This window comes from Leisingera sp. ANG-M7 (assembly GCF_000813965.1).
In the GTDB taxonomy this organism is placed as follows: Bacteria; Pseudomonadota; Alphaproteobacteria; order Rhodobacterales; family Rhodobacteraceae; genus Leisingera.
Genome location: NZ_JWLI01000001.1, coordinates 112,867 through 168,449, shown reverse-complemented (window position 1 = coordinate 168,449; position 55,583 = coordinate 112,867). Strand labels below are relative to the sequence as shown.

The window sequence follows — 55,583 nt, the reverse complement described above, 5'->3', positions numbered from 1 at the left end:
GTGCCCAGTGTGCCGCGGATGCGGTCTGTGGTCAGAGTGGTCGGCAGCCGCAGCTTTTCATGCCGGGCAGCACCGGTTTCAGGATTGATGCCGGCTGTCAGAGGCCAGGCCTTGGCGTTGGTCAGAATCCAATGATTGCCCTCCAGCCGCGCCGTTTCAGCGGCTATGCGGCGCACCGGGCCACCTTCATTTGTGTAGGCATGTATCGAAACGTCAATCAGGGTGATGTCAGCGGCATCGCCGCTGTACCCCTTGGCGTGAATAACCGACTGGCCGCGGGCGCCGCCCTGGCGCAGCCACAGGCCTTCACCGCTCAGCGACAAGGCCGAGGGGCCGCCGTTCTGATAGGTCTCCGCCAGATCCTGGTAGCGGTTGGCGGTGGCTGCGGCGATGGGATTGAGCATGGTGACGGCCAGACCGCCGATTGCCGCTGCCACCAGTACCGGGGCCGCCAGTGCCCTAATGCCCGACCGGCCGATGGCACGGGTGACCACCAGCTCGCTGCTGCGGGCAAGGCCAACAAACAGCACGATGGTAGACAGGATCATAATCAGCGGCAGGAATTCACTGAGTGCTGGCGGAATGTTCAGCAGGGTCAGGCCAATCAGTTGCGCCAGGCTCAGGTCAACAGATTCAAACCGGCGTATCTGCTCGTTCAGATCGATCAGAACCACCAATGTCATCAGCACTGCAACAATCACTAAAAACCATTGCGTGAAACGGCGCGCATAATAGAGGTCCAGTTTCATGCCGGGGTCTCCGCTGCCTTTGCCCGGATCCGCTTGGGGCGGGCGGACAGGATCAGAAATACCAGCGCCACCGCCAAGCCCAGCAGGGTGGGAAGGTAGATCAGCGGCCATAGATTGGGATTTTGAAGAACGGGTTCGGAAACCACGCCGCGCAGGCCTTCAACAAAGATAAGGATGACAAAGGCCAGCATTGCCTGACGCCAGACCCCAAAACGCGAGAATGTGCCCAGCATCAACGCGGAAAACCCAATCAGAGTTACCGCAATGCAGACCAATGCACGGGCAAAGCGAAGGTGCAGCTCTTCGGCCTGGGCACCAGCGGAGTAACCGTCGCTTCTGGTGACTGCTGCAGTGTTGTTCATCAGCTCCAGGCTGGGAATAGCGCGGATGTTGCGGGCCGGGTTCTCAGCCTGGCGGGCCAGGGAGCTGATATCATACGAGAAATCGGAAAAGAATGTGGTCGATAGACGTTGCGATTTGCTCTCGAGCCGCTGTGCCATGCCTTCCACCATGATCAGGTGCGCGCTTTCACCGTCACGTACGAGAAATGCGCGGTTTCCGGTGTAGGTGACAGTCACTTCCGGGTCCCGGCGGTCCGACAGGAACACGTCTTTGAGGGTCCCGTCCGGGTCAATCTGCCGGATATAAAAAGTGACACCTTCAGCGGGATGCAGGAAATCGCCTTCGCTGAGCAGCTTGGCAGTAATGTTGCGCGAGATTTCGCTTTCGCGCTGCTCCAGCTGGTTGATCGAGGCCGGCAGCAGATAGTGCGTCAGCGCCGACATCATCAGAGCGGTAATGATTCCAAAGGCCAGCGCAGGTCGGGCCATTTGCCAGGGGCTGGTGCCGGTGGCACGCAGCACAGTCAGCTCGCTTTCGCTGTTCAGCCGGTTGGTGACCCAAACCGCGGCGCCAAAGGCAGCGATCGGCAGCACCATTCGGATCAGGTTAGGCAGCGTGAGTGCAGTGAATTCCAGGAACACCAGCGCCGACTGTCCGTTGCCAATCAGCGTGTCGAACAGGACAACGGCCCGGTTGACCCAGAACACGGCCACCAGAATCAAGGCAAAGAAGCCGAAGAAGAGCAGATACTGTGACAGCACATATCTGTCGTAGCGTGACACCCGATCCCCCCAGATCTTGCCATTGTTATTTTTGCGGACCTTAGTGGATTTGATTGGCGGGGAAAACTGCATTCTCGTCCCGCCCGTCAATCGGCGGCTGACCGCAGGTGCCGACCTGCGCAGCCGGGTCTTTCCAACTGCCGCTCTGCAGGATACCTCTGGTGCCAAGAACCAAGAGATTTTCAGCAGGAGCGCGCAAGAATGAGCAGCCTTACCCCGATCCGTTTCGTCGACTACGACCCCAAGGCGATAGCAGAGATGACTGGCCGGGTAGCGGTCATGGTGAGGCCGGACGGCAGCATGGACCAGGCTGCGCGCAGCGCCAACCGGATGTCCAAGGGGGCAATTGCCCGGCTGATAGACTCGGAAGGGTTCAAAAAGGCGAAGGCAGGCGATGTGATTTCCCTGGGCTGGCCCGCAGGCATGCAGGTTGAGGCGCTGGATATTCTGGTGCTGCCGCGCAAGCTGACTCCTGTGGAGGCGCGGCAGGCAGGGGCTAAGCTGGTGAAGGGGGCTGCAGGTAAGCGGCTGACCATCATGGCCGGCAGCATGAACAAGGCTGCGGATCTGACTTTGGGTATGGCGCTTCGGGACTATGCTTTTGATAACCACAAGTCTCCCAAAGGCGACAAGCCGGAGGGAGAGGTTGTTGTGGCCTCCAAGTCTCCGGCAGAACTGGAGGCCGCCTGTGCGCCGCTGCTGGCGGTGGCCGAGGGCGTGCATATGACGCGTGATCTGGTCAATGAGCCTGCAAATGTCCTCACCACCACGGAATTCGCCCGCCGCATCGAAGAAATGAAGGGCATTGGCCTGGAGGTTGAGATCCTGGAAGAGGCTGACCTGGAGAAGCTTGGCATGCGCACGCTGCTGAGCGTCGGACAAGGCTCCGACAGCCCTTCCAAGGTGGCGGTGATGCAGTGGAAGGGCGGCGCCAAGGATGCCGCGCCACTGGCGCTGGTTGGCAAGGGCGTGGTGTTTGATACCGGTGGTATCTCCCTGAAGCCCGCGGCAGGCATGGAAGAGATGACCATGGACATGGGCGGCGCCGGTGTCGTGGCAGGCGCCATGCGCGCGCTGGCGCTGCGCAAGGCCAAGGCAAATGTGGTTGGCTTGGTTGGCTTGGTGGAGAACATGCCCTCTGGCAACGCCACCCGTCCTGGCGATGTGGTGAAGTCCATGAAGGGTGACACCGTCGAAATCATCAACACGGACGCCGAGGGGCGTTTGGTGCTGTGTGATGTCCTGTGGTACGCGCAGGAGCGGTTCAAGCCCGCAGGTGTAATCGATCTGGCAACCCTGACAGGCGCGATTATCATCGGGCTGGGGCATGAAAACGCCGGTGTCTTCTCCAATGATGATGACCTGTGCAATGCCTTCCTGAAGGCTGCCAAGTCTGAGGACGAGGGCGCTTGGCGGATGCCGCTGGGCAAGGCCTATGACGAGCAGCTTAAATCCCGCATTGCCGACATGAAGAACGTTGGCGGCCGCCCTGCGGGCTCCATTACTGCGGCGCAGTTCCTACAGCGGTTCATCAAAGACGATATGCCCTGGATCCATCTGGATATCGCCGGCGTGGCATCGGTCAGCAAGGACACGGACTATGCGCCCAAGGGTGCCACCGGCTGGGGGGTAATGGCGCTGAACCGGCTGGTCGCGGATAAGTTCGAGGCGGAATAAGCCGTTATGGGGGTCGCCTATTTCTATCATCTGACGCAAAGGCCGCTGGAGGAGACCCTTCCGGTCCTTCTGGACAAGGCGCGCGGGGCGGGCTGGCGCATTGCGGTGCGCGGGCGCGATCCGGAGCGTATGGTCTGGCTGGATGACCGCCTGTGGCAGGGGCCGGAAGAGAGTTTCCGGGCTCATGGCCTGGCGGGCGGCCCCCATGACGCGCTGCAGCCCATCCTGCTGACGGCGGGCCCTGAGGTGGCCAACAATCCGGAGTGCGTGATGGCGGTGGATGGCGCCGCGGTCAGTGCCGAAGAAGTGAAGGCGCTGAACCGGGTCTGTATCCTGTTTGACGGCACCGACCCCGAGGCCGTGCAGCATGCGCGCACCCAGTGGAAGACACTGACGGATGAGGGCTGTTCCGCCCAGTACTGGTCAGAGGAAAGCGGTCGCTGGGAAAAGAAGGCCGAAAAATAGGCGGATCTACGGTTGCGGCACCTGGTGTTGGCAATAATTTGCCGATGACCCATTAGATTTGTTTCACAAGGGCAACAATTACTCGATTTTTCGTCACTTGGCCTTTATCCCTTCCAGCACAAATCCCGGTCAACCGGGAAAACAACCAGGACACTGGGGGGACAGATGAATTTCGTACGTGCGGTCAAGCGGCTGCGGCTGCTTCCTATTGCCGGCGCCGGCCTGCTTTTCCTGGCCAATTGCGGTGATGTTCAGAACGGATCCGTCAGCCGGGCAGAGGCCGAGGCTGCGCGGCTGGAGTATGCCGTTCAGGAAGTTCAGTATTTGCAGTCCAAAGGCCGCCGTGTCTGGTGTGTGCCCTTTGCCCGCAACGCCAGCGGGATCGAAATTTTCGGAAATGCCAAGACCTGGTGGGCGCAGGCCACGGGGCAGTACAGCCGCAGCAATGAGCCGGAACTGGGTGCCGTGATGGCCTTCAGTGCCACCCGCTCCAACCCGCTGGGGCATGTTGCTGTGGTTTCAAAAGTCGAGGATGCGCGAAGGATCCGGGTCAACCACGCCAACTGGCACCGCAACAAGATCTCGCTCGGCATGGCGGTGATTGACGTGTCGGAAAAGAACGATTGGTCTGCGGTCCGGCTGGAAAGCTATCCGGGCGCGTTCGGCCGGGTTTATCCCGTCAAAGGATTCATTACGGCTGAACCCGGCAACAGCTGACGCTGCTGCCAAGAGACCGTTTCAGTGGCCTTGAATGCCGCCGCGTTCGATCATCTTGAGGGAAATCTCCTTGAAGGCCGTGCGCCACAGCGCCTCCAGCTCCAGGGTCATCTCCTTTCCGAGCGCGTGGCGCAGGGTGTCGATCAGGGCTTCTTCCATCGGGGCGAAGTGTTCCGTCCTGACGCCAAGAGACGCATGAGTCTTGCCGAGCTGCTGAAATTGCGGGGCAACGGCGCTTTCATCATTCAGTCTGGCAACAATCACGCCCAGTGTGGTCATGAACTTCATGCCCTGGCCTTCCAGATCCTCGCGGAACAGCTGGCGCAATTCAGGCGCATGACGGAACAGCGAGTCATAGAAATATGAGGGCGACTTGCCGGTTTCCTCTTTCAGCTTGCTGTAGCTTTGCTGCAATTGCTTCAGTTCGTCATCTGTCACGGCGGCTTGCTCCTCTATTTGATTGGTTGGCTCAGATCCAATCTAGGGGGCAAGCGGGAGCAGAACCTTGATCCGCCTCAATACATTGCAGGCCGGAGTTGCGCGGTTTGAGGCCGTCAGCGTGTCAGTACCAGCGCACCGTTTCGGATCTCGATGCTGGACCAGCGCTGCAGGTAACCCATGCCCAGCAGGGATTGTTCCAGCTCTCCCTGGTTGACCCAAACGCGCAGGTTCCTGTCGGTAATGCCGCCGAGCGAAATCTCATCCACCCAGACAGAGGCGGTGCGCACTTCACCGTTGGCGGTGCTGGCGCGGCCAAGATAGGCGAGATTGCCGGTGTCGATGCCCGCGCTTTGCGCGTCGCGTTCATTCAGCACCACCTGGCTGGCACCGGTGTCGACCAGAAATTCAACCGGGGTGCCGTTTACGTCCAAGGTTAGATAATAGTGGCCGTCGGGTGCGCGCGGCACCTCGACGCGGCCCGCGTCTATGGCGACACTTTGCTGCGGGCGAACAGTTTGGCGGATGTCTTCCCACAATCCGTATGAGGCAATGACGCCAAGAAAGATGAAGCCCCAGACGGCAAACATTTGCATCGTCTTGCCGAGGCTTTGCCGGTTTTGGACAAAGACCCAGGATCCGACTGCAACCAGCAGGATGATCAGATAGATAAACCGCCCGATTTCATATTCGCCCATGCGCTCACCTCCTGTTTATTATGTAGGCGGGCCGGGACGTTATACTAGCCTGCAAAACCGAAGTCGCGCAGGCCGTCCAGCACGAACTGCACCGACAGGGCTGCCAGCAGCATACCCAAAAGCCGGGTGACTACAGTGATGCCAGTCTTGCCCAGCATCCGTTCGAACAGGCCGGAAAACAGGCACATTACCAAGAGGATTGCCAGCACGGCAATCACCACGCCCATTACCATGGCAAAGCCTGCAAAGCCGGGCTGCTGGCCTGTCAGCAGGATCACCGTGGCGATGGAGCCGGGGCCAGCCATCAGCGGGATGGCTAGCGGAAAGACAGAGGGGTCGTCGAAATCGTCTTCCTCGCTGCGGTCCTCGCGCCGCTTGTTGCGGCGTTCGAACAGCATGTCGAGCGCGGTCAGGAACAGCAGCACGCCGCCAGCCACCCGGAAGGCGGGCATGGAGATGCCGATGAAGCCGAGCACTGCTTCGCCAAAACCTGCAAAAATCGCCAGCAGCACGGCCGCAGTGATGGTGGCCCGCAGCGCGATGGAACGGCGGCGGGATGAGGACATGCCCTGCGTCAGGGCGATGAAGACCGGCGTCAGGCCGATCGGGTCGACGATCACGAACAATGTCACGAAGGAAGTGATCAGGAATGCAGTGTCGATCATTGTGCTTCTGCCTGTTCCAGTTTTTCCAGCGCCTTCATCCAAAGATCCTCGGCACGGTCCTGCGCTTCCATCACTTCGGCATATTTGCGCTGCCAGACCACAGCCTCGTCCTTGCGGCCTTCCTCGTAGAGGGCAGGGTCGGCCAGCTTCTTGGCCAGCTTGTCGCGCATCTCACTTACTTTTTCGAGCCGGGCCTCGCCTTTGCGGACCTCTGCGCGCAGGGCCAGGATGGTGTCCCGGGAGGGGCGCTTGGGTTTTTCTGCCTTAGGCTTGCCCGCTGGTTTGTCGCGTGTCAGCAGCAAGTCGCGGTAGGCGGGCAGGTCGCCCTCAAAGGGCTTTACCGTGCCGCCGGACACCAGCCACAGGCGGTCCGCCACCAGGCTAAGGAGGTGCATGTCGTGGCTGACCAGAATGACCGCGCCGGAGTAAGCTGTCAGCGCCTCCACCAGCGCCTCGCGGCTTTCGATGTCCAGGTGGTTGGTCGGTTCGTCAAGGATCAGCAAATGCGGCGCAGGCAGGGTTGCCAGCAGCAGCGACAGGCGTGCTTTCTGTCCGCCGGAGAGACGGCCCACGGCTGTATCGGCCTGATCCGCACCCAGGCCGAAACCGGCGAGCCGTGCGCGCAGCCGGGCCTGGCCTTCGTCGGGGCGTTCGCGTTGCAGGTGCTGCAGCGGCGTTTCGTCGATGTGCAGCTCATCCACCTGATGCTGGGCAAAGAAGCCGATCCGCAGCTTGCTCGACTGGGTCATCCGGCCTGACATGACATCCAGGCGGCCTGACAGCATCTTGGACAAAGTGGATTTGCCCTCGCCGTTCTTACCCAGCAGCGCGATGCGGTCGTCCTGGTCGATGCGCAAGTCCAGCCGGCTGAGGATCGTGGTGCCGTCATAGCCCACCGACGCACCTTCGGTTGCGATGATCGGCGGCGAGAGCTCTTCGGGTTCGGGGAAGGTGAACACGGTGCGCGCGGCGTCTTCGGGCGCGCGGATGGTTTCCATCTTCTCCAGCATCTTCACCCGGCTTTGCGCCTGCTTTGCCTTGCTGGCCTTGGCCTTGAACCGGTCCACAAAGGCCTGCAGGTGGGCGCGGCGGGCGTCCTGTTTCTTGGCCAGGGCCGCCTGATTGGCGCGGTTGGCGGCGCGCTGGCGGGCAAATTGGTCATAGTTGCCGGAATAGAAGGTCAGGCCCAGGTCCTCGAGATGCAGAATGCCATTGACCGACCGGTTCAACAGTTCACGGTCGTGGCTGATGATGATCACCGTATGCGGGTATTTCACCAGATAGGCCTCAAGCCACAGCGCGCCTTCCAGGTCCAGATAGTTGGTCGGTTCGTCAAGCAGCAGCAGATCCGGCTGGGAAAACAGCACTGATGCCAATGCGACACGCATCCTCCAGCCGCCTGAGAAATCGGAGCAGGGGCGCTGCTGGGCGTCGTAGTCGAACCCCAGTCCTTTGAGGATAGAAGCGGCGCGGGCCTCGGCTGACCAGGCGTCAATGTCGGCCAGACGGGTTTGGATTTCCGCAATCCGGCCCGGATCCTGTGCGGTCTCCGCCTCTGCCATCAGTTCGGCGCGTTCGGTGTCCGCTGCCAGAACAGTATCGATCAGCGACACACCCGAGGCGGGCGCTTCCTGCGCCACACCGCCGATCCGTGCCCGGCTTGGCAGGGAAATGCTGCCGGATTCCAGCGACAGCTCATTGCGGATCAGCCGGAACAGCGTGGTTTTGCCGGTGCCATTGCGGCCGACCAGCCCGACTTTGTGCCCGGTGGGGATCGTGGCGCTGGCGCCATCGAACAGGAGGCGGCCTTCGACCGCATAGGAAATATCGCTGATACGTAACATGAACCGAGCACTGCGGCAGTGCTGCGGTGTTGTCAATGGGGGAGGGGAGCTGGCGGCGGCTGGCAGCCCCATCATGACCCATCATGAGCAGCTGCTAGTTCAGATGCTGTGCGAGATCATCGAAGGCATAGGAGGCAAAGCCGACCAGCGGGTTGCCGTCTTCACGGCTGAAGGCAAAGACGTGGATCTCGTCATGGCGCAGGGTTGCGCGGCAGAAGGTGTCCGGTTTGGCGAGCTGCGCCGGGCAGCTGTCCAGATCGGTATGGGCGATGGCCGTTTCGAACAGGCCGTAGGTCATTGGCATGGCAGTTTCAGCGGCAACCGCCGGGGCGGCTGCGAAGCAGGTGATCAGAGCAAATACAGGTTTCATCATCCAACCTTGTTTCAAGTTTCAACCCTGTTCGCACCGCAGTACCTGACAAAAAAAATCAGATAAGTGCAACCCCGAAACGGCAGCTGCGTCAAAGCTGCGCAATCCCCTCTTTATCCTGTCACAGAGCCATGCTATCGGGGCGGCAATTCGTAACAGGCCGGGCATGACGTCCGGCTTTTCAGCACAGGAGTCTGCCCCATGGCACTGGAACGCACTTTCTCGATCATTAAGCCCGATGCAACCCGCCGCAACCTGACCGGCGCAATCAACGCCAAGTTTGAAGAAGCTGGCCTGCGCATCGTGGCGCAGAAGCGCATCCACCTGACCAAGGCGCAAGCGGGCGAGTTCTACAAGGTGCACGCCGAGCGTCCGTTCTACGACGAGCTGTGCGAATTCATGGCTTCCGCGCCGATCGTTGCACAGGTTCTGGAAGGCGAAAACGCCATCGCGAAAAACCGCGAAGTCATGGGCGCCACCAACCCGGCAGACGCCGCGGCCGGCACCATCCGCGCCGAATTCGCTGAATCGGTAGGTGAAAACTCCGTTCACGGTTCCGACGCGCCGGAAACCGCAGCGGTTGAAATCGCCTACTTCTTCTCCGGCCTCGAGCTGGTCGGCTAAGCCAAACGCTTAACCGGTATTAAGGGCTGCAGCCTGAGGGCTGCAGCCCTTTTTTATTGCGGAAATGCCCGGCCCAGAGGGTGCTGGCGCAGCTGTGGCTGGTGCTGCCGTCGGTCCGGGGGGGCGGCAAACGCAGGGGAATACCGCAGTTCCCGCGGCGCGGTGAGGCTGGAGAATTTCCGCCGGCCAAGGCGTTTTGGCAGCGGCTCGCCCCTGTTTCCCTTCTCCTCCAAATGGCGGCGCAACAAGGCGGTGTTGCGGGTGTTGGATTTCCAGGCCGCATCAAACAGGTCGCCCAGGACCGGCACCGCACCGATTAGCGCGTCAATCCCGGAATTGGCCGCCATCCGGGCCAGCACCCGGGGGGAGGCGCCCAGGCGGTATCCCGAGTAGAGAATGTACCCTGCTGGCAGCAGGGCAAGAACATCCCCAATGCCAGGCACAAGACCGGCGATGCTGTCCCAGCCGACCCTTAGCCCGATCACCGGAATGCGGAAGGCGCGGTCCATGCGATGGGCAAGACGCTCCAGCGCTTTCAGCTGCTTGTGCTGATGTTCCGGCAGATCAGGCATGGCTGGGCGTCCGTGCGATAATCCACACCGCGTGCACGATGCCAGGAATGTAGCCAAGAAGCGTGAGCAGGATGTTCAGCCAGAAGTGCTTGCCCAGGCCCACCTGCAGGAACACGCCCAGCGGCGGCAAGATGACTGCGAAAATGATGCGGATCAGGTCCATGACGGATCTCCCTTCGTTGCGTCTGTTCTTGGAGACACAACGCCGCGGCACCGGAAAAGGTTGCAGATTTACCAGCCGGCCGGCTTTCTGCGGCCCCGCATTCACCTGTCCGAAGCCCTGTCGCGAAGTCAGAGCGTCTTCAGGTCCGCCGGGGTTGCGCGCACGCCGATGGCGTCCAGCTCTGCCAGCAGTTTGGAACTGTGCTGCGGGCGCACCTCAGCCTTGATTGCATCAAAGCGTTTGCGCAGTTCTTCCTTTTCCTTGCCCTTGCAGTCGTTCCACGGGCGTCCCTGAAGCGCCATCACCAGCACGTAGTAGCCGATAAAATGGGGGCGGGTGCCGGTTTGCAAAAGCCTGGCATAGGCCGCATCGGCGCCAAGCGTGCGCAGCTCCTCGGCGGAAGCAATGCCCGCCTGGCGGCAGGCTTCCTCATAGGCGGGGCCCAGATTGCGGATGGAGGAAATGGCTGTGTTCATGGTTTGTTTCTATCTGCGCCCTTCCTTCTTGTCACGTGGAAAACTGGCTTCACGAAAAATCACTCTGCAGTCTTTTGACGCTGGGTTCCGTGACGGACTGGGCGATTGACAGTCACATTTGCGGGGGAAACGCTGGCCGGGCAGCCAGCTGGAGGATAGCGGATGAGCAGTGGGGCGCGTGTACCTGCGAGTATAAAGGGATTTGATCTGGCAAATCCGCCGGTGGGTTTTGTTGAGGATCCTTTTCCTTACTATGATGCCTTGTTGCGCGAGGCCCCGGTGCTGCCGCAACCGGATGGATCCCTTTTGGTCTGCCGTCATGCGGATCTGGACCGGATTTACCGGGACACCACTTTGTTCTCCTCTGACAAGAAGCGTGTCTTTGGTCCGAAATACGGCGAGGGCTCGCCGCTGTTTGAGCATCACACGACATCGCTGGTATTCTCTGATCCGCCTCTGCACACGCGGGTGCGCAAGATCATGACGTCCGCCCTGACGCCGCGGGCCATTGCAAAGATGGAGCCGGGGCTGGTTGAGACTGTCGATCAACTGCTTGAGGAGATAGCAGGCCGGGATAAGGCGGATCTGATCGGCGATTTTGCTGCCTCCATCCCGATCCAGATTATTGGCAACCTGTTGGATGTGCCGATGGCGGAACGGGCGCCATTGCGGGATTGGTCACTGGCGATCCTCGGCGCACTGGAGCCTGCGCTGAGCGAGGCGCAACTGGCCGCAGGGCATCGCGCGGTGGAGGAGTTCAAGGACTACCTGCAAGACCTGATCGCCCGGCGGCGGGCCAAGCCGGGCGACAGTGAGACCGATGTTCTGACCCGGCTGATCCGGGGCGAGGGCGCTGATGGAACGCTCAGCGAGATCGAGCTGATCCAGAACTGCATCTTCATCCTGAATGCGGGTCACGAGACCACCACCAACCTGATCGGCAACGGGCTGGCGCTGCTGAACGACCATCCAGAGCAACGGCGGCGCTTGCTGGAAGAACCGGAGCTGATCAAGCCCGCGGTGGAGGAAATGCTGCGGTTCCGCTCTCCAAACCAGCTGGGCAACCGCGAAACCACCGCTGAGGCGGAGATTGGCGGCCTCCAGGTGCCTGCGGGAACCAACCTGCATCTGGTGATCGGGGCTGCGAACCGCGATCCGGAGGTGTTTGAGAACCCGGAAGAGTTTGACATCACCCGGACACCGAACCGGCACCTGGCCTTTGCCGGCGGGCCGCATGTCTGTGTCGGCCTGACGCTGGCGCGGCTGGAGGGAAAAATCGCCATCGAACGCCTGTTGCGCCGGTTTCCGGGCTACCGCCTGCTGCCGGGGCGGGTGCCCGGCGGGCGGATCAGGTTCCGCGGCTATGCAGCTTTGCCCGCGGTGCTCGGGTGACGGGGCGGCTGCCGTCATCCTGCCGCTGACCTGTAGGCGCTCGGCGGTGCGCCGGTCCAGCGGCGGAACGCCCGGTGAAAGTTGGCGGCAGAGGAAAATCCGGTGTCCTGCGAAATTTCCTCGATGCTTTTCAGGCCGGATTGCAGATCACGGATCGCCAGGTCGCGGCGCAGCCCGTCCTTGATGGCCTGAAAGGAGGTGTCCTCCGCATCCAGGCGCCGCATCAACGTTCGTGGTGTTACCTTCAGCGCTTGCGCCACGTCCGCAAGATGGCAGTTCTCCCAGCTGCTCCGGTAAAGGAATTCCCGAACTTTCAGCGATTGGGTGTGTTCACGGAACCCGGTGAAGATCCAATCACGGGGGGCGCGGTCCAGAAATGCGTTCAGCTCTGCGTTGCTGCGATGGCCTGGCAGGCCAAGCGTGCCGGTGTCAAAGACGATCGCGGACCACCGCGCACCAAAGCTGACAGGGGCAGGGAAGATGACCGCATAGTCCTGGGCAAACGCGGGGCGTTCAAAGGCGAACTGTACAGCCCGGACCGGCACTTCATATCCAGCAAGCCACGACAGCAGACCATGTGCCAATTTCAGGATCAGCATGTGCCCGAACCGCTGCACGGGATGCCCGCCCTGTGGCACCAGCTGCAAGCCGGTGCTGGCCGCATCCTCTGTCAGGTCAACCCGGTAGTCATCCAGCAGCAGGTTCCAGAATGTCGAAAACCGGTGCAGGGCAGCGGGCAGTGTGCTGGCCTCGCGCACGGTTGTCAGCAAGTGCTGCAAGGCCCTGGGCCGGACCGGGCGGCTCCAGAGGCCGGTCATCTCGTCCCCGGTTTCAACTGCGGCCATCTGATAAAGCCGCACGATCTGATCCAGTGTGACACGGTGTGTCAGCTGCCCCTCTGCCAGATGCAGCCCGGCCCGGTGCAGGAAGGAGGCCAGCTGGCTTTCCGTGCTGCACTGGCGCAACGCTTGCAGCCAGTCGCCGGCAAACTGCGGCGACACGGTTGCAAGGCTGGAGGAGTCTGGCGGCGGGATCTGCATTGTGTATGGGCGTGCTGTCACTTTTTGAAAGGATTATGTCTGTAATGAACGTGGAATAGCCGTCTTGCAACGCGTATCTGGCATTAGGGAACAATAGTCCGGAGCTGCGGAAATGACCTATCAGGCGCCCATTCGCGATATCATGTTCAATATTGAACACCTGCCGCCCACGCCGGAAGCAGGTGCTGCTGGCGGTGGGATCGAACTGGAAGATGTTGGCGCTGCGCTAGAGGCGCTGGGACGCTTCTGCTCTGACATCGTTGCGCCGTTGTCCCGCGTTGGGGATGAAGCCGGTGCGCGTCTGGACGGGACAGAAGCCGTTTTGCCTGAGGCCTATACGCAGGCCTATGCGCAATTCGCCGAAATGGGCTGGCAAAGCTTGCCGCACCCGGAGGAGTTCGGCGGCATGGGACTGCCGCGAGCAGCTGCGGCGGCTGCGACCGAGATTTTGAATGCGTCTGACCTGAGCTTTGGCCTGTGCCCGCTGCTGACCGATGGTGCGGTGGAGGCGCTGCTGCTGACCGGATCGGATGCGCAGAAGCAGAAGTACCTGGAGCGGATGATTTCCGGCCAGTGGTCCGGCACCATGAATTTGACAGAGCCGCAGGCAGGCAGCGACCTTGGGCGGGTGCGATGCAAGGCGGAACCAGCTGCAGATGGAACCTATGCGGTTTCCGGCACCAAGATATTCATCACCTATGGCGAGCATGGGCTGACAGAGAACATCATTCATCTGGTGCTGGCCCGCACCCCGAATGCTCCGGCAGGCCCCAAGGGGCTGAGCCTGTTTATTGTACCGAAGTTCCTGGTAGAGGAGGACGGCACGCTGGGCCGTCGCAACGCAGTCACCTGCGTTAGCCTGGAACACAAGCTGGGTGTCCGCGCGAGCCCGACTGCGGTGCTGGAATACGATGGTGCGACCGGTTTCCTGGTGGGAGAGGAGAACCGCGGGCTGGAGTACATGTTCGTGATGATGCGTGCCGCCCGCTTCGCCGTGGGTGTGCAGGGTGTCGCAGTGTCGGAACGCGCCTGTCAGCATGCGCTGCAATATGCACAGGAGCGCGTGCAAAGCCGCCCGGTGGACGGCAGTACCAAAGATGCGGCTCCGATCATCCGGCACCCGGACGTGCAGCGGATGCTGTTGCGGATGCGGGCGCTGACCGAAGGCGGCCGGGCGCTGGCGATTGCCACTGCGGGCTGGCTGGATCTGGCCAAGCAGGGCTACACTGACGCTGAGGATATGGCCGAATTCCTGGTGCCGCTTGTCAAGGCATTCTGCACCGAGCGGTCGCTGGAAGTTACCTCGCTGGGGGTGCAGGTGCATGGCGGCATGGGCTTCATTGAGGAGACGGGTGTTGCCCAGTTCTACCGTGATGCGCGGATCCTGCCGATCTATGAGGGCACAACTGCAATTCAGGCTAATGACCTGCTGGGCCGCAAGGTGCTGCGGGACGGCGGTGCAACTGCCCGCCGTTTTGCGGGGATGGTACAGGAGACCGAGCAGGCGTTGCAGGGGGGGCAATGCTCAGGCGCAGGCCGTGGCAAAGCGGCTGGGCGAGGCGTGCCAGATGTTTGAGGCCAGCCTGGAGTGGCTGCTGAACACCGCAGGCAAGGACCCGAATGCAGCTTTTGGCGGCAGTGTCCCGTTCCTGATGCTGACTGGCAATCTGGCCGCTGCCTGGCAGCTGGGCCGGTCCATTCTGGCGGCCAGCGCCAAGCTGGAGCAAGGCGAAGACACGGGCTTCATGACCCGGAAAATTGCAACCGCAGTTTTCTACGCCCAGCACATCCTGGTGGAGTGCGGAGCCGAAAACTTGCGCATCACCGAAGGCAGCGCCAGCCTGGGCGATGCCGCACTCAATCTCTGAACATCTAATCACAGCGGCACGGCTCGGTGCTGGAAAACAAAGAAAAGGCCGGACTCATGACCCAAGCGGCAAATGTGCAATCTTATGAAAACCTTGAAATTGAACAGAAGGACAATGGCGTCAGCATTGTCCGGCTGAACCGCCCGACCAAGCGCAACGCGCTGGATACCGCAACCATCGAGGAACTGGTCAGCTTCTTCAGCAACGCCCACCGCAATGGTGTCAAGGCAGTGGTGCTGGCCGGGAAGGGCGATCATTTCTGTGCGGGCCTTGACCTGGTTGAACATTGGAAAGCAGACCGCAGCCCCGACGATTTCATGCATGTGTGCCTGCGCTGGCATGAAGCCTTCAACAAGATGGAATACGGCGGCGTCCCGGTTATCGCCGCTCTGCAGGGCGCGGTTGTCGGCGGCGGGCTGGAACTCGCAAGCGCGGCGCATATCCGGGTGATCGATCAGAGCACCTATTTTGCGCTGCCCGAGGGCCAGCGCGGCATCTTCACCGGCGGCGGGGCCACCATCCGGGTCTCTGACATGATCGGCAAATACCGGATGATCGACATGATTCTGACCGGCCGCGTTTATCAGGGCCAGGAAGCGGTCGATCTGGGACTGGCGCAATACATCACCGAAGGCTCGAGCTTCGACAAGGCGCTGGAACTGGCGGACAAGATCGCTGAAAACCTGCCGCTGACCAACTATGCGATCTGTTCGGCAATCAGCCATCTGAACAACATGTCCGGCATGGATGCCGCCTATGCTGAGGCAGTGGTGGCAGGCGTAGTGAACACCCAGCCCGCTGCGCGCGAACGGCTGGAGGCCTTTGCCAACAAGACCGCAGCACGCGTGCGTCCCAACAGTTGACCATTGCACAGCGCGCCGCCGGGAACAGGGCTGTCTGGCGGTGCGTTTTCTTGCAGGTTTCCCGAACAGGACGGCTGTTCGTTCATGCGCTGCAAGGATCAATGCCGTAAAAGAAAAGGGCCTAGCGGTGAAGCGCTAAGCCCTTGAATTTTTTGGCTCCGGCGGTAGGGATCGAACCTACGACCAATTGATTAACAGTCAACTGCTCTACCGCTGAGCTACGCCGGAACATGTGGCGTCGTATAGGATTTCCCGATTGCTGCGTCCAGAGGAAATTCTCATGCGGACGTAATTTTTTTACCCACCGCCAGCGGATTTGGCGGCGGGCCGGAAGGGGTGCGTAAACTGGTTTTTGACCCCTTCTACAAGTTGGTCGTCATCCTGTAGCCCGGTGCAAAAAACAGTTTTGCCAGGGTAACGGGCTGACCGCGCAGCCAGGTGATGCGTTCTGCAGTAAAGATCGGATCACCCGCCTGCGCGTCCAGAAACTCGGCTACGGATTGGTCGGCCTTGGTCGCCAGAAAACTTAGCTCCAGATTGGTAAACGGCACCTTCTGCACCAGCCAGTCGTTGGGGCCGGAGCGGGAGAAGTCAGCCTCCAGAACATCAGGGATGCTGTCCGGAACGATCCAGCGCACCTCATACTGAAACGGTGCATTTCCGGCATAGTGCATGCATCTGAGGTGCAGCACGTCGCGGCCGTGCGGGATGTTCATTCTGGCCGACAGCCAGCCTGGTGCTGGCATGACAGCCCGCTGCACAAGCGCATAGCGGTATTCAGCGCCGGTTTCAGAGATTTCATCCCGGACCAGCGGTATGGCAAACTGCGCTTTCCTGACCGGCGCGTTCAGGACCCTTGTGCCGGCCTTGCGCTTGCGCTCCAGATAGCCTTCCTCAGCCAGTTCCCTCAGAGCACGGTTGACGGTGGTGCGGGTGCTAGAAAACTCCTCGGCGAGGTCGGTTTCGCTGGGCAGCAGGCTGTCCGGCGCCCAGATCTTGTTGTGGATGCGGTCCAGCACCACCTGCTTGATGTCGCGATAGCTCATGTTTGCCCGGGGTGCGGCCATGCTGCCTCCAAATAAAATTTGTTAATGCCAATATATATAGACATAACTTTGATTGGAAAGAGCGCTGTCACGGGACGCGCAGTGGCGTTGCGGGGCTCTTACGAAGATGGGGCAAGCTACATGCAAAAAAGCCCTCAAGCGGTTGAGGCTTGAGGGCTTATTATGGCTCCGGCGGTAGGGATCGAACCTACGACCAATTGATTAACAGTCAACTGCTCTACCGCTGAGCTACGCCGGAACGGTTCGTGCCGTATAGCGTTCCCGGAATGGGGCGTCCAGAGGGCGGCGGGCACTTTTTTGAAAAAAAAAGTCAGCCGTTGCTCAGCGCGAAGACCGACGATGCCGACAGGGTACCCTGCGGTGTCGTCAATCCGCGGCCTGTGAGGTCTACGAGATGCGCAAAAACATTTCGCTCAGCGGCCTTTAGGAGCGCAGGCGGGGTGTCGGTGTAGATCTGCTCTGCCAGGCTGCGGGCAGTGGCCGGGGCATGCGCCAAAGCCGCCAGAATCGCGGATTCACGCGATTCCCGGTGGGCAATCAGCCAGTCGAGCCGCCCGGCCGGGTCGGAAATGGGCGCGCCGTGGCCGGCGTGAAAAACCCGCCAGTTGCGCTGCCGCAAGCGGCGGCAAGAGGCCATGAAATCGGTCAGGTCGCCTTCGGGCGGCGACACCAGGGAGCTGGCCCAGCCCATGACGTGATCGGCGGTAAAGCAGGCATCTTTCCACGCCAGCGCGATGTGGTTGCCCAGGTGGCCGGGGGTGTGGATCACTTCCAGGTCCCAGCCGTCCCCGCGGATGACTTCACCGTCACCCACCGTGACATCGGGTGCGAATTCTCTGTCGATGCCTTCACCGCCGCCGGCCAGCCCGTCTGCTGCCAGGCGCGTCATGACATCGCTGCGCCCTGCCTGGGAGCCGCCAAAGGCATATACCGGCGCGCCGATGGCCTGGCTGAGACCGCGCGCCAGCGGAGAATGATCCAGGTGGCTGTGGGTGACGATAATATGGGTGATCTGCTGTCCGGGCTGCACCGCCGCAAGGATTGCAGCAAGATGCGCTTCCGAATCCGGCCCCGGATCGATCACCGCAAGCCCGCCGGTGCCCAGCAGATAAGTGTTGGTGCCGCGGTAGGTCATGGGGGAGGGGTTCGGCGCCAGAATGCGGCGCAGGCCTGGCTCCAGTTCTTCTACCAGTCCGGGTTGCGGGTTGAAGTCGTCCGGTGCCTGCATAGTCCTGCCTCATTGATGATTTCCCGGTCCGGGCAATCTTCCCTCTTTCCCCGGCGCCCTATAGGCTTAGCCCATGTTCTTCCAATGGCTCAAACGATATATGCCGCGCAGCCTTTACGCCCGGGCGGCCCTGATCCTGGTGGTGCCGATCGTGGCGCTGCAAATCGTGATCTCTGTTGTGTTCATCAAGCGCGACCTTGAGGATGTGACGGTGCAGATGACGGCGACCATTCAGCGCGAGATGGAGCTGCTGCGCCAAATCGCGGATGCCGCGCCGGATCAGGAAGCGGCGCTGGCACAGATTGCACCGGTGCTGCAGCCGCTGCAGATGCAGGCGCGGTTTCTGCCGCCTGGCGCAGCGCTGCCGGAAGATGAGTTCAGCCTGATCGAATTCTCTGGCCGTGTGGTGCGCGAGGAAATGGAAAAGAACTTTCCGGGATTCCTGGCGGCACGGTTCCTGCCTGACCGGATGGTGCAGGTCTATTTTGGTTCCGCGCATGGGCTGGTGGAGCTAAGCTTTGACCGCCGCAGGCTGACTGCCGCGGCGCCGCACCAGCTGATTGTCACCATGCTGCTATTCGGCTTTTTCATGATGATGATCTCCTTTCTCTACATGCGAAACCAGCTGCGGCCGATCAAGCGGCTGGCCAACGCGGCAGAGGCCTTCGGCCGCGGGCGCGCGGTTCCGTATTCGCCATCCGGTGCAACAGAGGTGCGGGCGGCGGGCAGCGCCTTTCTGGATATGCGTGCGCGGATCGAACGGCAAATCGAACAGCGCACGCTGATGCTGTCGGGGGTCAGCCACGATCTGCGCACGCCGCTGACCCGGATGAAGCTGGAGCTGGCGATGCTGGACGAGGAGGATGCGGCGCCGATGCTGCGTGATGTTGATGAAATGCAGGCGCTGCTTGATGCGTTCCTGGACTTCTCCCGCGGCGCCGCTGTCAGCGAGCCGGAGCCGGTGGACCCGCAAGAGCTGGTTCGCGATATCATCAGTGACTGGCAGCGGCAGGAGCAGCAGGTGACGCTGGGTGAAATGTCCGGCGAGGGGCAGGTCATGCTGCGCCGACAGCCAATGCGCCGCGCGGTTGCAAACCTGATTTCCAATGCTGTGCGCTATGGCACTCGGGCGCGGGTTTCCGTTGCGATGACAGACAAGTCGATGCGGATCCGGGTTGAAGATGACGGACCGGGCATTCCGGCTGAACAGCGCGGCGACGCAGTGCGCCCCTTCACCCGTCTGGATCCGGCCCGTAATCAGAACCGTGGATCCGGCGTCGGGCTGGGGCTGGCAATTGTCGCCGATACCGCGCGTGCTCATGGCGGCACCCTGCGGTTGGGGGAAAGCGCGGAGCTGGGCGGGTTGAAAGCGGATATTGTTATCGCCCGCTGACAGCGCGAGGGTCAAAGCGCATTGGCAGCCCTGCAAGGGCTGCCAATCTACGGGTGCACGGATCCGGGCTTGCTGCTCAGCCGGCCGTCACGCAAACTCTTTGGACAGGGTATTGAACCCGGTTTCGATGGCAGAGGCAGCCTTGACCAGGTTTTCTCCGCCGGAGGCTATGCTGGTGACCGTAGTGCTGAGGCCCAGGCTGCCAACCCAGATAACCCATTTTGCCCATACCGGATCCTTGTGGCGCAGGGCGTCGACGGCTTTTTGCGAGTTGTCGCGGAACTTCTCGGCCGGCTTGATGCTGACGTGATAGGCCTCGATGCTCTTGATCAGCTTGGCTGTTTCCTTACGGGCAGCCTCCATTGCGGCAAACAGCCCGTCCAGCTTCTTGCTCTTGTAGCCCCGGTCTTTGGCCATCTTGCCCAGCTTCTTCTCGATTTCCTTGTCGAGCTTGCCTTGTTTGTCCAGCAGCTTGTTCAGTTCCTTGCCCAGGGCGGCGATTTCCAGATCTATGTTCTTGAGCTTGGCTTTGTAGGTTTCCAAATGCTTGTCGACCCGGTTGAAGCCCGCGGTTTCGATCATCAGGAAATCGGCCAGAAATTCCTTGCCAATCTCCTTGGCTTTCACCTTGGCCTTGGATTGCTTCTCATAGGCAGAAACCAGTTGCTTCAGCGCCTTCTCAAGCTCGCCATGGATCTTGACGATGTCGGACGTCACTTTTTGCACCGCACGCGCAACTGAAACGATGCTTTGCGCAATGCCATAGATGCTGGCGGCAATGGAGACGCCACCGGTCACGGCGCCCGCCGCAAGCGACGCGGTGGAGCCGATGGCGGCAGCGCTGCCAAGCACGATCGCGCTCACCACCTTGATGCGGTATTTCTTGCGGTCCTTGTTGGCCTGTTTCCATTTGTCGAAATGCTTGGTCGCAACTTGCTCAATCGACTTTTCATATGTGGCAAAGATCTTCTTGATGTCGGCGTCCAGCTCTTTGCATTCCTTGTCGCTCAGCGGCATCACCGAGCCTAGGTTGTTCGCGGCATCCACCCGAAGGCAGCATTCGTTCAGCAGCTTTTTGTATTCTTTGGTGGCATCGTCATACAGCTTGGCGACAAAGCGGGCGTCGGTGTCGAGTTCCTTGGCAACGCTCTTGTCGACCTCGACGGTTGCGGCAAAGTTCATGTTGCCGAGCTGAACAAATTTTGGCTTCACCTTTTTGGTGACCTCATTTTTAACGTCAGCTTTGATGATGGTGAGCTTTTCTGTCGCCATATTTCTGGTGCCTCTTGAATAATCTTGCGGCGGGGGCGGCGCCTGAAAACAGTATCGAAATCGCTACGGAACAAGTAATTTGCCCTGCTCTGAAGCCACCCTACCGGACGGCGGGGATTATGAAAGCTAAAAGCTTACAGCCGGGTGAAGGCGGCCTGAGAATGGCATGATCCTGTAAGTTTCTATGGTTTGGTGCCTCCTGACCGGACGCACTAGGCTGCGCTCCCGTGGCTGGCTGCAGGATGTTGCGCCGCAGGCCTGAACCGCGCACGCCCGGTTTTCCGGATGTTTGTCTGTAACTCTCTGACACAGGGGAAGCAGCCTTGAAGCGAAACCTGCCTGGGAGTTCCTGCATGCCTCCGATTGGTCCGTTCACCAGCTTCCTCCGTGGCCTGGAAGGCCCGGTCGTCCACCAATTTGTCATTCCCCGCGGGACGGAAAGGATTAACCTGACAGGCCCAGGGTCCTGCGCCTGCCGGGGGCCGGCGATCTTGCCATGCGCGATGTAGCCGGGACCGAGATCATCTATGCCTTCACGGCTGACGAAACCAGCGGTTTCGGCTGCGGGCATAGAGGCAACTGGCACCTGTGCATCCATCGCGGGGTGGTTCTGACGTTGCGCTTGGCGCCAGCATTCCAAATGCATTTGGCGACGTAAATGAGGAGCTGGGCAAAGAAATTGTCCCGTTCTTGGTGCCGTTGAAGGAGCACGTCAGCGGGGCTATCCATAGGTTTGCCGCGCTATCCCCGTAAGTGAAGCGAAACATTGTCCTGGCTGGCGGGCTGTCTGTTGCCCTCGGGCCTACCATCGCTGCTATTGGCCTGCCGGTTGCAGCAACTGCGCTGGTCGGAGTTGGGAAGGGCATGGGAGCAATCATTACGATGGTCCCAGGATGGCAACGGCCAGGGCAGTTGCAACATGCCCTTGGGCTGGCGGCACTGGTCGGAGGTGCGGCGGCGTGCTCCGCCGGAGGTCTCTACGTGTCGTTTGACCCTCTGTTCCGGGCGACACCGGCCGTTGCGGCAAACGGTCAGGAACTGCCCACGGGTGCACGATCAGTGCGATCAAGTGCGACCCGTTCAGGGTTCATCAGTAGATCGTCGATTCAGCGGGGCAGATATTGCCTGCGCTTTTGTTAGGGTCGCCAAGGGATACGGGCGGGCGCATTAGCACTGCTCCAATCGGGAGGAAACCATGTCGCAATATTACTTTGGGGCTATAAAACCCGCAACAACCAGCGGAGCTGCCCTGGCTTTGCTTATGGGGCAACTCAGGGGCGTCCAATACAGAGGCCACAAGGGGCGGGCAGGCCGTCCTGTGCGGTTCCGGCATGTTCTGATCAAGCTGGACGTGTCGCGGTTTGATGCCGCTCCTTTGATAGTATGTATTGAAGCAAAGGAGACGAGCTATGGGAACGAAATGGACGGACGAATTCCGCCCTGATGCAGTACGGATCGCGCTGACCAGCGGTCTCACAGGCAAACAGGTGGCGTCTGATTTGGGTGTTGGCGTATCGACGCTGAACAAGTGGATCACGATGCACTGCGATACGGAAGTGGTGACGGACAAGACGCACGGACTGCTATTTTGAGTAGACTAGCGAAGGACTGCATGTTCCTCTTGACGGTGATTGGTCGCGCCTGCAGCGAAAGCCCGCTTTGCGCCTGTGGGGAGAGACGCAGACGGCCCTTACCTGCCTTTTTGCAGGGTTCCAGTCACCGCAGTGCGGCCTCCCCAATGCGGCCGTTCGCAATCAGGTGCAGCATTTCTATCCAGTCAATGCCTCGGCCCGCAAGAAACGCTCTTTGGCTGCACGTACTCCAAGGCATTTCAGAACAATCCATGCTACCTTTCCACGCGTAGTTTTCTGGTAGCGGGTTTTGTGATGGGACGAGTGCGGCAAGGTTTGAGCGAAGGGCAGGCGCAAGCTTTAGAGGCAGCCTGCAAGGCGGCAAAAACCTATCGCGAGGAGCTGCCGAATGAGCCTGCCCGACCTGCCTTGGGACTTGGCGAAGCTGTAAGCCGCTTCCTAGGCCCTGTTCCTGAAACAGGAGTTCCGGAAAGTGAGGTAATCGGGGATATCGTGCGGCTGTCTAAAGGCGGTCTGCACAAAATGGCGGGGCCGACCTTTTTCGGATATGTCCTCGGCGCGTCGCATCCTGTCGGTGTAGCTGCCGACATTTTAGTGTCAGCCTGGGGGCAGAACGCAGGCTCATCTTTTGAAACGCCAGCAATAACCGGAATGGAGCGCGCTGTTTGCAACTGGGTAATAGAGTTGCTGTCACTGCCCTCCGAAAGCGGTGCCGGTCTTGTCACAGGCGGCACAGTGGCCAACATGGTTGGCGTCATGGCCGCACGCAATGCGCTGCTGGCTGCCAAGGGGTGGGATGTTGAAGCTGACGGGCTGTTTTCGGCACCCGAGATTCCCGTTTTGATCGGGCAGGATGCGCATTCCGCCCCATTCGCTGCCCTGCGCTATGCTGGCTTTGGCGCGGGCCGGACAAACATCGTCGCAGCGGACGGCGAAGGGAGGATAAAGCCGGATGCGTTCCGGGCTGCCTTGGACAGCTGCAGCAGCTCGCCGCTTGTCATCCTGCAGGCAGGTCAAATAAACACCGGCGCCTTCGACTCGTTTGCCGAGCTAATCCCAATGGTGCGCGAGCGGAACGGCTGGGTTCATGTGGATGGCGCCTTTGGGCTCTGGCTCGCCGCCGTGCCAGAATTGGCAAACCGGTTGGAGGGGGTTGCTGAAGCAGACAGTTGGGCGATTGACCTGCACAAGTGGCTCAACGCGCCATTCGATGCAGGCATGGTCATCGTGCGCGACCGGGCGCCGCTTGTTGCATCGATGTCTGCCCGGGGTGCCTATCTTCCGGATACAACAGAGCATTGGGAGCCAAGTGATTCAACGCCGGAGCTATCCCGGCGTGCAAGGGGTGTCCCGAGCTATGCGATACTTCAGCACCTCGGGCGGGCAGGCGTTTGTGAAATGGTAGCACGCCACTGCCGCCTGGCGCAGCGCGTTGCCCGAACGGTTTCGAACGAGCCCGGCCTGACAGTTCTGAACCAGATCCACAGCAACCAGGTCGCAATCTGCTGCGGCGAGGGGCCGGATGGCGACGATCTGACCATGCGGGTCCTGCAGCGCATTCAAGACAATGGAAAGGTATACCCCACCCACGGCGAATGGGCGGGCCGGAAGATCATTCGAGCCTCTGTTATCGGTTACGGTATGAGGGAAGAGGATGCTGATCTTTTGTCATCCGAGATCATTGAAGCTTATCGTCTTTGTGCTGCCGGTGTTCCCTGAGTTGGTCAGCAGTTTTATTGCTGCAGTAAGGCAATTATGAGCTTCAATGGGCTCGAATAGGCCATTCGGTGTCACTGCGAGCAGTTCCATCAACCTGCCAGCCCCTCCTGCGCAACCGGCCCATAGAAGCGGTTCCATAGTTTCGGGCAGCTTCCTGGAAGCGGCTTTTGGTGCTTGCGGCAGCAAGACCTGTACGACATTGTCCGCGGAGAAGCACGCCGCACTGGTCATGGGTCTTGTCCAGGGAAGCGCCGCTCTACAGCGCCGCGCGCGAATGGAGCTCAGTGCCGTCCAAGGTCCTAAGGAAGTTGCCGCTGATCTCCGCAAACGCTTTGCTTCTTTGCGCCGCGCAACCAGCTTCGTCGACTGGCGCAAGCAAAGGGCGCTGGTCAAGGATCTGGAGGGGCTCCTGGCAATGATCGAAAAAACCATCGCCCCCGATGACCCGAACGAAGCGTTTGAACTGCTCTGGTCATTCCTGCACCTGGCCCCCTCGGTCCACGAACGCACGGATGATAGCAATGGCCCGATTGGCGGCGTCATGAGTGAGGCGGTGGACCTGATCGCAAAACTATCGCCCACCGTTTCCCAGGACCGCACCGCCCTGCAGGAGCGCGTTCTCGACGCTTTCGCCAATGCGGGCTACGGCGAGTTCGACGGGTTCATCCCCGCGACGGTGGAGGTGCTGGGGCAGGAGAGGCTCGAGCATCTCAAGCAGATCATGCAAGTATGGGTGGTCACCCCGCCGACCGAACAGGAACTCGAGCAATACCGGGGCTACGGCCACATTTCTTCCGCCGAAGACAGCGTGCGGCGCAACAAGCAGGTGACGCGGTCGACCATCCTTGCGGATGCGGCTGACGCCCAAGGGGATGTGGATGCCTGCATGGCACGCTATTCCGACGAACAGCTGACCTATGGCACCATCGGCTCCGACGTCGAGTGCAGAATGCTGGATGCGGGGCGCGTTGACGAGGCGTTCGACATCGTTACCCGTGCCCGCACCGCCGAGGATTTTAAGTCAATCCGAATGTTCCGTTAGGATCTCGACGCGGTCTATGAAGAATACCTCGAAAACAGGGCGAGACGGAGGAGTTGACGGCGCATCTGCGGAGGGCCTTCGCGCAGACCCTCAGTGCGCCTTGCTTTCGAAAGTATCTGAAATTGCTTCCTGATTTCGGCGGCATTGAGGCAGAAGAGGCTGCCCTGGACTTTGCCGAGGCCTATCCGCATTTGGGTGCGGCGATCAGTTTGCTGATGAACAGGCCATCTTTCGGCCGCGCGACGCGGATCGCAGTGGCGCGGGCCGAGGAATTGAACGAGGATCCCTATCACACCTTCATGAGCGCGGCAGACGCCGTCGAGGCTGAGCACCCGCTTGCCGCCACACTGATGCGCCGTGCCATGGTGCTGGACACGCAGACCGGCGGAAAATCCACGCGCTACTGCCACGCGGCGCGCCATCTGGCCGAATGCCGGTCCTGCGATGCGGCCATCACGGATTATGGTGTCCACCTCTCCCACGCGCAGTTCCTCGAGATGCTCAGGACGGAACACGGTCGAGAACATGGGTTTTGGTGCTTGGTCGATTTGTAACTCCGGTCCTGACCGGACATTAGCCATTATCTGCCGCCGCCGTGGTGCGGCCCATCATTGCGGATTTTCACCGCGACTGCGATATTTGACAGTCAGTGAAATCACGCAGGACGAGACAATCCTGCCCGTCACTGCAGGTGTGCAATTCTTACTGCGCTTGCGAGGATGAAGGCAGGTTAGGTAGGAACTGGTCTCTCTCCGCAAACGCGAAACATTCCCCGAGATCTGCGAAGGTGGTCATTGACCGTCATGCAGCTTGCAGCGAACACCATCTGCACGCAGGCTTTCTTTAGGTGGAAGCGCGCCGTGTGGGACGCATGCAGTTCGAAGAACTGCCATTCAGAAGCACTTTCAAGACTGAAAATCACCTCCTGACGATGGCATGCGCGGTGAACTCCGCGAGCTCGCCGCGCCAAATCTGGCGGCCGAAGCAGAACGGCTTGCCATCCGGCCCGTAAATCACCTGCTCAAGCTCGATGCCGGCATTGTAGGTTGGCAGGTTCAGTAATCCCGCTTCCTGTTCATTCAATGCGCGCATCCGGATCGTGATGTCACCGGAATGCGGGGGCACGTTGTATTCCCGCTCCATCAGCACCGTGGTCGACTGCTGCAGGTTGTGGTCGAACAGGCCGGGGAATAGGCTGGCAATGGCGTATTCCTCTTCGACAAAGGCGGGGTGGTCCTGAAGCAGGAACACCCGGATGTATTTATACAGCACCTCTCCTTCGGGCACGGCCAGCTTTGCGGACAAGGCTGCATCCGCTTGGGCCATTTGCTGGGAGATCACCTTGATCGTCAGGCCGGGTCCGTCCTGGCCGATCAGAGCCGAGAGGCTGACAGTCTTGCTGATGTCATATGCCACGCGCTGCGGCGACACGAATCGGCCGCGGCGCCCGGAACTGTAGGCGAGACCTTCCATTTCAACTGCAAGAAGCGCGCGGCGTGCGGTCATCCGGCTGATGCCAAACTGTTCCGCGATGGCTCTTTCCGAAGGCAGCGCTGCATGCGCTGCCAGTTTGCCGCTGCGGATCTGATTCCGCAGATGGACAATAACCATCTGAAAAGCAGGTGTTTTTTTGGTTTTGTCCAGGTCGTCTGCGTTCATGATGCGCGGTCCCGCAAGTTTTCATTTGGTATATACCAGAATGGTGGTATATACCAGTTATATGAGTTCCACATCCTGAGTGCATGGCGCAGCCAAGGTTTGCAAGGGATGGGCAGGGGGAGCGGGGCGTAAATCCCGCGGGTTTTGGAGGCAGGACGATGAATGCGGCGCCGGATATTCAAGCACTGCAATTCACCAGTGACGGGGGGGTGGGCGGCACGGCCCGGATCGGCCTTATTGTCCTGCAATCGGACCAAACCCTGGAGCATGAGCTGTCGGGTGTGCTGCGCCAGCCCGGGGTGGCGCTGTATCACGCACGGATCCCCAACGAGATGGAAGTCACCAGCGATACGCTGCGGAAGATGGAAACGGATCTGCCGGTCGCGGCGGCGCTGCTGCCGGCTGCCTTCGGGCTGGACGCGATCGGCTATTGCTGCACGTCTGGGGCGACGATGATCGGCGAGGCCCGGGTGGATGCGATCCTGCGCCGCGTGCATCCGGCGGCAAAGACCACCAACCCGCTGACCGCATGCAAGGCGGCGCTGAGCGCGCTGAAACTGAAGCGGATCGCGCTGATCACCCCCTATGCCGCCGAGGTGACCAAAGGCATGCGGGACAATCTGGCCGCCGCCGGGTTCCAGGTGAATGCGGTCGGCAGCTTTAACCAGAGCGACGACTTCAAGGTGGCGCGGATTTCCTCTCAGAGCATTCTGGAGGCGGTCAAGGAGATCGGTGGCCGCGCGGATTGCGATGGCGTGTTCGTGTCCTGCACCAGCCTGAGGGTCATGGGCATCATCGCCGAGGCCGAGGCGGCCATCGGCAAGCCGGTTCTATCCAGCAATCAGGTTACCGCCTGGCATCTGGCCCGTCTTGCGGGCCTGCGCAGCAGCATCGCCGGGGCCGGCATACTGTTCCACACCCAGTTGAAGCCGCAGGAATAACACAATGACCGATATGCACCCCGCCGCGGAGCGCGGGTTTACCACACAGGAGTTTGAGCAGCGCACGCAAGCCGCCCAGAAGATCATGGCGGGGCTTGGACTGGATGCGCTGCTGCTGACCACCGAACCGGAGGTGCGTTATTTCACCGGCTTCGACACCATCTTCTGGCTCAGCCCGACCCGGCCCTGGTTTGTGGTGATCCCGGCCAGCGGCGCGCCGGTGGCGGTGATCCCGGAAATCGGTGCACCCAGTATGGCGCTGACCTGGGTTTCCGATATCCGCACATGGCTGGCGCCGCAGCCGGAGGACGACGGCATTTCGCTGCTGGCGGACACCCTGCGGGAGCTTATGCCCGGCGGCGGCACCCTGGGGGTGCCGATGGGGCATGAAACCCATGTGCGGATGCCGGCAGCGGACTTCCTGAAACTGCAGGAGAACCTAGGCGGTATCCGCCTTGCGGACGGCACCGATGTCGTCCGAAGTCTGCGGATGGTTAAATCCGAGTCTGAGATCGCCAAGATCGCACGGATCTGCAACATAGCCTCTTCAGCCTTTGAGGACTTGCCGAACCATATCCGGGCAGGCGACACCGAGCGTCAGGCCTTTGCCAAGTTCAAGATCAGCCTGCTGCAGCACGGCGCCGAAGACGTACCTTATCTGGTGGGCAGCTCTGGTCCCGGCGGGTTTGCGGATGTGATCAACCGGCCGACGGACCGGGTGATTGCAGACGGCGATATGCTGCTTCTGGATACCGGGTCGCTGTGGGGCGGCTACAGCTGCGATTTTGACCGGAATTATGCCTTTGGCCATGCCGCGGACGCAGCCAAACGGGCCTATGACCTGGCCTGGCACGCAACCGAGGCCGGATTGCAAGCGGCGCGGCCCGGCATCACCACCTCAGACCTGTGGGGGGTGATGGCCAAAGTGCTGGAGGACGGCGGCTGCACCGGCCATCAGATCGGGCGCATGGGCCACGGGCTGGGCATGCAGGTCACCGAATGGCCATCGCTGATGCCCGGCGACAATACCATGATCGAGGAAGGCATGGTGCTGACGCTTGAGCCCGGTTTCGCCTTCGGCGGCAACAAGATGATGCTGCACGAAGAAAACATCGTCATCCGCACCGATGGCGCGGAATTACTCTCGCGCCGCGCTCCGCGCGAGCTGCCAATCATCTCTTAACACATGGGATCCGACCACATGACCAAACAGCTCCCGTCCCATGCTCAGGTCGTCATTATCGGCGGCGGCATTCACGGCTGCTCTGTAGCCTATCATTTGGCCAAACAGGGGCTGACCGATGTGGTGCTGCTGGAGCGCAAGCAGCTTACCAGCGGCACTACCTGGCACGCGGCCGGGCTGGTCGGGCAGCTGCAGGGCAGCCATGCCACAACCGCGTTTGCGAAATACGGCATCGAGCTGCTGCAGGAGATTGAGGCGGAAACCGGCCAGAACCCGGGTTACCGCCGGTCGGGGTCGATCTCCATTGCCGTTAACGATGAGCGAATGGCGGAGTTGAAGCGAAAGGCGGATTTCGCGGCGCTGTTCGGCATTGAGGCACTTTATATGGAAGCGGCGGCCATTCAGGAGCGCTGGCCGCTGATGAATCCAGAGGGCGTTCTGGGCGGCATTTATATGCCCAGCGACGGATCTGCCAACCCGGTGGATCTGACCACGGCGCTGGCCAAGGGTGCGCGGATGCGCGGTGCGAAAATTCTGGAGAACATCAAGGTCGAGGAAGTGCTGACCGAGCGCGGCAAGGCGGTTGGCGTGCGCACCGCTGAAGGCACGATCAGCGCCGATTATGTCGTGAACTGCGGCGGTATGTGGGCGCGGGAATTGGGCCGGCAGAACGGCGTCGGCGTGCCGCTGCACGCCTGCGAGCATTATTACCTGGTGACCGAGGCTATCGAGGACCTACCCAGCGATCTGCCGGTGCTGCGGTCCTATTGCGACGGCACCTACTGGAAGGAGGACGCCGGCAAGCTGCTGTTCGGCTTTGCCCATTTCCAGGCCAAACCCTGGGGCATGAGGGGGATATCCGAGGATTTTGAATTCGACAGCCTGCCGTTTGTCGAAGACGACGTGATGGAGGTGCTGGAACTGGCAATGAACCGGGTGCCGCTGCTGCAGAAAACCGGTATCCGCACCTTTTTTAACGGGCCGGAAAGCTATTCCTATGACGGGCGGTTCATCCTGGGACAGGCGCCGGATATTGCGAATTACTTTGTTCTGGGCGGGGTGAACTCCACCGGAATCCAATCCGGGTCGGGCGCGGGCCGGGCGCTGGCGCAGTGGATCATCGACGGCCATCCGCCGATCGACCTGAGCGAGATGGATCCAATGCGCTGCGAAGAGTTTCAGGCGCGCGACCCCTATCTGCAGGCGCGCTGCCCGGAAACCCTTGTGCTGACCTATGCAATGCATTGGCCGAACCGCCAGCGCGAGACCGTCCGGAACCTGCGCCGCACCCCGTTCTATCATCCGATGAAGGCCCGCGGCGCCTGTTTCACCGAAGTTCAGGGCTGGGAGCGGCCCGGCTGGTTTGCACCGGAAGGGGTGGAGCCGAAGTACCAATACAGCTTTGGCCGCCAGAACTGGTTCCCGTATGTGCAGGAGGAGCAGAAGGCCGCCCGCGAAGCGGTTGCAATGATCGACTACTCGATGCTGGGCAAGCTGATGGTTGAGGGTAGGGACGCCGAGAGCTTCTTGCAGCGGGCCTGCACCAACAACATGGCGATGGCCAATGGCCGGGTTGCCTATACGCTGATGCTGAACGAACGCGGCGGTATCGAGAGCGACGTCACGGTGGCGCGCCATGGGGACGAGAGCTTCATGGTGATGAGCTCAATCTCGCACACGCGGCGCGACTATCTGCATCTGCGCGACCTGATCCGCGAGGATGAGGACGTGCGGCTGCGGGATGTGACGGCGGCCTTTGGGGTGCTGGGGGTCATGGGGCCGCAGAGCCGGGCGCTGCTGCAAGCCGTCAGCGATGCGGATCTTTCCAATGCGGCGTTCCCGTTCAACAGCCTGCGCCATTTCCATATCGGCCACGCCCCGGTTTTTGCGCAGCGGCTGTCCTATTCGGGCGAATTGGGCTGGGAGATTTTCGTCACCCCGGATTTTGCCGAGCACGTGTTCGAGGTGCTGATGCAGGCAGGCGAAGAGTTCGGCATCCGGCTGATCGGCGGCGAGGCATTGAACGCGCTGCGGCTGGAAAAGGGGTTCCTGCACTGGGGCCATGACATGGCCTATACCGAGGCACCGCATCAGATCGGGCTGGAGTTTGTCTGCAAGACAGAGAAACCCGTCCCCTTTACCGGCTTAGAGGCCTATCTGGCGCGCAAGGCAGAGAACAAGGGGCCGTTCCTGTGTTCCATCAAGCTGCGCGATCCCGGGCTGCTGCTGCATCACAATGAACCGGTGCTGCGGGACGGTAAGGTTGCGGGTTTCGTGACCGCCGGCGCCTGGGGGCAGAAGGTTGGGGCCGCGGTTGGCCTGTGTTTCCTGACCCTGCCGGAGGGCCAAACGGGCAAGGCTGCGGCGGCGGACGGCAACTTCACGGTTCTGGTCGAGGGCAAAAGCATCGAAGCCGATGTTAGCCTGAGGCCGTTCTACGACCCGCAAAGCAAGAGGATGCTGGCGCGGGCATAAGGGCCTGCGGCCGGAAGAAGAGGGGAGCGGCGGACAATCATAACCCTTGGTTATCACAAGGCGGCAGGAAAGGTCATTTTGAAATGTGTGTTTGCGACCTTACGCTAAGCTGATCCTGGGCAGGGCCGCCATATTTACAAGGGGAACGCAGATCTTCGGGCGGGCCGTGGGCGGGGAGGCGCAGCCGCAAAAGCCGCGGATTCTGATAGGCAGCCAGCGCCGGAAACATAACCTGCCGGAAGACCCAAAAGAGGCGGCGGGACCAAAACAGCAACTGATCCATGAATGAACTGGGAGGAAATCATGACTAACAAAACATTGAAAACCATTGGCGCGGCAGCCCTTGCGGTTGTGGTCAGCAGCGTTGCAGCTCTGGCCGGCCCGATCGAGGACCGGATCGCCGCGGGCGAGCCGATCCGCATCGGCTTCTCCAACATCCCGATCTGGGGCTTCCCGGATGAAAACGGTGACGCCAAGGGCTTTGTGAACGAAATCGCGCTCGGCATCCTGAAGGAAATGGGCCACGACAACGTGGAAACGACCGTGACCGACTGGGGCGGGCTGATCCCCGGCCTGCAGGCCAACCGCTATGACCTGATCACAGGCGGACTTTATATTCTGAACAGCCGCTGCCAGAACATTGCCTTCTCCGAGCCGATTGCCCAGGCCGGCGATGCCTTCATCGTGCCGGCGGGCAATCCCAAGGGCATCCAGAACTATCAGGACATTCTGGCGGCGGAGGCGATGCTGGTCACTGGCGCAGGCTACAACACCGTGGAAGCGGCCAAGAAAGAAGGCTTGACCGATCCAATGATCATGCAGGTTCCGGGACCGACCGAGATGCTTGCGGCGGTCAAGGCGGGCCGAGCGGACGCTGGTGGAATGACCTATTTTGAGGCCGCGCATCTGGCTGAAAACGACGATGCCGTCGATGTAACCGATCCTGCTGCGTTGCCGGATTGGACGCAGAACTGGGTGGGTGTCGGCTTCCGCGAAGCGGACAGTGACTTTATGGCCAAGTTCAACGCAGCGCTTTCTGGCTATGTCGGCACCGACGCGATGATGCAGTCCGTTGAAGCCTACGGGTACACCGCAAGCAACCTGCCTGGCGACAAGACCGCGGAGTGGGTCTGCGCCAACCGCTGATCTGACAGTGCGGCGGAGCCCTGCGCTCCGCCGCATGTAATTCTGTTTGAAAGACGAATGACGGATGGGGCTCTACGACTTTCTGGCACAGTACTGGCCGCGGCTGTTGACCGGCGCCGGGATAACTGTTGCACAATTCCTGCTCGCCGCCGCTTTGGGTGTCGCCATTTCCCTCTGCATGGGGCTGATGAAGCTGTCGCAGAACGCGCTGCTGCGTGGCGCTGCCGTAACCTATATTGAGATTTTCCGCGGCACCTCGCTGGTGGTGCAGCTCTACTGGATCTTCTTTGTGCTGCCGCTGTTCGGGCTGACGATCGAGAAATTCACCGCCGGCTATCTGGCGGTTGGCATGAATATCGGCGCCTACGGGGCGGAGCTGGTGCGCGGCGGCATCCTGTCGGTGCCCAAGGGGCAATGGGAAGCGGCGCTGGCGATCAACATGAGCCCGGCGCAGCGGATGCGGCGGATCATCCTGCCGCAGGCGCTGGTCAACATGCTGCCGCCCTGGGGCAACCTGATGATCGAACTGCTGAAAGGCACCGCGCTGGTGTCGCTTATCTCGGTTGCCGACCTGATGTTCGAGGCGCGGCAGATCAACTCCTCCACCTTCCTGTCGGCGCAGGTCTTTGGCGCGGCACTATTGATCTACTATGTGCTGGCCCGCTTCTTAGTGACGCCGTTCATGCGCTGGCTGGAACGCCATATGGCGCGCAAGCTGGGGAGGACCTGAGCCATGTTCGACTGGAAATGGGACTTTACCTGGGAAATCCTGCCGCGGCTGGTCTACGCCACTGGCAACACACTGATTGCAGCCGGCGCAGGGTACGTCATAGCTGTGGTATTGGGGCTGATGCTGGCGCTGGCGCAGCGTACGCCGTCAAGGGGCCTGACCTTCACCGTGCGCGAATTCGTGGAGTTCATCCGCTCCACCCCGCTGATCCTGCAGATCTTCTTTGTCTTCTATGTGGGGCCACAGTTCGGCGTCCGGCTCAGCCCCTGGATGTCCGGGATGATTGCGATCGGTCTGCACTACGCCTGCTACCTGTCAGAGGTCTACCGCGGCGGCATTGAGAGCGTGCCGAAAGGCCAGTGGGAGGCCGCTATCGCGCTCAACATGACCACGGCGCAGAAATACCGACGGGTGATCATCCCGCAGGCGATCCCGCCGGCGCTGGCCGGCATGGGCAACTATCTGGTCGGCATCTTTAAGGACACGCCGATGCTGTCGGTGATCGGGGTTGCCGAACTTATTCATACCGCCAATGCCATCGGGTCCGAGAACTACCGGTTCCTGGAACCCTACACGATGGTTGGCATTATCTTTCTGGCAATCTCCCTGCCGGCGGCCGGCTTGATCCGGCTGTTCGAAGGGTATGTGCGCCGCAAACTGGGACTGTAACGATGCTGGACAAGACTGGCTTTCCGCTTGAGATGACCGGCGAAGACACGCCGATGGTGAGCTTTCGCAAGGTGCGCAAATCTTATGGAGCGCTGACCGTTCTGGATGATCTGGACCTGGATATTAGCGCAGGTGAGATGGTGTCGATCATTGGCCCTTCAGGCTCGGGCAAAACCACCGTGCTGCGGATGCTGATGACGCTGGAGCGGATCAATGGCGGGGTGATCTATGTGGACGGCAAGCCGCTGACCCATATGCCTAAAGGCGGCCAGCTTGTGCCCGCCAACCAACGGCACCTGCGCAGCCGCCGTGCCGATATCGGCATGTGTTTCCAGCACTTCAACCTCTTTCCGCATTTGACGGCGTTGGAGAACTGCATGGAGGGGCCGGTGCAGGTGCTGGGGCTCTCCAAGGCGGAGGCGCGCGACCGGTCGGAGGAGCTCTTGGAAATGGTCGGCATGATCTCCAAGAAAGACCAGCACCCCTCGCGCCTGTCCGGCGGCCAGCAGCAACGGGTGGCGATTGCCCGCGCATTGGCGATGCGGCCCAAGGTGATGCTGTTTGATGAGGTGACCTCCGCCCTGGACCCGGAGGTGATCGGCGAGGTGACCAATGTGATCCGCCAGCTGGTCTCCGAGCATAACCTGACCATGCTGATGGTCACCCACCAGATGGGCTTTGCCCGCGATATCTCGGACCGGGTGTGTTTCTTCTATGGCGGCAGAATCGAGGAGCAGGGCCCGCCGGCAGAGCTGTTCGGCAACCCGCAGCGGGAACGGACGCAACAGTTCCTGAGCGCCGTCAGAGAGGCGGTGTAAGTTTCAGAGCGGGATGCCCACATCCCTCAAAAGGCTTCGGGTCTGCTCGGTGAGCAGACCTGTGCGCCAGATCACGAAATAGCTGCGTCCGGTCGCCAGCTGGTACGCATCCAACGGCACCAGCCGCCCGGCGTCGATTTCGAACCGCAGCACATCGGGGCAGCCAAGCGCCACCCCGCGGCCGCGGATCGCGGTATCCAGAGTGTTGCCGTATGAGCCCAGGTTGACCTTGGCAGCCTGGGCGATTTCGGGATTGCCGGTCAGTTCGGCAAAATCGCCCCAGTTCACCCATTTCGGAGTCAGCTTGTCAAAATCAAGCAAGGTCGCCGCCGCCAGACCGCCTTCGCGCTGCGCCTTGGCTGGAGACGTGACCGGCATCCAGCGTTCCTCGAACAGAAGTGCGCCGTCCCAGCCGGCCGGGATGTCCTGGCCGTAGTAGATCATCGCATCCGTCTCCAGCGCGAACAGGTCAGTGTCCTTGTCCGAGGCTGTCAGGGTAACAGGCGCGGCATCACTGCTGAGAAGGTATTCATTGATTCTAGGCGTCAGCCAGTATTGCGACACGGCGACATTGGCCGCCAGCGACAGCCGTGTGCCGGCGCTGGCGCGGCGCATCTGCTGCAAGCATGAGTGCAGGTAATCCAGCGCCTCGCCCGAATTGGCAGCCAGGATCTTGCCGTTGCGGGTCATGGACAGGTTGCGGCCGCGGCGGTTCACCAGGGTCATTCCCAGCCAGTCCTCAAGCACTTTGATTCTCTTGCTTACAGCGGCTTGGCTGACATTCAGTTCCTCCGCGGCACGGGTAAAGTTGCCGTGCCTGGCAACAGCTTCGAAGAACAGGAGGTAGTCGAGGGGCGGCAGGGCGCGGCGGTAGTTTTTCATAACCATTGGTTATCACATTCCCGGACCGAATGTCACTTTGGAAAGCGTGATTTCGAGCGTAGCATTCGGATCAGGCCCGGAATGCGGCAGGGCTTTGCCGCGCGGCTCTCCATAACAGACGGGGATGTAAAATGTTCACAGAGCGAATGTCGCGTTTTCAGGCAAAGCTGGCTGAGGCCGGGATTGATGTGGCGCTGATCACTGATGACGACAATGTCTATTACCTGACGGGTTATTACGATTACCTGCACATGGAGTTCGGCCGCCCGACCATTCTGGTGGTGCCCAAGGACGGCGAGACGCTGCTGATCACCCCAACCATCGACCTTAACAGTGCGGAAGCAGCGGCGCGGGTGGGCCGGATTGCCGCCTGGAATGACGGAATGGGCAACGAGTGGCGCGAGGAACTGCCAGGTGCAGTCCGGAATGCGGCGTCGGTGGCGATTGAACCGGGCCATATGCCGCCGCCCGTGCGCGCCTATGTGAAAGATCTGGTCGCCGCGGAAAACATCACCAGCGTGACGCCGATCCTGAACCAGATGCGGATGATCAAATCGCCGCAGGAGCTGCAGCTGGCGCGCCATGCCGGTGAGGTCGCAACCGCGATGATGAATGCAGGCCGGGCCGCAATCGGCGACGGCGTGGCAGAGTTCGAGGTGGCAATTGCCACCAGCCAGGCGGGCACCCGCAAGGCGGCGGAACTGCTGGCAGCGCATTACGACGATGGCGATATGTCGCCCAATACCCATTTCCTGCAGATCATGGCCTCGGGGAAGGATATCATCAAAACCCACCACCGGGCCTCGACCCGGATCATGCGGCGCGGCGAGCCGGTGTTCCTGTGCTTCTGCGGCATGACTAATTTCCACCGCTTCAAACTGGGTTTTGACCGCACCTTCTGGATCGGTGAGCCGGATCCCGAGCAGGCGAAGGTCTATGAGGTAGCCGTGGCCAGCCAGAAGGCGGCGCTGGAGGCTCTGCGGCCCGGCGTGACGGCGGAAAGTGTGCATGCCGCCTATGCCGAGGTGATCCAGGGGGCGGGGTACGAATACCCCTTCCGTTGCGGCCGGGCCACCGGTTTCAGCTTCCTTGAGGCGCCGCAGCTGGTCACCGGCGACACCACGATCATCCAGCCGGGCATGGTGCTGGCGGTGGACGGGTCGGTGTCAGTTGAAACCTTCCGCGCCCAGGTCGGTGACAGTTTCATCATCACCGAGGATGGCTGGGAGCAGCTGACCCAGCATCCGAAGTCCGTTGAGGAGGTCATCCTGTGATGTTCCAGCCAGGCCAAACCATCCAGTCCAAGCCCCGCACACCCGAAATGGATGCCGGGCGGTTCCACCGTGCCAAGCTGGGCTTTATCCTGATGTCCACCGACCCCTCCGCCGAAGGGGATTTTTGGGACATGGCGCCGGAAGGCGTTGCCGTCTACGTCACGCGCCTGAAAACCGACGACCACACCACAACCGAAACTCTGGCCAGGCACATCGAGCACATGGCCGACGCGGCGGCGCGCATCCAGCCGGAGGCGAGGCCCGATGTGGTCAGCTACAGCTGCACCTCCGGATCCATCGTGATCGGCGAGCAGCGGGTGATGGCGGAGATCAGGAAAGGCGCGCCCTGGGCGCAGCCGATGTGCCTTGTGCAGGGTGTTTTGGACGCGCTGAACGAGCTGGGCGCCAAGAAGCTGGTGGTCGGCACGCCCTATCTGGATGACATCAACACCGCCGAGGCAGAGTTTCTGGTCGAGCGCGGCTTTGACGTTCTCGACATTCAGGGGCTCAATATCGCCAGCGGCTGGGACATGGGGCTGGTGACGCCGGACTACTGGAAGAAATTCGCGCTGGAGATCGACCAGCCGGAGGCCGATGCGATTTTCCTCAGCTGCGGCGGCGTGCGCTCGCTTCCTGCGGTCGAGGAAATCGAGCAGATCACCGGCAAGCCGGTCATCACGTCGAACCAGGCGCAATTCTGGTCCTGCCTGCGCCGCGCCGGGATCATGGATGAGCTGGAGGGTTTCGGCCAGATCTTCAAACACCCGGGGCGGGTGCTGAAACCCACCGCCTGAGGCCCCTGAAAGACCTGATAAATGACCCGTTTTTCCGCATGGAATGTGCTCTGGCAGGGTATCACCGGCCAGAAGGGGTGGACTCGTCAGTGGCGGGACCCCGAACCCAAGAGCCATTACGGCGTAATCATCGTCGGCGGCGGCCTGCATGGGCTGGCGACCGCCTATTACCTGGCCAAGAACCACGGGCTGCGCAATGTCGCGGTGCTGGAGAAGGGCTGGATCGGCGGCGGCAACGCCGGGCGCAATACCACCATTGTGCGCTCCAACTATGCGCGTCCGGGCAACCGGCAGTTCTATGCGCATTCGCTGAAATTGTGGGAAGAGCTGAGCCACGTACTGAACTACAACGTGATGTTCAGCCAGCGCTCGCATATCGCGCTGCTGCACTCTCCGAGCGCTATCGATGCGGCGGCGCGCAATTACAACACCCTGCGCCGCACCGGCACCCCTGATGCAGAGATCTGGGGCCTGGAGCAGTTGAAGCAGGCAGTGCCGCACCTGAACTACGCCGAGGGCGCGCGGTTTCCAGTGATGGGGGCGGCAGTGCAGAAACGCGCGGGCACCGCCCGCCATGATGCGGTGGTCTGGGGGTATGCCCGCGCCGCGGACCAGCTGGGCGTGGACATCCTGCAGAACTGCGCGGTGACGGGGGTGGAGCGCGACGGCGGCCGGATTACTGCGCTGGAAACCACGCGGGGCCGGATCACCGCCGGCAAGGTCGGCTTTGCGGTTGCAGGCAATACCTCGCGGCTGTGGAACATGGCCGGGCTTGGCCGCCTGCCGATTGAATCCCACAAGCTGCAGGCCTTCGTCTCGGAGCCGCTGAAGCCCCTGCTGGATCAAGTTGTGGTCTTCGGTATGGGCGGCGCGCATTTCTATATCTCGCAGTCGGACAAGGGCGGCATGGTCTTTGGCGGTGATCTGGACTGGTACAAATCCTATGCGCAGCGCGGCAACCTGCCGATTGTGCAGGACGTGGCAGAGGCGGCGATGTCGGTGATGCCCTGCCTGGGCCGGGTCAAGCTGCTGCGCCATTGGGCCGGGGTGGTCGATATGTCGATGGACGGCAGCCATTTCATCTGCCCGACGCCCTTGGACAATCTCTATCTCAACACCGGCTGGAACTACGGCGGCTTCAAGGCGACACCTGCCGCGGGCTGGTGGTTTGCCGATCTGATCGCCAACGAACGCCCCGCGCCGATGATCGCCGATTTCGACCTGAAACGCTTTGAGCGCGGGCTGCAGATCGACGAGCGCGGCGCCGGCCCCGATCCCAAGCTGCACGGATAAGGAGTTAAGCCATGATCCGGATATCCTGTCCCTTTTGCGGTCCTCGCGACCATGCCGAATTCAGCTATGGCGGTGACGGCTCTATCGAATACCCGGCGCTTGATGCGCCGGTGCAGGACTGGCACGACGCGGTTTTCCTGCGCGAAAACATCTGCGGCCTGCAGTTGGAGACCTGGCAGCATGTGCATGGCTGCCGCATGTGGCTGAAGGTGGAGCGGGACACGATGACCCAAGAAATCCGCAGTGTGACACCCGCCCACCCCGGACTGGCATCGGTTTTGGAGAGCCAGGCATGAGCGCGCGGCGTCTGGACAAGGGCGGGCGGATTGACCGCTCCAAACCGCTGACGTTCCGCTGGGACGGCAAGGCGCTTCAGGGATATGCAGGCGACACGCTGGCCTCGGCGCTGATGGCCAATGGCCAGCGGGTGCTGGGCCGGTCCTTCAAGTACCACCGCCCGCGCGGGATCATGTCGGCAGGGGTGGAGGAGTCGGGCGCCATCGTGACGGTTGGCAGCAGCGCGCGGGCGGAACCAAACGTCAAGGCCACCATGCAGGAGCTGTTTCAGGGGCTGGAGGCGAGCGGCCAGAATGCCTGGCCCAATGTGCGTTTTGATGCGGGCGCGGTGAGCGGGCTGTTCGGGCGCTTCTTTTCGGCAGGGTTCTATTACAAGACCTTCATGGGGCTGCCGCCGTTTGAGTGGGGCCGCGGTACCGGGCTCTGGATGAAATACGAGGCGCTGATCCGCAAGGCGGCCGGCATGGGCGCGGCTTCGCGCGAGGCTGACCCGGATTGCTATGACCATGCCCATGCCTATTGCGACGTGCTGGTAGTGGGGGCGGGGCCTGCGGGTCTGCGCGCCGCGCTGACGGCAGCGGAGGCAGGCCGCGACGTGATCCTGGCGGAACAGGATTTTGAACTGGGCGGGGATCTGCTGAATGATCCCTTTGCAGAGCCAAAACGCTTGGCCTTGATCAAGGCGGTTGAGGAAGCGGGTGTGCGGGTGATGCCGCGGACCACAGTCTTTGGGCTCTATGACAATGGCACGGCCGGCTTGGTCGAGCGTGTGACGGACCATCTGCCGGAGCCCGGGCCATTCATGCCGCGGCAGCGGTTCTGGACCGTACGGGCGGACGCCACTGTGCTGGCTACCGGCGCGCTGGAACGCTCTGTAGCCTTTGCAGGCAATGACCGTCCGGGGGTGATGACAGCAGCGGCGGGGCGGGCTTACCTCAACCGCTTTGGCGTTCTGCCGGGGCAGCGAATAGTAATCGCCACCACCAATGACAGCGCCTACCAGACCGCTGGCGAAATGGCGGCTGCCGGGGCAGAGGTGGTGCTGGCGGACGCCCGCGAGCGTTCCGGCAATGACGTCGCCTCAGGGGGCAGACTGCAAAACGGCTTGGCGCCGTTGGAGGCGAAAGGCCGATCCGGCATTAAATCCGTGCAGTTTGCTCGGAACACCGGTTCCGGCTGGCAGGCGGCGGGCCGCGAGGACTGCGATCTTCTGCTGGTTTCGGGTGGCTGGTCGCCGGTGGTGAATCTGGCCTCGCACCGTGGGGTCAAACCCGAATGGAATGCAGAGCTGGCCTGTTTTCTGGCAGGCGAATGCGCAGAGCCGGTCTATACGGCGGGGGCCGCGGCCGGCGTCTGGGACGCCGCCGCCTGCGAAGCTTCAGGCGAGGCCGCAGCAAAACGCGCCATGGGATTTGAGGCCATGCAGCCTGCACCAGGCGGCTGGACCAGCCCGATTGAGCCGCGTTACGAAGTGCGGCTGCCGGGCAGCAAGGCAAAGGGCTTTGTCGATCCGCAGCATGACGTGACCGGCGATGATGTGCGGCTGGCCCATCAGGAGGGCTTTGTCTCGGTCGAGCATCTGAAACGCTACACCACACTGGGCATGGCTACCGATCAGGGGAAAATGGGCAATATCGTCGGCCTGGCACTGATGGCCGAGGCCCTGGGCAAGGAGATCCCGGCAGTGGGCACCACCCGCTTCCGCCCGCCCTACACCCCGGTTGCCATCGGCGCGCTGGCGGGGCGCAACGTGCATGGCCATTTCAAAGCCCTGCGCCGTACGCCGCTGCATGACTGGAACCTGCGCCATGGTGCCACCATGACCGACGCGGGCCTGTGGCACCGGCCCTGGTACTTCGCCGAAAACGGCGAAACCATTGCTGAGGCCTATGTGCGCGAGGCCGCCACGGTGCGCGAAACGCTTGGCGTCTGCGACGTCAGTTCTCTGGGCAAAATCGCGGTGCAGGGGCCGGATGCGGCGGAGTTTCTGAACCGGGTCTATACCAACGGTTTTGCCAAGCTGGCGGTGGGCAAGGCGCGTTACGGTATCATGCTGCGCGACGACGGCATGGTGATGGACGACGGCACCACCTGGCGGCTGGCAGAGGATGACTTCCTGATGACCACCACCACCACCGGGGCTGGTAAGGTCATGGTCTGGCTGGAGGAGCTGCTGCAGACCCGCTGGCCTCAGCTGCGGGTGCATCTCACCTCGGTTTCGGATCAATGGGCGGGAGTTTCCGTTGCCGGTCCCAAATCGCGTGAGGCGCTGTCGGCCTGCCTCGCGGACCCAGATGCGGTCTCGCATGAGGCGTTGCCGTTCATGGGAGTGGTCCGGGTCAAGCTGAAGAATGGCATCCAGGGGCTGGCTGCGCGGATCAGTTTCTCAGGTGAGCTGGCCTATGAGCTTTATGTACCCGCCGATGATGGCGAGGCGATGATGGATCTCCTGTGGGCGGAAACCAAACACCTGGGCGGATGCCTTTACGGGCTGGAGGCGCTGGGCACACTGCGGATCGAGAAGGGCCATGTCACCGGCGCTGAACTGGACGGGCGGGTCACAATCCGCGATGCCGGGCTGGGCAAGATGGCGTCCGCAAAGAAACCCTATATCGGCAAGGCCTTGCAGGACCGCCCGGAGCTGTTGCGAAAAGACCGCCCGCAGCTGGCCGGGATTTTCCCCAAAGATCGCAGCAAGACCTTCAATGGCGGTGCGCTGCTTTGCCAGCCGGAAGAGGGCGAGGGGTTCGGCGAAGGCTGGGTCACCGCGGTAACGCATTCGCCTGCGCTCGGCCACTGGATCGGGTTGGGCTATGTCGCGGGCGGCCACGAGGCCTGGGCCGGGCGGACGCTGATGGCCAGCGATCCGGTGCGCGGCGCTCCCGTCGAAGTCGAGGTCGTTTCCCCTCACATGTTCGATCCGGAAGGAGGGCGGATGCATGGATGACCAGATGAATGCACTTCAAAAGCAGCTGGTGCCTGTGCGTGGCGGTAAGCCCGGGCCTGCGGGTGTCACCCTAAGCCAGCTAACCGGCTTCCGCCTCACCCAGATCGCCGCCTGGCCGGAGACGCTGGCGGAAGCCGGTGCGCTGGCCGCTGCCGCCGCGGGCTGCGGTGCTGCGCCCGGGCCGGGACGGGCGGCGCAGGGCAAGGACGGCACGCTGCTGCGGGTTGAGCCGCTGAAATGGTGGCTGCTGCAGCGCGCTGGCCAAACATCTGTGCCGCTGCAGAGCGGCAGTGCCGTTGCAATTCTGGATCTATCCAGCGCCCGGACCCTGGTGCAGGTCTCGGGACCGCAGGGGGCCACGCTCTTGAACCATTTCCTGCCGCTGGACCTGCGGCAGGCATCCTTCCCGGCGGGCCATGCCGCCTCCACTGCCTTTCACCACGTGGGCGTCACCCTGTGGCGCACAAATGCGGGCTTCATGCTGGCACTGCCGCGCAGCTTTGCTGCCTCGCTGCGGGAGCTGCTGGAGGGCAGCGCCCTGCAATACGGACTGAAAACACGCGAAACCGCGTTTTCCCTTGCAACAGGAGAGTTGGAATGACCCCCCGTATGTCAGTTGATGAGCTGCTGGATGCGGTGGCGCGCAATGCCGCGCTGCCGGATGAGCTGGCCGAGGCGACGCCGCCGCAGGTTTATACGTCGCCGGAGTTCCTGGAACTGGAGCTGGACGAGATCTTCAATCACGAATGGTTCTGTGTCGGCCGGGAAGATGAGTACGAAAATCCCGGCGACTACCGCGCGACCACCATCGGGCGCGATCCGGTGGTGGTGCTGCGCGACCGGGACGGGGTGCTGCGGGCGATGTCCAATGTCTGCCGCCACCGGATGGCAACGCTGCTGGAAGGCTCCGGCAATATCCGCGGCCGGATCAGCTGCCCCTATCATGCCTGGACTTACAACCTGGACGGCCAGTTGATCGGCGCGGCCCATATGCGTGACAATTTCAACAAGAAAGAGGTCTGCCTGCCGCAGTTTCAGGTCGAAGTCTGGCAGGGCTGGGTCTATGTCTCGCTTGATCCCGATGCCGCGCCTCTGGGACCGCGGCTGGCTGGCCTGTCCAAGCGGCTGGAGAATTATCAGCTGCCGAAGTACCGCACCCTGTTCCGGGCTGAAGAGATCTGGGACACCAACTGGAAGATCCTGGTGCAGAATTTCACTGAGGGTTACCACCTGTTTGTGGCCCACGCCCAGACCATCGAACCGGCGATGCCGACCCGGCTGGCCAATGCGATGCACGGCGGCGCAGCCTACAGCCTCTATGAACAGGGCCGCCTTCCAGGGAAATCCTATGAGCGCAAGTCCGACATGCAGGTGGACAACCCGCTGCTGAGCGATGAGGAGCGTGAGAAGGCAGTGCTGTCCGCGATTTTTCCCTGCCATGTGATGTCGGTGGTGGCAGAGCGCACCTTCTGGCTGTCGCTGCAGCCCTATGGCACCGATAAGGTCAAGGTGTTCTGGGGCGCCGATTACTACCCTGGAGCGGTGCCGGACGACCCGGAGGAACGCGCCGCCTATGCCGCCGAGCTGAAGGCTGGGTTCGACCGCATCAACGAGGAGGACAAGCCGATCATCGGCGGCATTGCGCAGAACGCCAAAGCGCTAGCGGCGGCGCCGGGGCGGCTGTCGCCGAAGGAACGCACAGTCTGGTATTTTCAGCAGTATCTTGCGGCGCAGCTGTGCAAGGGTGGCCTGTAAGAAGCATTGCCAGAGAGGCAGCAAGGCTGAGCCGACGTCTTGGAACCGGCTGGTGCGAGTAAAGCAGGGCTTCGCCTGTGGCGATCTGCTCCCTGCTAACCTTGCCTTGCCGCCATCTCAAGTTACGGAGTTGAGCAAATGTCTCCTTTGGAAATTTTAACCGCTCCGATAGGCAGGCCAGCGGCCTGCGCGCCTTTGAAGGCCCGGCGCGCTTGAGCTTCTGTGAAGGTCGTTGCTTACATATTTGCCTCATAATCAGTCCAGGAATTCGAATTCGATGCGGTTCACGGGTTCGTCCGGTGGGCAGCCGCGGTGGGCGGCGAGCATGTTGACAAAATCGGCCGGCGCATATTCGGGGAAGCCTTCGCGGGCGCAGTCCTCGGCTGTGATGGCGTTGAGGGGTTCGCGGCTGGTGCTGGTGATGCGGATCTGGCAGATGCGCTGCACCTTCTCCCTTGGATTGAGGCCCATGCACTTCACGCAGGCATTCTCCACGTCACCGGGCCGCAGGAGCCACCAGCCAAGGCGGCGGGTGACCGTAATCGAGTTTCTAACCTATTGATTTGTTTGGTTCCGGATTTGTTGCCCCATGGGGCGTCCATATTTTTAAATCAATAAATTGGCGGTGATTTTGGTAGGCCCGGCAGGATTCGAACCTGCAACCAAAGCGTTATGAGCGCTCTGCTCTAACCGTTGAGCTACAGGCCCGCCATGGATTTGTGGTTAGGAAAAGAGGCAGGTAAGGTCAAGCGGTGATTGCAGTGGCAGCTTGCGTTTCCGCCGGTGGAGGCCTGTGCAGAGCTTCCAGCCGGGCCATCGTGTGCTCTATCGTCAAGTCCCTGCGCCGGTCCGGGGTGCGGCGGGAGGGGTAGACCGCAAAGACGTCCTTTAAGGGGGCCTCATAACCAGGGAGCACCTGTTCGTATTCGCCGCTGGCCAGCTGCTCCTCGACCATGAAGCGGGGTGCGCGGGTATAGCCGGAGCCGCTGCTGACGGCGCGCATGATCAGGTCCGGGTCATCAGCGGTGAAACCGACCTGCACCGGTGCTGGGTATTCCTGCCCGCCGCGCCTCAGCGGGAAGAAGCCGCGGGTCTGGTCCTCGTGGTGCTGGATGAACTTGAGCCGTTTCAGTTCCTCCGGCGTTTGAGGGCGGGTTTCGCGGTCGAGATAGTCGGGGGTGGCAAACAATACGGTTTCCAAGGTGGAGATCTTGCGTCCGAACCCATCGGTATCACCCAACTGTCCTGTGCGGATCGCCAGATCATAGCCCTCGCGTACTACGTCGACCAGCCGGTCCTCCAGCCGCATCACGACGTTCAGGTCCGGGTGTTCCCGGTTCAGGTCCAGCAACATCGGTCCGATCACGCTGCGACCCAGAAAAGAATTCACGCTGATGCGGAAAGTGCCGGAGACGCTGCCCTCCAGCGCGTCCACCTCCGCGGTCATTCGGTTGTAGCCGCTTAGCAGCGACTGCGCGTGGCTGTAGACCAGATCGCCTGCACGGGTTGCGTGGATGCCCTTGGCGGTGCGATGCAGCAATTGCTGGCCGATCTGCGCCTCCAGTTGCTTGATCTGCTGGCTGACCGCCGATTGGGTGATGCCGCGGCGCTGGGCGGCACGGTTCAGGCTGCCTTCGTCCAGGGCGATGGTGAATGTCTCCAGCAAGGTCAGCTTGTCCATGGGGCGCCTATAAGAATTGCTAATAACCGTTATCGGTGCCGCCGGGCTGCAAGCTGCGGAAATGCGCGATTAAGTCCGGTGCACGGGAATATTTCCTGAAACAGATATTGGAGTTTCTTATGACAATCAATCGCAGGGCGCTTCTGAGCGGGCTGGCGGCGGCGCCGGCGGTGGTACTGGCAACCGGATTTGCTGGCAGTAATTGGGCTAGGGCGGCGGAGGGGGCAGCGCCGGCTTCGCCGGTCATTCACACCTTCACGCTTGGGGATGCCAGGATCACCGTGCTGCTGGATGGCCACCTGCCGCTGGGGACCCAGTTGATCAATGACTACGATGCTGCCAAGGCGAACACTGTTCTGGCGCAAGGTCTGCACCGGCTGCAGGGCGATGCGCTGCAGATCCCGGTCAACGGCTACCTGGTTGAGCGCGGGGGGAAGAGGCTGCTGATTGACACCGGTACCGCAGAGTTAATGGGGCCGGGCCTGGGGGCGCTGGGCGCCGGGCTGGCAGCAGCGGGCGTTGCGCCGGAGAGTATTGATACGATTTTGTTGACCCATATCCACCCGGATCATTCCGGCGGGCTGATCTCGCCGGACGGTGCCGCGGCCTTTGCCAATGCGGAGCTGGTGGTTGCGCAGCGTGAGTGGGACTTCTGGCATGACGATGCCATCATGGCAGGTGTGCCGGAAAGCAACCGTGGTTTCTTCGACATGGCCCGCCGCTCGGTTGCGCCATATGCCGACCGCCTGCACCTCCTGCAGGGGGAGGGTGAGGCCGCGCCCGGTTTCACCGCGCTGGAGCTGCCGGGCCATACGCCGGGCCACACCGGGTTCATGCTGGACACGGGCGGCGAAGGGCTGTTGTTCTGGGGCGACCTGATCCACAGCGCCGCGCTCCAGTTTGCGCTGCCGGACTGGACCATCGCCTTTGACACCGATCCTGGCCTGACCGCACAGACCCGGCGCAAGATGATGGACCGGGCGGCGGCAGACAATCTGCTGGTCACCGGCGCCCATCTCGACTTCCCGGCGCTGGGCCGGGTGCTGCGGCAGGGCGATGCCTTTGCCTATCAGGCGGCGCCTTGGCAGTTTGGTATCTGAGACCGGCAATGCCGGCCTGAAAAACACCCCGCTGCACCGTCAGGGACGGCGCAGCGGATTCCCTAGTTCCCTTCTGATGCGCCTTGCGCTAAAGGCTGCGCAACCGATTTGAAGGAGCCAAGTGATGACCAGCGGCAAGAACGGCCTGACCTATGCAGATGCAGGTGTGGACATTGATGCGGGCAACGCCCTGGTTGACCGGATCAAGCCGGCCGCCAAGCGCACCAACCGCCCTGGCGTAGCCAGCGGGCTGGGCGGCTTCGGCGCGCTGTTCGATCTGAAGGCAGCGGGCTACAATGACCCGATCCTGGTGGGTGCCACCGACGGTGTCGGCACCAAACTGCGGATTGCCATCGACACCGGCGTGGTGGACGGCGTTGGCATCGACTTGGTGGCAATGTGTGTGAACGACCTGGTCTGCCAGGGGGCTGAGCCGCTGTTCTTCCTCGACTATTTCGCCACCGGCAAGCTGGAGACCGACGTCGCGGCCCGCATCATCGAAGGCATCGCCGAGGGCTGCGTTCGTTCCGGCTGTGCACTGATCGGCGGTGAGACTGCGGAAATGCCGGGTATGTACCCGGAAGGCGACTTTGACCTCGCAGGCTTTGCCGTGGGCGCGATGGAACGCGGCACCGCACTGCCCGAGGGCGTGGCTGAGGGCGATGTGCTTTTGGGCCTGGCCTCGGACGGCGTGCACTCAAACGGCTATTCGCTGGTGCGCAAGCTGGTCGAAGTCTCCGGCCTCAACTGGGATGCGGATTGCCCGTTTGGCGATGGCTCCCTGGGTGCGGCGCTGCTGACACCGACCCGCCTTTACGTCAAGCAGTGTCTCGCCGCGGTGCGGGCAGGGGGCGTGCATGCGCTGGCTCATATCACCGGCGGCGGTTTGACCGAGAACCTGCCGCGGGTGCTTCCTGAGGACCTGGGTGCCGACATCGACCTGAATGCCTGGGACCTGCCGCCCGTGTTCAAATGGATGGCAGAGACTGGCGGCATTGCCGAAGCAGAGATGCTCAAAACCTTTAACTGCGGCATCGGCATGATCCTGTCGGTTTCCGCGGACCGTGCAGATGAGCTGGTCAAGGTGCTGGAGGGTGAAGGCGAGACCGTGGCCCGTCTGGGCACCGTCACCGCAGGCGCCGGCATGCGCTACTCGGGCAAGCTGCTGTGAGCCACAAAAAGGTCGCGATCCTGATATCCGGCGGCGGCTCCAATATGGTGTCGCTGCTGGAAAGCATGACCGGCGATCACCCGGCGCGGCCCTGTCTGGTGCTCTCCAACAACGCCGATGCCGGCGGTCTGGCCAAGGCTTCGGCGGCAGGCGTGGCAACCGCCGTTGTGGATCACCGCCCGTTCAAGGGCGACCGGGAGGCTTTTGAAGCAGAGCTGGTAAAGCCGATCTTTGAGGCCGGTGCGGACATCGTCTGCCTTGCCGGTTTCATGCGGGTGCTGACCGCAGGGTTTGTCTCGCAGTTTGAGGGGCGGATGCTGAACATCCACCCCTCGCTGCTGCCGAAATACAAGGGGCTGCACACCCACGCCCGCGCGCTGGAAGCGGGCGACGCAGAGCATGGCTGCACCGTGCACGAGGTGACACCGCTGCTGGATGACGGCCCTATTCTGGGCCAGGCGCGGGTGCCGGTGCTGGCAGATGACACGCCGGACACTCTGGCTGCGCGGGTGCTGGTGCAGGAGCATGCGCTGTACCCGGCCGTGCTGCGCCGCTTTGCCGCGGGCGACAAGGCACCGGTACAACTGCCCTAACGCGTTTGCTGCACGGTGGCGCTGTTGCCGTGCCAGTCCTGCGCCTCAGCCTGCTCTTCCGGCGCCATCAGTGCGGGCAGGCCGATCAGCACCAGCAGCACTGCAGCCGCCAAAAGCGGAATCAATCCGCGGGACAGAGTGAAGCCACTGGTTTTGGCGGGAGAAAGATCAAGTACGGTCATTGTGTGTCCTCCTGTGACGGGTGTGACACCAATCTAGGAGTGCAGAATTCATTATGAAAATGAATGTTTGCGAGGCCGTGCATCACATTTCGTGAACCCAATTGGCGCCCGTGTGCCGACGGCCACAGCGGTGACGGCAGAATTCTTTGCCCGGTCCGGCACCTGTTTGCATTGGCCGGGACAAGCGCGTATCACGGCCCGGTCCTACCGATAAACAAAAAGCCGTAATTGATGAAAACTCTGACCTCTACCGAAGAACTGCAGGCCTTCTGCGAAGCTGCAGCGCAGCATGCCTATGTCACGGTGGATACCGAGTTTCTGCGGGAGCGGACGTATTATTCCAAGCTGTGCCTGATCCAGCTGGCCTTTGCCGGGGACGGGGAGAACGACGCGGTTCTGGTCGATCCGTTGGCCGATGGCATCTCGCTAGAGCCGCTCTATGAGCTGTTCCGCAACGAGGCTGTGGTCAAAGTGTTCCATGCCGCGCGGCAGGATCTGGAGATCTTCTGGGTCGACGCGCAGGTGTTTCCGAAGCCGCTGTTTGACACCCAGGTTGCGGCGATGGTCTGCGGCTTTGGCGAGCAGGCGGGCTATGAAACGCTGGTGCGCAAGATCGTCAAGCAGGGGCTGGACAAGACCTCGCGCTTTACCGACTGGTCGCGTCGACCGCTGAGCGAAGCGCAGAAAACCTATGCGCTGGCGGATGTGACCCATCTGCGCAAGATTTACGAGTTCCTTGCTGCGGAACTGGACAAAAGCGGCCGCGCCCATTGGGTGACAGAGGAATTGCAGGTTCTGACAGATCCCGCGACGTATGACATCCAGCCTCAGGATGCCTGGAAACGGGTGAAGACACGCACCAATTCCGGTAAATTCCTGGCGGTTGTGCGCGAACTGGCCGCCTTCCGGGAAACTTATGCGCAGAGCAACAACGTGCCGCGCAATCGGGTGTTCAAGGATGATGCGCTGGTGGAGCTTGCCTCGACCAAGCCGCGCAACCCGGGGGATCTGGGCGGCTCCCGCCTGCTGCTGCGCGAGGCGCGCAAGGGCGCGATTGCTGAGGGTATTCTGGAGGCCGTGGCCAAGGGTGTTGCCTGCCCGGCGGAGAAGCATCCGAAGATGGACCGCAGCAAGGAGAAGCTGCAGGTGAACCCGGCTTTGGCGGATCTGCTGCGGGTGCTGCTGAAGGCCAAGACCGAGGCCGAGGGCGTGGCCGCCAAGCTGATCGCGCCCAGTGCCGATCTGGATGCAATTGCAGCAGGCCTGCGCGATGTTCCGGCCCTTAGCGGCTGGCGGCGTGAAGTTTTCGGGGCTGACGCGCTGCGGCTGTGCGAAGGCAAGATCGGACTGGCTGCCAAGGGGCAGGACGTGAAGGTGGTTGAGCTCTAAGTTCCCAGCTAGGTCTCAGTATCAAAAGAGAAAACGCCCGCTGATGCGGGCGTTTTCTCTTTTGATGGCCAGGAGATTCAGCGGCGCCGGCTTTCCCGTGCGTTCGTCTCGCCGTTTACCCTGACGATGCGGATCTCCTCCAAATCCTGGTTCGACAGGGTGCGGGCAGCATGCAGTGTGCGGCTGAACTCGCTGCCGGTCAGGGTAGGCCCTTCTGGGTAGACCACGCGGAAGTCGTACGTCAGCACGCCATCCTCAGCGTCCTCCACTGGGCGCAGCTCAACCTTGAAGGCGCCCTGACGCTCGGCAATGCCGGTTGCGTGGATGATCGCACCGGAGGCCGTCCGTTCAATTTGCAGTCCGGCGATCTGGCTGATCAGAACACTTTTGTCTTTGGGCGGCTTCTTGGCAAAGATGCCGCGGGCATTGCTCTCCTGCGGCAGCAGCGGGTTGACGTTCTCCGCCACCTCGACCTCTGCCGGTTCCGAGCTGCCAAACCAGTTGGTCGGGTTCAGCCGTGAATCCCGCCAGCCGCACGCTGAAAGCACCAGCGCGCAGGCCAATGTTAGAGCCAGTGGTTTATGCATTTGTCCCCGCCCATTCAAATTGTCTTTGCAACGGATTACCCGATTGGCTGCGGCTTGAAAAGCGGTTGAAAAGGGGCGGGCAGGGGCTTAGGTGCTGATCTGCACCTAATGCGGGTTTAGAGGATTGACCGACGATGGCCACTGCCGCCTTTGAAGAGATCGTTGAAGACTTCGAGTTCATGGAGGACTGGGAGGACCGTTACCGCCATGTGATCGATCTGGGCAAGGCAATGGAGCCGCTCGACGAAGCGCTGAAAGTGCCTGCGACCAAGGTGGACGGCTGTGCCAGCCAGGTCTGGCTGCATGCCACGATCGAAGGCGGAGAATTCCGGTTTGACGGTGACAGCGACGCGATGATTGTGCGCGGTCTGATCGCGGTGCTGCGCTGCCTCTACAACGGGCTGGCGCTGACAGAGGTTCCGGCGGTGGATGCCAAGGCTGAGCTGGGACGGCTGGGGCTGAATGAGCATCTGTCCTCGCAGCGCTCCAACGGTCTGCGCGCCATGATCGAACGGATCCGCGAAACCGCGATGGCGCAGGCCTGAAGCGGGCCGAGGGGTCGGCCCCTCGTGCTCCCCGGAGTATTTCCGGAAAGATGAAGAGGGCTACCGGGCCCAGTTTGTCATGGCGGTTTCCAGATCGCCATAACCGGTGTGGCGGTGTTCGAACGCCAGGCCCATGCGGTCTGCGCATTCTCGCGCTTTTTCCACCAGTTTGGGATCGCTGACCTGGGACTGGTAGACTAGCTTGGTGTAATTGCCGAACACCATGTCCCGCAGCTCCGGGTTCTTGTCGAGGCCCATCGGGCGCCAGACAAAGGCGTCGAATTGCTTGACCAGAAAGTCTGTGAGGTAGAAAGCGGTAATTTCGCCTTCTTCCGAATGGCGGGCAAAGGTCTCGTTGCCCTCGAAGAAGGAATAGCAATGCGGGCCTGCCACCATCTCCACGCCCAATTCAGCGCATTTACGCTCCAGCGCGCCGCCAGTGCCGCAGTCGGCATAAACCACGAAAATCTTGTCATAAACGGCTGAATGCTTGGCCACGGCGCCGTCGACGGCGTCCACGATCTGCTCGGGATTAAGATGCAGCTTGGCAGGCAGGCAGGTGAGGTCGATGTGATCCATACTGTTCGCATCCTTGATGGCAAGGATCTCGCGCGCCAGTGCACCGCAAGCAATCAGCAGGATGCGGCCGGTCTTCTTTTCAGGGGCGGCCAAGCCCTGTTCGGTGAGGGATGTTTCCTCAAGCGTCCGCCCGGTCGGCGGGCGGAATGCAGCCCGCTCTGTCAAGCGGGCTGCACGTCCTTTGCGTGCCAAATCAGGCGCTCATCGAGTTGTGCTTGCGCGCAACGAAGTCCTTGGCCATTTCCACGGCCACGGCTGCGTCACGGCAATAACCGTCGGCGCCGATTGCCTTGCCGAACTCTTCGTTCAGCGGTGCGCCGCCAACCAGCACGATGTAATCGTCGCGCAGGCCCTGCTCGACCATAGTGTCGATAACCACTTTCATGTAGGGCATGGTGGTGGTCAGCAGAGCCGACATGCCGAGAATGTCCGGCTTATGCTCTTCCAGCGATTCCAGGTAGTTCTCGACCGGGTTGTTGATGCCGATGTCGACAACCTCGAAACCTGCGCCTTCCATCATCATGGACACCAGGTTTTTGCCGATGTCGTGGATGTCGCCCTTGACGGTGCCGATGACCATGGAGCCCACGCGCGGCGCGCCGGTTTCGGCCAGCAGCGGCTTCAGGATGGCCATGCCGCCCTTCATCGCGTTTGCCGCCAGCAGCACTTCAGGAACGAACAGGATGCCGTCGCGGAAGTCGGCGCCGACGATGGTCATGCCGCCAACCAGCGCTTTGGTCAGAATGTCGTAGGGAACCCAGCCGCGTTCCAGAAGGATATTCACGCCTTCTTCGATTTCCTCTTTGAGACCATCATAGAGGTCGTCAAACATCTGCTGAACAAGTTCCTCGTCATCGAGTTCCGAGAGGATGATGTCTTCTTCGTCCGACATGCGCCTAATCCTTGCTGACGGGGGAATCCCCCGTGTTGGCCTATTTCTGAGGCTTTTGTGACAGAATGCTGTTTGCGAACTGCATTATTTGCGACATTGCCGCGTTTCTAACCGACGTATAGAGACAATTCCGGCGCAAGAATAATGAAGATTCCACATGGAAATCTTCGATTTCGCCCATTTGTTCTTTATTTGTTCTCTTTCGGGCGCTATTTTGCGCCTATGCTGCCTGAAAACACGCCACACACCATGCGCCGCAAAACGCGCGCCAGCCTCAGCAATGCGGCAGGCCGTTTCGAGATGGTTCGGGAAGGGGTGGATGATGGCTGGTTCCAGGAACTGCAGGATGCCGTGATTCCCACTGAGGTGCGCCAGGAAACGGCGCGCACATTGATCACTTACAACCGCTCGCCCGATCTGCCGTTCGACCGGTCTATCAATCCCTACCGCGGTTGCGAGCATGGCTGCATTTACTGTTTCGCGCGGCCCACCCATGCTTATCTGGGACTGTCGCCAGGGATGGATTTTGAAACCCGGCTGATTGCGCGCCCGAACGCTTCCCAGGTTCTGCGCAAGGAATTGTCGGCACCGCGCTACAGGGTGGCTGCAATTGCGCTTGGCACCAACACGGATCCCTATCAGCCCTGCGAGCGGGATCTGCGCCTTTCGCGCGCCTGCCTGGAGGTGCTGCGCGACTTCAACCACCCGGTGGCAATCGTGACAAAGGGAGCAATGGTGGAGCGGGATCTGGACATCCTGGCACCGATGGCGGCCAAGGGGCTGGTGCGGGTGGGGGTTTCCGTCACCACACTGGACCCGGACCTGTCCCGCCGGATGGAGCCGCGGGCGCCGCTGCCTGCCCGGCGGCTGGCTGCGATCCGGCGGTTGACTGCGGCCGGGGTGCCGGTGCGGGTGATGACCTCGCCTGTTGTGCCGGGGCTGACGGATCATGAGCTGGAGGCACTGCTGGCCGCGGGAGCGGAGGCTGGGGCTGATGCCGCCAGCTGGATCATGCTGCGGCTGCCGCGGGAAGTGTCGGAGCTGTGGCAGGAGTGGCTGGCAGAACATGCGCCGGGCCGGGCGGCCAAGGTGATGGCGCGGTTGCGCGAGATGCACGGCGGGCGCGATTATGACCCGCGCTGGGGGCATCGGATGCGGGGCGAGGGGCGCTATGCCGAGATGATCGCTCAGCGCTTCAAGGCGGCCTGCAAACGGCTGGGTCTGCGGGAGCGGACGGAGGCACTGCGTTGCGATCTTTTTGCGCGGCCGCCGCAGCCAGGTGATCAGCTGGCGCTGTTCTGACCGGTTGTTGAACAATCCGGGCGGCTGAAGTGTGCTAAGGTTGACATCACTCTGACAAGAAGGAGCGTGTCCAATGAGCATAGTTGCTATGAAGGCGCGCGTCACGGGACGCGTGCAGGGCGTGGCTTTCCGCACCTGGGCGCGGGCAGAGGCGCTGCGTCATGGATTGACCGGCTGGGTCCGGAATGAACCCGACGGTTCGGTCAGGGCCTTGCTGATGGGCCCTGCAGCCAGTGTCGCGGATATGGTGCGCAAAATGGGCCGCGGCCCCGGGGCAGCCTCGGTCAAGGATGTGCTGACGGAAAGAACCGATCCGGACCCTGGGATAAGCGGCTTTAGTATCACCGGATAGGTCGGGCAGGCCGAAAGAAAGCGCCGCGTGTGAAGACGCGGCGCCTTTCGTTCTGTCTGTGCCAGCTAGCGGTCAGGCGCGGCGGCGGCCACGGCGGCCGCGGCGCTCGCCGCCTGCTGCTGCATCCTCGCCAGTGCCATCGCTTTCAGAGGTGAAGGGGCCCAGCACCTCGACGATTTTCTCCAGCGCCGGTGCATCGCAGCGCGGGCGGCTGTCCAGCGCATCACGCATGGAGCGCAGGTGGTCAGGCATGGTGCCGCAGCAGCCGCCAATGATCTTGGCGCCGGAATCGCGGGCCATCACAGCATATTCGCCCATCAATTCCGGGGTGCCGTCATAATGAATGTGGCCGTCGACGTATTTCGGAATGCCTGCATTGCCCTTGGAGATGATCGGGCGCTCTGTGCCTTGGGCGGCAAAGCCCAGCACGGTGCGCAGGATGTCGGAGGCGCCGGTGCCGCAGTTGGCGCCAAAGGCCAGCGGCGCGTTGGCGAACTCTTCCACCAGCTGCGCCAAATCAGAGGAGGTCACGCCCATCATGGTGCGGCCTGCAGTGTCAAAGCTCATGGTGCCGCACCAGGGCATATCCGCCAGTTTGAAGGCCTCGGCTGCGGCGCGGAATTCTTCCGGTGCGGAAATGGTTTCCAGCCACAGCACATCGGCGCCGCCTTCTTTCAGCGCGTCGGCCTGCTCATGGAACATTTCAACCGCCAGTGAATGGGACATTTCGCCAACGGGTTCAAAGATTTCGCCGGTCGGGCCGACAGAGCCGGCAACGGCGATCTTGCGTTCCGCCTTGTCGGCGACTTCGCGGCCGAGTTCGGCGGCGATGCGGTTCAATTCGCGCACGCGGCCCTGTGCCTCGTGCAGCTTCAGGCGTGCAGCGGTGCCGCCAAAGCTGTTGGTCAGGAACAGGTCGCTGCCCGCATCAACCGACCCCTGGTAAAGCGCCAGGATTTTCTTGGGCTCATCGACGTTCCACAGCTCCGGTGCGTCGCCGGACTGCAGGCCCATGGCGAACAGGTTGGTGCCGGTCGCGCCATCCGCCAGCAGCACGTCCCTGGCGTCCAGCAGCTGTTTGAAGGTGTTTGTCATCAGTTGTGTCCCGTGTCAGCGCGCCGCCCCTGCAGGCAGGGCGGCAAAATTGTGGTCTTCCCCTGTCTCACGCCAGGCGGGCAGGGGCAATTTCATTTTCCTCATCTTCATTATGAAATCACTGACAAGCTGCCGCAAAGCCGCCGCCGCAGGATGATATGCGGCATGGCTTAAAGCACAAGCAGCCGTGTTCA

Annotated in this window: 56 protein-coding genes, 3 tRNA genes and 1 pseudogene (1 of these 60 running past the window's edge); 34 read left to right on the top strand and 26 right to left on the bottom strand. The window is 61.6% G+C overall.

From position 1 onward, the window contains the following. Positions 1-749: the 5' portion of an LPS export ABC transporter permease LptG gene (lptG, locus tag RA26_RS00815; protein WP_039178521.1), read on the bottom strand. Its footprint begins 355 nt before the window's first position; 749 of the gene's 1,104 nt are visible here — the first part of the coding sequence; it begins with the start codon at positions 747-749; the stop codon falls past the left edge of the window. Beyond that, complete coding sequence (gene lptF / locus RA26_RS00810; RefSeq protein WP_039179846.1) at positions 746-1,873, bottom strand: LPS export ABC transporter permease LptF; 1,128 nt, start codon at positions 1,871-1,873, stop codon at positions 746-748. Before lptF ends, lptG begins: the two co-directional genes overlap by 4 nt. A 201-nt stretch (positions 1,874-2,074) precedes the next feature. Here lptF and RA26_RS00805 point away from each other — a divergent pair, with 201 nt between their 5' ends. From RA26_RS00805 to RA26_RS00795, 3 genes are all read left to right on the top strand, one after another. Next, on the top strand, positions 2,075-3,550 hold the full coding sequence (locus tag RA26_RS00805) for a leucyl aminopeptidase (protein ID WP_039178518.1): 1,476 nt from the start codon (positions 2,075-2,077) through the stop codon (positions 3,548-3,550). Positions 3,551-3,556: 6 nt separating this feature from the next. Beyond that, positions 3,557-4,015: a DNA polymerase III subunit chi gene (locus RA26_RS00800; protein WP_039178514.1), complete on the top strand. Its 459-nt coding sequence runs from the start codon at positions 3,557-3,559 to the stop codon at positions 4,013-4,015. A gap of 165 nt (positions 4,016-4,180) precedes the next feature. After that, positions 4,181-4,732 carry a CHAP domain-containing protein gene (locus RA26_RS00795; protein ID WP_039178509.1) on the top strand — a complete coding sequence of 184 codons (552 nt, stop codon included), beginning with the start codon at positions 4,181-4,183 and terminating at the stop codon, positions 4,730-4,732. A 21-nt stretch (positions 4,733-4,753) separates the two neighbouring features. Here RA26_RS00795 and RA26_RS00790 read toward each other — a convergent pair whose 3' ends face one another. From RA26_RS00790 to RA26_RS00770, 5 genes are all read right to left on the bottom strand, one after another. Then, positions 4,754-5,170, bottom strand: coding sequence for a globin domain-containing protein (locus tag RA26_RS00790; protein ID WP_039178507.1), 417 nt, complete (start codon positions 5,168-5,170; stop codon positions 4,754-4,756). 116 nt (positions 5,171-5,286) lie between these two features. Continuing rightward, the gene (locus RA26_RS00785) at positions 5,287-5,868 is read right to left on the bottom strand and encodes a retropepsin-like aspartic protease family protein (RefSeq protein ID WP_039178504.1); all 582 of its coding nucleotides are present in this window, start codon (positions 5,866-5,868) and stop codon (positions 5,287-5,289) included. Between the two features lie 44 nt (positions 5,869-5,912). Continuing rightward, entirely contained in the window at positions 5,913-6,533 is a 621-nt protein-coding gene (locus RA26_RS00780; protein ID WP_019298524.1) for a MarC family protein, read from the bottom strand. Next, positions 6,530-8,377, bottom strand: a complete 1,848-nt coding sequence (locus RA26_RS00775) for an ABC-F family ATP-binding cassette domain-containing protein (RefSeq protein WP_039178502.1) — start codon at positions 8,375-8,377, stop codon at positions 6,530-6,532. Before RA26_RS00775 ends, RA26_RS00780 begins: the two co-directional genes overlap by 4 nt. A gap of 94 nt (positions 8,378-8,471) precedes the next feature. After that, positions 8,472-8,747, bottom strand: coding sequence for a hypothetical protein (locus RA26_RS00770; RefSeq protein ID WP_241482566.1), 276 nt, complete (start codon positions 8,745-8,747; stop codon positions 8,472-8,474). Positions 8,748-8,948: 201 nt separating this feature from the next. Between RA26_RS00770 and ndk the strand changes: the two genes are divergently transcribed. Then, positions 8,949-9,371, top strand: coding sequence for a nucleoside-diphosphate kinase (gene ndk / locus RA26_RS00765; RefSeq protein WP_039178499.1), 423 nt, complete (start codon positions 8,949-8,951; stop codon positions 9,369-9,371). Between the two features lie 53 nt (positions 9,372-9,424). Here ndk and RA26_RS00760 read toward each other — a convergent pair whose 3' ends face one another. From RA26_RS00760 to RA26_RS00750, 3 genes are all read right to left on the bottom strand, one after another. Beyond that, positions 9,425-9,943 carry a DUF4112 domain-containing protein gene (locus RA26_RS00760; protein ID WP_039178497.1) on the bottom strand — a complete coding sequence of 173 codons (519 nt, stop codon included), beginning with the start codon at positions 9,941-9,943 and terminating at the stop codon, positions 9,425-9,427. Further along, positions 9,936-10,106 (bottom strand): YqaE/Pmp3 family membrane protein, encoded by a 171-nt coding sequence (locus RA26_RS22265; RefSeq protein ID WP_039178496.1) that lies wholly within the window; start codon positions 10,104-10,106, stop codon positions 9,936-9,938. Before RA26_RS22265 ends, RA26_RS00760 begins: the two co-directional genes overlap by 8 nt. Positions 10,107-10,234: 128 nt before the next feature. After that, complete coding sequence (locus tag RA26_RS00750; protein ID WP_039178495.1) at positions 10,235-10,582, bottom strand: TfoX/Sxy family protein; 348 nt, start codon at positions 10,580-10,582, stop codon at positions 10,235-10,237. A gap of 162 nt (positions 10,583-10,744) precedes the next feature. Here RA26_RS00750 and RA26_RS00745 point away from each other — a divergent pair, with 162 nt between their 5' ends. Continuing rightward, a complete protein-coding gene (locus RA26_RS00745) occupies positions 10,745-11,974 on the top strand; it encodes a cytochrome P450 (protein ID WP_039178493.1) in 1,230 nt (409 codons plus the stop codon). Between the two features lie 14 nt (positions 11,975-11,988). Here the strand turns inward: RA26_RS00745 and RA26_RS00740 are convergent, their stop codons facing one another. Further along, positions 11,989-13,014, bottom strand: a complete 1,026-nt coding sequence (locus tag RA26_RS00740) for an AraC family transcriptional regulator (RefSeq protein WP_039178491.1) — start codon at positions 13,012-13,014, stop codon at positions 11,989-11,991. A 112-nt stretch (positions 13,015-13,126) separates the two neighbouring features. On the opposite strand from RA26_RS00740, the gene RA26_RS00735 reads away from it, so the two are divergent. Genes RA26_RS00735 through dmdD form a run of 3 tightly spaced genes read left to right on the top strand, consistent with a single transcriptional unit; the run spans position 13,127 to position 15,745 of the window. Next, complete coding sequence (locus RA26_RS00735) at positions 13,127-14,590, top strand: acyl-CoA dehydrogenase family protein (protein WP_275041632.1); 1,464 nt, start codon at positions 13,127-13,129, stop codon at positions 14,588-14,590. After that, entirely contained in the window at positions 14,583-14,882 is a 300-nt protein-coding gene (locus RA26_RS23335) for an acyl-CoA dehydrogenase C-terminal domain-containing protein (RefSeq protein WP_275041631.1), read from the top strand. Before RA26_RS00735 ends, RA26_RS23335 begins: the two co-directional genes overlap by 8 nt. Before the next feature lie 56 nt (positions 14,883-14,938). Further along, the gene (dmdD, locus tag RA26_RS00730; RefSeq protein ID WP_039179843.1) at positions 14,939-15,745 is read left to right on the top strand and encodes a methylthioacryloyl-CoA hydratase; all 807 of its coding nucleotides are present in this window, start codon (positions 14,939-14,941) and stop codon (positions 15,743-15,745) included. Positions 15,746-15,898: 153 nt separating this feature from the next. Here dmdD and RA26_RS00725 read toward each other — a convergent pair. From RA26_RS00725 to RA26_RS00710, 4 genes are all read right to left on the bottom strand, one after another. After that, positions 15,899-15,973, bottom strand: a tRNA-Asn gene (locus RA26_RS00725). A gap of 134 nt (positions 15,974-16,107) precedes the next feature. After that, a complete protein-coding gene (locus RA26_RS00720) occupies positions 16,108-16,812 on the bottom strand; it encodes a GntR family transcriptional regulator (protein WP_039178490.1) in 705 nt (234 codons plus the stop codon). Between the two features lie 163 nt (positions 16,813-16,975). After that, positions 16,976-17,050: transfer RNA gene (locus RA26_RS00715), tRNA-Asn, on the bottom strand. Positions 17,051-17,122: 72 nt separating this feature from the next. Beyond that, a complete protein-coding gene (locus RA26_RS00710; RefSeq protein ID WP_039178488.1) occupies positions 17,123-18,040 on the bottom strand; it encodes an MBL fold metallo-hydrolase in 918 nt (305 codons plus the stop codon). A gap of 73 nt (positions 18,041-18,113) precedes the next feature. Between RA26_RS00710 and RA26_RS00705 the strand changes: the two genes are divergently transcribed. After that, entirely contained in the window at positions 18,114-19,433 is a 1,320-nt protein-coding gene (locus RA26_RS00705; RefSeq protein WP_039178485.1) for an ATP-binding protein, read from the top strand. An 87-nt stretch (positions 19,434-19,520) separates the two neighbouring features. On the opposite strand, the gene RA26_RS00700 is transcribed toward RA26_RS00705, so the two are convergent. Then, the gene (locus RA26_RS00700; protein ID WP_039178482.1) at positions 19,521-20,705 is read right to left on the bottom strand and encodes a hypothetical protein; all 1,185 of its coding nucleotides are present in this window, start codon (positions 20,703-20,705) and stop codon (positions 19,521-19,523) included. Positions 20,706-22,114: 1,409 nt separating this feature from the next. Here RA26_RS00700 and RA26_RS00695 point away from each other — a divergent pair. The 4 genes and pseudogenes from RA26_RS00695 to RA26_RS23115 form a co-directional block, all read left to right on the top strand. After that, positions 22,115-22,270 (top strand): annotated as a pseudogene (locus RA26_RS00695) (transposase); the annotation flags it as partial. A 321-nt stretch (positions 22,271-22,591) separates the two neighbouring features. Further along, the gene (locus tag RA26_RS00690; RefSeq protein ID WP_082015726.1) at positions 22,592-24,016 is read left to right on the top strand and encodes a pyridoxal phosphate-dependent decarboxylase family protein; all 1,425 of its coding nucleotides are present in this window, start codon (positions 22,592-22,594) and stop codon (positions 24,014-24,016) included. A gap of 46 nt (positions 24,017-24,062) precedes the next feature. After that, on the top strand, positions 24,063-25,058 hold the full coding sequence (locus tag RA26_RS23120) for a DUF6880 family protein (protein ID WP_342586107.1): 996 nt from the start codon (positions 24,063-24,065) through the stop codon (positions 25,056-25,058). Between the two features lie 53 nt (positions 25,059-25,111). Continuing rightward, a complete protein-coding gene (locus RA26_RS23115) occupies positions 25,112-25,612 on the top strand; it encodes a DUF6880 family protein (protein ID WP_342586106.1) in 501 nt (166 codons plus the stop codon). Positions 25,613-25,976: 364 nt separating this feature from the next. Here RA26_RS23115 and RA26_RS00680 read toward each other — a convergent pair whose 3' ends face one another. Further along, entirely contained in the window at positions 25,977-26,717 is a 741-nt protein-coding gene (locus tag RA26_RS00680) for a GntR family transcriptional regulator (RefSeq protein WP_039178478.1), read from the bottom strand. Between the two features lie 158 nt (positions 26,718-26,875). Here RA26_RS00680 and RA26_RS00675 point away from each other — a divergent pair, with 158 nt between their 5' ends. The 7 genes from RA26_RS00675 to ehuA all read left to right on the top strand — a co-directional run bounded on the left by RA26_RS00675 (position 26,876) and on the right by ehuA (position 34,679). Further along, positions 26,876-27,658 (top strand): maleate cis-trans isomerase family protein, encoded by a 783-nt coding sequence (locus tag RA26_RS00675; RefSeq protein WP_039178475.1) that lies wholly within the window; start codon positions 26,876-26,878, stop codon positions 27,656-27,658. A gap of 4 nt (positions 27,659-27,662) precedes the next feature. After that, positions 27,663-28,841 (top strand): M24 family metallopeptidase, encoded by a 1,179-nt coding sequence (locus tag RA26_RS00670; RefSeq protein WP_039178472.1) that lies wholly within the window; start codon positions 27,663-27,665, stop codon positions 28,839-28,841. Between the two features lie 18 nt (positions 28,842-28,859). Then, positions 28,860-31,316, top strand: a complete 2,457-nt coding sequence (locus RA26_RS00665; protein WP_039179836.1) for a GcvT family protein — start codon at positions 28,860-28,862, stop codon at positions 31,314-31,316. Between the two features lie 303 nt (positions 31,317-31,619). Continuing rightward, the gene (locus tag RA26_RS00655; protein ID WP_039179833.1) at positions 31,620-32,462 is read left to right on the top strand and encodes a transporter substrate-binding domain-containing protein; all 843 of its coding nucleotides are present in this window, start codon (positions 31,620-31,622) and stop codon (positions 32,460-32,462) included. Positions 32,463-32,526: 64 nt separating this feature from the next. Then, positions 32,527-33,192 (top strand): ectoine/hydroxyectoine ABC transporter permease subunit EhuC, encoded by a 666-nt coding sequence (ehuC, locus tag RA26_RS00650; protein ID WP_039178467.1) that lies wholly within the window; start codon positions 32,527-32,529, stop codon positions 33,190-33,192. Between the two features lie 3 nt (positions 33,193-33,195). Then, on the top strand, positions 33,196-33,861 hold the full coding sequence (gene ehuD / locus RA26_RS00645) for an ectoine/hydroxyectoine ABC transporter permease subunit EhuD (protein ID WP_039178464.1): 666 nt from the start codon (positions 33,196-33,198) through the stop codon (positions 33,859-33,861). Between the two features lie 2 nt (positions 33,862-33,863). Further along, the gene (gene ehuA / locus RA26_RS00640) at positions 33,864-34,679 is read left to right on the top strand and encodes an ectoine/hydroxyectoine ABC transporter ATP-binding protein EhuA (RefSeq protein WP_039178463.1); all 816 of its coding nucleotides are present in this window, start codon (positions 33,864-33,866) and stop codon (positions 34,677-34,679) included. 3 nt (positions 34,680-34,682) lie between these two features. Here ehuA and RA26_RS00635 read toward each other — a convergent pair whose 3' ends face one another. Then, on the bottom strand, positions 34,683-35,567 hold the full coding sequence (locus RA26_RS00635) for a LysR family transcriptional regulator (protein WP_039178460.1): 885 nt from the start codon (positions 35,565-35,567) through the stop codon (positions 34,683-34,685). A gap of 125 nt (positions 35,568-35,692) precedes the next feature. Between RA26_RS00635 and RA26_RS00630 the strand changes: the two genes are divergently transcribed. Genes RA26_RS00630 through RA26_RS00600 form a run of 7 tightly spaced genes read left to right on the top strand, consistent with a single transcriptional unit; the run spans position 35,693 to position 43,921 of the window. Continuing rightward, a complete protein-coding gene (locus RA26_RS00630) occupies positions 35,693-36,835 on the top strand; it encodes a M24 family metallopeptidase (RefSeq protein ID WP_039178458.1) in 1,143 nt (380 codons plus the stop codon). After that, a complete protein-coding gene (locus RA26_RS00625) occupies positions 36,835-37,629 on the top strand; it encodes a maleate cis-trans isomerase family protein (protein ID WP_039178456.1) in 795 nt (264 codons plus the stop codon). Before RA26_RS00630 ends, RA26_RS00625 begins: the two co-directional genes overlap by 1 nt. 21 nt (positions 37,630-37,650) lie before the next feature. Continuing rightward, positions 37,651-38,922, top strand: a complete 1,272-nt coding sequence (locus RA26_RS00620) for a sarcosine oxidase subunit beta family protein (RefSeq protein WP_039178454.1) — start codon at positions 37,651-37,653, stop codon at positions 38,920-38,922. A gap of 11 nt (positions 38,923-38,933) precedes the next feature. Then, the gene (locus RA26_RS00615; protein WP_039178450.1) at positions 38,934-39,218 is read left to right on the top strand and encodes a sarcosine oxidase subunit delta; all 285 of its coding nucleotides are present in this window, start codon (positions 38,934-38,936) and stop codon (positions 39,216-39,218) included. Beyond that, entirely contained in the window at positions 39,215-42,166 is a 2,952-nt protein-coding gene (locus RA26_RS00610) for a sarcosine oxidase subunit alpha family protein (protein ID WP_039178447.1), read from the top strand. The genes RA26_RS00615 and RA26_RS00610 overlap by 4 nt, the downstream gene beginning before the upstream one ends. Beyond that, a complete protein-coding gene (locus RA26_RS00605) occupies positions 42,159-42,767 on the top strand; it encodes a sarcosine oxidase subunit gamma (protein WP_052272262.1) in 609 nt (202 codons plus the stop codon). Before RA26_RS00610 ends, RA26_RS00605 begins: the two co-directional genes overlap by 8 nt. Further along, positions 42,764-43,921 (top strand): aromatic ring-hydroxylating oxygenase subunit alpha, encoded by a 1,158-nt coding sequence (locus RA26_RS00600; RefSeq protein WP_039178444.1) that lies wholly within the window; start codon positions 42,764-42,766, stop codon positions 43,919-43,921. The genes RA26_RS00605 and RA26_RS00600 overlap by 4 nt, the downstream gene beginning before the upstream one ends. Positions 43,922-44,176: 255 nt before the next feature. Here the strand turns inward: RA26_RS00600 and RA26_RS00595 are convergent, their stop codons facing one another. The 3 genes from RA26_RS00595 to RA26_RS00585 form a co-directional block, all read right to left on the bottom strand. After that, positions 44,177-44,401: a hypothetical protein gene (locus RA26_RS00595; RefSeq protein ID WP_241482562.1), complete on the bottom strand. Its 225-nt coding sequence runs from the start codon at positions 44,399-44,401 to the stop codon at positions 44,177-44,179. A gap of 152 nt (positions 44,402-44,553) precedes the next feature. Then, a tRNA-Ile gene (locus RA26_RS00590) sits at positions 44,554-44,629 on the bottom strand. Between the two features lie 37 nt (positions 44,630-44,666). Beyond that, on the bottom strand, positions 44,667-45,602 hold the full coding sequence (locus RA26_RS00585; RefSeq protein WP_039178438.1) for a LysR family transcriptional regulator: 936 nt from the start codon (positions 45,600-45,602) through the stop codon (positions 44,667-44,669). A gap of 119 nt (positions 45,603-45,721) precedes the next feature. On the opposite strand from RA26_RS00585, the gene RA26_RS00580 reads away from it, so the two are divergent. From RA26_RS00580 to purN, 3 genes are all read left to right on the top strand, one after another. Next, the gene (locus RA26_RS00580; protein WP_039178435.1) at positions 45,722-46,702 is read left to right on the top strand and encodes an MBL fold metallo-hydrolase; all 981 of its coding nucleotides are present in this window, start codon (positions 45,722-45,724) and stop codon (positions 46,700-46,702) included. A gap of 124 nt (positions 46,703-46,826) precedes the next feature. Then, on the top strand, positions 46,827-47,873 hold the full coding sequence (gene purM, locus RA26_RS00575) for a phosphoribosylformylglycinamidine cyclo-ligase (RefSeq protein WP_039178432.1): 1,047 nt from the start codon (positions 46,827-46,829) through the stop codon (positions 47,871-47,873). Continuing rightward, positions 47,870-48,466: a phosphoribosylglycinamide formyltransferase gene (gene purN / locus RA26_RS00570; RefSeq protein ID WP_039178430.1), complete on the top strand. Its 597-nt coding sequence runs from the start codon at positions 47,870-47,872 to the stop codon at positions 48,464-48,466. The genes purM and purN overlap by 4 nt, the downstream gene beginning before the upstream one ends. On the opposite strand, the gene RA26_RS00565 is transcribed toward purN, so the two are convergent. Next, on the bottom strand, positions 48,463-48,648 hold the full coding sequence (locus RA26_RS00565) for a hypothetical protein (protein ID WP_039178427.1): 186 nt from the start codon (positions 48,646-48,648) through the stop codon (positions 48,463-48,465). The genes purN and RA26_RS00565 overlap by 4 nt on opposite strands. Positions 48,649-48,879: 231 nt before the next feature. On the opposite strand from RA26_RS00565, the gene rnd reads away from it, so the two are divergent. After that, entirely contained in the window at positions 48,880-50,037 is a 1,158-nt protein-coding gene (rnd, locus tag RA26_RS00560) for a ribonuclease D (protein WP_039178425.1), read from the top strand. A 77-nt stretch (positions 50,038-50,114) separates the two neighbouring features. On the opposite strand, the gene RA26_RS00555 is transcribed toward rnd, so the two are convergent. Then, entirely contained in the window at positions 50,115-50,624 is a 510-nt protein-coding gene (locus RA26_RS00555) for a hypothetical protein (RefSeq protein ID WP_039178422.1), read from the bottom strand. A gap of 134 nt (positions 50,625-50,758) precedes the next feature. Between RA26_RS00555 and RA26_RS00550 the strand changes: the two genes are divergently transcribed. Then, the gene (locus RA26_RS00550) at positions 50,759-51,169 is read left to right on the top strand and encodes a SufE family protein (RefSeq protein ID WP_039178417.1); all 411 of its coding nucleotides are present in this window, start codon (positions 50,759-50,761) and stop codon (positions 51,167-51,169) included. 60 nt (positions 51,170-51,229) lie between these two features. Here RA26_RS00550 and RA26_RS00545 read toward each other — a convergent pair whose 3' ends face one another. Next, a complete protein-coding gene (locus tag RA26_RS00545; RefSeq protein ID WP_039178415.1) occupies positions 51,230-51,940 on the bottom strand; it encodes a DUF1638 domain-containing protein in 711 nt (236 codons plus the stop codon). A gap of 1 nt (position 51,941) precedes the next feature. Further along, complete coding sequence (locus RA26_RS00540) at positions 51,942-52,640, bottom strand: corrinoid protein (protein WP_039178412.1); 699 nt, start codon at positions 52,638-52,640, stop codon at positions 51,942-51,944. Between the two features lie 249 nt (positions 52,641-52,889). On the opposite strand from RA26_RS00540, the gene RA26_RS00535 reads away from it, so the two are divergent. Together RA26_RS00535 and RA26_RS00530 are read left to right on the top strand one after the other, a co-directional pair. Next, positions 52,890-53,942 (top strand): PA0069 family radical SAM protein, encoded by a 1,053-nt coding sequence (locus RA26_RS00535; protein WP_193747567.1) that lies wholly within the window; start codon positions 52,890-52,892, stop codon positions 53,940-53,942. Between the two features lie 73 nt (positions 53,943-54,015). Then, positions 54,016-54,294 (top strand): acylphosphatase, encoded by a 279-nt coding sequence (locus tag RA26_RS00530; RefSeq protein WP_039178409.1) that lies wholly within the window; start codon positions 54,016-54,018, stop codon positions 54,292-54,294. Between the two features lie 72 nt (positions 54,295-54,366). On the opposite strand, the gene bmt is transcribed toward RA26_RS00530, so the two are convergent. Continuing rightward, the gene (gene bmt, locus RA26_RS00525) at positions 54,367-55,389 is read right to left on the bottom strand and encodes a betaine--homocysteine S-methyltransferase (protein WP_039178405.1); all 1,023 of its coding nucleotides are present in this window, start codon (positions 55,387-55,389) and stop codon (positions 54,367-54,369) included. Positions 55,390-55,583 lie beyond the last annotated feature (194 nt).

Coding starts and splice junctions, on each gene's coding strand:
- RA26_RS00780 (WP_019298524.1), bottom strand. CDS start 6,533: ATGATCGACACTGCATTCCTGATCACTTCCTTCGTGACATTGTTCGTG.
- RA26_RS00750 (WP_039178495.1), bottom strand. CDS start 10,582: ATGAACACAGCCATTTCCTCCATCCGCAATCTGGGCCCCGCCTATGAG.
- RA26_RS00690 (WP_082015726.1), top strand. CDS start 22,592: ATGGGACGAGTGCGGCAAGGTTTGAGCGAAGGGCAGGCGCAAGCTTTA.
- RA26_RS00700 (WP_039178482.1), bottom strand. CDS start 20,705: ATGGCGACAGAAAAGCTCACCATCATCAAAGCTGACGTTAAAAATGAG.
- RA26_RS00735 (WP_275041632.1), top strand. CDS start 13,127: ATGACCTATCAGGCGCCCATTCGCGATATCATGTTCAATATTGAACAC.
- RA26_RS00555 (WP_039178422.1), bottom strand. CDS start 50,624: ATGCATAAACCACTGGCTCTAACATTGGCCTGCGCGCTGGTGCTTTCA.
- RA26_RS00710 (WP_039178488.1), bottom strand. CDS start 18,040: ATGCAGGCACCGGACGACTTCAACCCGCAACCCGGACTGGTAGAAGAA.
- RA26_RS00600 (WP_039178444.1), top strand. CDS start 42,764: ATGACCCCCCGTATGTCAGTTGATGAGCTGCTGGATGCGGTGGCGCGC.
- RA26_RS00605 (WP_052272262.1), top strand. CDS start 42,159: ATGGATGACCAGATGAATGCACTTCAAAAGCAGCTGGTGCCTGTGCGT.
- ehuA (WP_039178463.1), top strand. CDS start 33,864: ATGCTGGACAAGACTGGCTTTCCGCTTGAGATGACCGGCGAAGACACG.
- RA26_RS23335 (WP_275041631.1), top strand. CDS start 14,583: ATGTTTGAGGCCAGCCTGGAGTGGCTGCTGAACACCGCAGGCAAGGAC.
- RA26_RS00670 (WP_039178472.1), top strand. CDS start 27,663: ATGACCGATATGCACCCCGCCGCGGAGCGCGGGTTTACCACACAGGAG.
- RA26_RS00530 (WP_039178409.1), top strand. CDS start 54,016: ATGAGCATAGTTGCTATGAAGGCGCGCGTCACGGGACGCGTGCAGGGC.
- RA26_RS00705 (WP_039178485.1), top strand. CDS start 18,114: ATGTTCTTCCAATGGCTCAAACGATATATGCCGCGCAGCCTTTACGCC.
- RA26_RS22265 (WP_039178496.1), bottom strand. CDS start 10,106: ATGGACCTGATCCGCATCATTTTCGCAGTCATCTTGCCGCCGCTGGGC.
- RA26_RS00720 (WP_039178490.1), bottom strand. CDS start 16,812: ATGGCCGCACCCCGGGCAAACATGAGCTATCGCGACATCAAGCAGGTG.
- RA26_RS00535 (WP_193747567.1), top strand. CDS start 52,890: ATGCGCCGCAAAACGCGCGCCAGCCTCAGCAATGCGGCAGGCCGTTTC.
- RA26_RS23120 (WP_342586107.1), top strand. CDS start 24,063: ATGGGCTCGAATAGGCCATTCGGTGTCACTGCGAGCAGTTCCATCAAC.
- RA26_RS00655 (WP_039179833.1), top strand. CDS start 31,620: ATGACTAACAAAACATTGAAAACCATTGGCGCGGCAGCCCTTGCGGTT.
- RA26_RS00665 (WP_039179836.1), top strand. CDS start 28,860: ATGACCAAACAGCTCCCGTCCCATGCTCAGGTCGTCATTATCGGCGGC.
- RA26_RS00770 (WP_241482566.1), bottom strand. CDS start 8,747: ATGAAACCTGTATTTGCTCTGATCACCTGCTTCGCAGCCGCCCCGGCG.
- ndk (WP_039178499.1), top strand. CDS start 8,949: ATGGCACTGGAACGCACTTTCTCGATCATTAAGCCCGATGCAACCCGC.
- RA26_RS00740 (WP_039178491.1), bottom strand. CDS start 13,014: ATGCAGATCCCGCCGCCAGACTCCTCCAGCCTTGCAACCGTGTCGCCG.
- rnd (WP_039178425.1), top strand. CDS start 48,880: ATGAAAACTCTGACCTCTACCGAAGAACTGCAGGCCTTCTGCGAAGCT.
- RA26_RS00585 (WP_039178438.1), bottom strand. CDS start 45,602: ATGGACAAGCTGACCTTGCTGGAGACATTCACCATCGCCCTGGACGAA.
- RA26_RS00785 (WP_039178504.1), bottom strand. CDS start 5,868: ATGGGCGAATATGAAATCGGGCGGTTTATCTATCTGATCATCCTGCTG.
- RA26_RS00610 (WP_039178447.1), top strand. CDS start 39,215: ATGAGCGCGCGGCGTCTGGACAAGGGCGGGCGGATTGACCGCTCCAAA.
- ehuC (WP_039178467.1), top strand. CDS start 32,527: ATGGGGCTCTACGACTTTCTGGCACAGTACTGGCCGCGGCTGTTGACC.
- RA26_RS00635 (WP_039178460.1), bottom strand. CDS start 35,567: ATGGTTATGAAAAACTACCGCCGCGCCCTGCCGCCCCTCGACTACCTC.
- RA26_RS00745 (WP_039178493.1), top strand. CDS start 10,745: ATGAGCAGTGGGGCGCGTGTACCTGCGAGTATAAAGGGATTTGATCTG.
- RA26_RS00760 (WP_039178497.1), bottom strand. CDS start 9,943: ATGCCTGATCTGCCGGAACATCAGCACAAGCAGCTGAAAGCGCTGGAG.
- RA26_RS00795 (WP_039178509.1), top strand. CDS start 4,181: ATGAATTTCGTACGTGCGGTCAAGCGGCTGCGGCTGCTTCCTATTGCC.
- RA26_RS00620 (WP_039178454.1), top strand. CDS start 37,651: ATGACCCGTTTTTCCGCATGGAATGTGCTCTGGCAGGGTATCACCGGC.
- ehuD (WP_039178464.1), top strand. CDS start 33,196: ATGTTCGACTGGAAATGGGACTTTACCTGGGAAATCCTGCCGCGGCTG.
- RA26_RS00630 (WP_039178458.1), top strand. CDS start 35,693: ATGTTCACAGAGCGAATGTCGCGTTTTCAGGCAAAGCTGGCTGAGGCC.
- RA26_RS00580 (WP_039178435.1), top strand. CDS start 45,722: ATGACAATCAATCGCAGGGCGCTTCTGAGCGGGCTGGCGGCGGCGCCG.
- RA26_RS00805 (WP_039178518.1), top strand. CDS start 2,075: ATGAGCAGCCTTACCCCGATCCGTTTCGTCGACTACGACCCCAAGGCG.
- RA26_RS00550 (WP_039178417.1), top strand. CDS start 50,759: ATGGCCACTGCCGCCTTTGAAGAGATCGTTGAAGACTTCGAGTTCATG.
- RA26_RS00800 (WP_039178514.1), top strand. CDS start 3,557: ATGGGGGTCGCCTATTTCTATCATCTGACGCAAAGGCCGCTGGAGGAG.
- RA26_RS00675 (WP_039178475.1), top strand. CDS start 26,876: ATGAATGCGGCGCCGGATATTCAAGCACTGCAATTCACCAGTGACGGG.
- bmt (WP_039178405.1), bottom strand. CDS start 55,389: ATGACAAACACCTTCAAACAGCTGCTGGACGCCAGGGACGTGCTGCTG.
- purM (WP_039178432.1), top strand. CDS start 46,827: ATGACCAGCGGCAAGAACGGCCTGACCTATGCAGATGCAGGTGTGGAC.
- RA26_RS00565 (WP_039178427.1), bottom strand. CDS start 48,648: ATGACCGTACTTGATCTTTCTCCCGCCAAAACCAGTGGCTTCACTCTG.
- RA26_RS00625 (WP_039178456.1), top strand. CDS start 36,835: ATGTTCCAGCCAGGCCAAACCATCCAGTCCAAGCCCCGCACACCCGAA.
- RA26_RS00680 (WP_039178478.1), bottom strand. CDS start 26,717: ATGAACGCAGACGACCTGGACAAAACCAAAAAAACACCTGCTTTTCAG.
- RA26_RS00615 (WP_039178450.1), top strand. CDS start 38,934: ATGATCCGGATATCCTGTCCCTTTTGCGGTCCTCGCGACCATGCCGAA.
- RA26_RS00540 (WP_039178412.1), bottom strand. CDS start 52,640: ATGTCGGACGAAGAAGACATCATCCTCTCGGAACTCGATGACGAGGAA.
- dmdD (WP_039179843.1), top strand. CDS start 14,939: ATGACCCAAGCGGCAAATGTGCAATCTTATGAAAACCTTGAAATTGAA.
- RA26_RS00775 (WP_039178502.1), bottom strand. CDS start 8,377: ATGTTACGTATCAGCGATATTTCCTATGCGGTCGAAGGCCGCCTCCTG.